The sequence below is a fragment of the Arthrobacter sp. ZGTC131 genome (genome assembly GCF_002929275.1).
Classification (GTDB): domain Bacteria; phylum Actinomycetota; class Actinomycetes; order Actinomycetales; family Micrococcaceae; genus Arthrobacter.
The window spans coordinates 1-46,820 of sequence record NZ_PJIK01000022.1; the positions used below are offsets into that span (position 1 = coordinate 1).

48 protein-coding genes and 1 pseudogene are annotated in these 46,820 nt (G+C 67.3%); 21 read left to right on the forward strand and 28 right to left on the reverse strand.

From position 1 onward, the window contains the following. A partial coding sequence (locus tag CXQ90_RS22705) for a hypothetical protein (protein WP_219816721.1) occupies positions 1–307 on the forward strand: 307 nt, incomplete at its 5' end. A gap of 252 nt (positions 308–559) precedes the next feature. Here the strand turns inward: CXQ90_RS22705 and rpsN are convergent. From rpsN to CXQ90_RS19800, 5 genes are all read right to left on the reverse strand, one after another. Further along, positions 560–865 carry a 30S ribosomal protein S14 gene (gene rpsN / locus CXQ90_RS19780; protein WP_003798555.1) on the reverse strand — a complete coding sequence of 102 codons (306 nt, stop codon included), beginning with the start codon at positions 863–865 and terminating at the stop codon, positions 560–562. Between the two features lie 4 nt (positions 866–869). Next, a complete protein-coding gene (gene rpmG / locus CXQ90_RS19785; RefSeq protein WP_078026306.1) occupies positions 870–1,037 on the reverse strand; it encodes a 50S ribosomal protein L33 in 168 nt (55 codons plus the stop codon). Beyond that, positions 1,037–1,273, reverse strand: coding sequence for a 50S ribosomal protein L28 (gene rpmB / locus CXQ90_RS19790; RefSeq protein ID WP_050687447.1), 237 nt, complete (start codon positions 1,271–1,273; stop codon positions 1,037–1,039). The genes rpmG and rpmB overlap by 1 nt, the downstream gene beginning before the upstream one ends. 454 nt (positions 1,274–1,727) lie before the next feature. Further along, positions 1,728–2,489: an SGNH/GDSL hydrolase family protein gene (locus CXQ90_RS19795; RefSeq protein ID WP_104141063.1), complete on the reverse strand. Its 762-nt coding sequence runs from the start codon at positions 2,487–2,489 to the stop codon at positions 1,728–1,730. Between the two features lie 135 nt (positions 2,490–2,624). Continuing rightward, the gene (locus CXQ90_RS19800; protein WP_104141064.1) at positions 2,625–3,104 is read right to left on the reverse strand and encodes a MarR family winged helix-turn-helix transcriptional regulator; all 480 of its coding nucleotides are present in this window, start codon (positions 3,102–3,104) and stop codon (positions 2,625–2,627) included. A 104-nt stretch (positions 3,105–3,208) separates the two neighbouring features. Between CXQ90_RS19800 and CXQ90_RS19805 the strand changes: the two genes are divergently transcribed. Beyond that, positions 3,209–3,511, forward strand: a complete 303-nt coding sequence (locus CXQ90_RS19805; RefSeq protein WP_104141065.1) for a YciI family protein — start codon at positions 3,209–3,211, stop codon at positions 3,509–3,511. Between the two features lie 73 nt (positions 3,512–3,584). Here the strand turns inward: CXQ90_RS19805 and CXQ90_RS19810 are convergent, their stop codons facing one another. The 10 genes from CXQ90_RS19810 to CXQ90_RS19855 form a co-directional block, all read right to left on the reverse strand. After that, entirely contained in the window at positions 3,585–4,421 is an 837-nt protein-coding gene (locus CXQ90_RS19810; RefSeq protein WP_104141066.1) for an SGNH/GDSL hydrolase family protein, read from the reverse strand. Between the two features lie 281 nt (positions 4,422–4,702). Further along, positions 4,703–5,707, reverse strand: coding sequence for a siderophore-interacting protein (locus CXQ90_RS19815; RefSeq protein WP_258064639.1), 1,005 nt, complete (start codon positions 5,705–5,707; stop codon positions 4,703–4,705). Between the two features lie 98 nt (positions 5,708–5,805). Then, positions 5,806–6,633, reverse strand: a complete 828-nt coding sequence (locus tag CXQ90_RS19820; RefSeq protein ID WP_104141068.1) for an ABC transporter ATP-binding protein — start codon at positions 6,631–6,633, stop codon at positions 5,806–5,808. 1 nt (position 6,634) lies between these two features. Continuing rightward, the gene (locus CXQ90_RS19825) at positions 6,635–7,696 is read right to left on the reverse strand and encodes an iron chelate uptake ABC transporter family permease subunit (protein ID WP_104141102.1); all 1,062 of its coding nucleotides are present in this window, start codon (positions 7,694–7,696) and stop codon (positions 6,635–6,637) included. 107 nt (positions 7,697–7,803) lie between these two features. Beyond that, positions 7,804–8,913, reverse strand: coding sequence for an iron ABC transporter permease (locus tag CXQ90_RS19830; protein WP_258064631.1), 1,110 nt, complete (start codon positions 8,911–8,913; stop codon positions 7,804–7,806). A gap of 10 nt (positions 8,914–8,923) precedes the next feature. Then, positions 8,924–10,036 (reverse strand): iron-siderophore ABC transporter substrate-binding protein, encoded by a 1,113-nt coding sequence (locus CXQ90_RS19835; protein ID WP_104141069.1) that lies wholly within the window; start codon positions 10,034–10,036, stop codon positions 8,924–8,926. 166 nt (positions 10,037–10,202) lie between these two features. Next, positions 10,203–10,916 carry a hypothetical protein gene (locus CXQ90_RS19840; protein ID WP_258064633.1) on the reverse strand — a complete coding sequence of 238 codons (714 nt, stop codon included), beginning with the start codon at positions 10,914–10,916 and terminating at the stop codon, positions 10,203–10,205. 221 nt (positions 10,917–11,137) lie between these two features. Further along, complete coding sequence (locus tag CXQ90_RS19845) at positions 11,138–14,605, reverse strand: ATP-binding protein (RefSeq protein ID WP_104141071.1); 3,468 nt, start codon at positions 14,603–14,605, stop codon at positions 11,138–11,140. Further along, positions 14,602–15,447: a DUF4194 domain-containing protein gene (locus CXQ90_RS19850; RefSeq protein WP_104141072.1), complete on the reverse strand. Its 846-nt coding sequence runs from the start codon at positions 15,445–15,447 to the stop codon at positions 14,602–14,604. Before CXQ90_RS19850 ends, CXQ90_RS19845 begins: the two co-directional genes overlap by 4 nt. Then, positions 15,440–16,897 (reverse strand): DUF3375 family protein, encoded by a 1,458-nt coding sequence (locus CXQ90_RS19855; RefSeq protein WP_104141073.1) that lies wholly within the window; start codon positions 16,895–16,897, stop codon positions 15,440–15,442. Before CXQ90_RS19855 ends, CXQ90_RS19850 begins: the two co-directional genes overlap by 8 nt. Before the next feature lie 301 nt (positions 16,898–17,198). Here CXQ90_RS19855 and CXQ90_RS19860 point away from each other — a divergent pair, with 301 nt between their 5' ends. The 3 genes from CXQ90_RS19860 to CXQ90_RS19870 all read left to right on the forward strand — a co-directional run bounded on the left by CXQ90_RS19860 (position 17,199) and on the right by CXQ90_RS19870 (position 20,742). Next, positions 17,199–17,501: a hypothetical protein gene (locus CXQ90_RS19860; RefSeq protein WP_104141074.1), complete on the forward strand. Its 303-nt coding sequence runs from the start codon at positions 17,199–17,201 to the stop codon at positions 17,499–17,501. A 135-nt stretch (positions 17,502–17,636) separates the two neighbouring features. Next, positions 17,637–19,610: an acyl-CoA dehydrogenase family protein gene (locus tag CXQ90_RS19865; protein WP_181038645.1), complete on the forward strand. Its 1,974-nt coding sequence runs from the start codon at positions 17,637–17,639 to the stop codon at positions 19,608–19,610. Positions 19,611–19,788: 178 nt separating this feature from the next. Further along, positions 19,789–20,742: a hypothetical protein gene (locus tag CXQ90_RS19870; protein ID WP_104141075.1), complete on the forward strand. Its 954-nt coding sequence runs from the start codon at positions 19,789–19,791 to the stop codon at positions 20,740–20,742. Between the two features lie 6 nt (positions 20,743–20,748). On the opposite strand, the gene CXQ90_RS19875 is transcribed toward CXQ90_RS19870, so the two are convergent. Beyond that, complete coding sequence (locus CXQ90_RS19875; protein ID WP_104141076.1) at positions 20,749–21,156, reverse strand: YchJ family protein; 408 nt, start codon at positions 21,154–21,156, stop codon at positions 20,749–20,751. 207 nt (positions 21,157–21,363) lie between these two features. Here CXQ90_RS19875 and CXQ90_RS19880 point away from each other — a divergent pair, with 207 nt between their 5' ends. The 4 genes from CXQ90_RS19880 (at position 21,364) to CXQ90_RS19895 (ending at position 25,490) form a co-directional block, all read left to right on the forward strand. After that, positions 21,364–22,227 (forward strand): hypothetical protein, encoded by an 864-nt coding sequence (locus CXQ90_RS19880; protein ID WP_104141077.1) that lies wholly within the window; start codon positions 21,364–21,366, stop codon positions 22,225–22,227. Between the two features lie 109 nt (positions 22,228–22,336). After that, positions 22,337–23,341 carry an aldo/keto reductase family protein gene (locus CXQ90_RS19885; protein WP_104141078.1) on the forward strand — a complete coding sequence of 335 codons (1,005 nt, stop codon included), beginning with the start codon at positions 22,337–22,339 and terminating at the stop codon, positions 23,339–23,341. An 8-nt stretch (positions 23,342–23,349) separates the two neighbouring features. Beyond that, positions 23,350–24,201, forward strand: a complete 852-nt coding sequence (locus tag CXQ90_RS19890; RefSeq protein ID WP_104141079.1) for an SDR family oxidoreductase — start codon at positions 23,350–23,352, stop codon at positions 24,199–24,201. Positions 24,202–24,380: 179 nt separating this feature from the next. Next, complete coding sequence (locus tag CXQ90_RS19895) at positions 24,381–25,490, forward strand: sulfite oxidase (RefSeq protein WP_104141080.1); 1,110 nt, start codon at positions 24,381–24,383, stop codon at positions 25,488–25,490. Between the two features lie 33 nt (positions 25,491–25,523). Here the strand turns inward: CXQ90_RS19895 and CXQ90_RS19900 are convergent, their stop codons facing one another. After that, positions 25,524–26,297: an SDR family NAD(P)-dependent oxidoreductase gene (locus tag CXQ90_RS19900; protein ID WP_104141081.1), complete on the reverse strand. Its 774-nt coding sequence runs from the start codon at positions 26,295–26,297 to the stop codon at positions 25,524–25,526. Positions 26,298–26,349: 52 nt separating this feature from the next. Further along, positions 26,350–27,174, reverse strand: coding sequence for a sugar phosphate isomerase/epimerase (locus tag CXQ90_RS19905; RefSeq protein WP_104141082.1), 825 nt, complete (start codon positions 27,172–27,174; stop codon positions 26,350–26,352). Positions 27,175–27,367: 193 nt separating this feature from the next. On the opposite strand from CXQ90_RS19905, the gene CXQ90_RS19910 reads away from it, so the two are divergent. The 4 genes from CXQ90_RS19910 (at position 27,368) to CXQ90_RS19925 (ending at position 31,406) form a co-directional block, all read left to right on the forward strand. After that, positions 27,368–28,705, forward strand: a complete 1,338-nt coding sequence (locus CXQ90_RS19910; protein ID WP_104141083.1) for an MFS transporter — start codon at positions 27,368–27,370, stop codon at positions 28,703–28,705. Positions 28,706–28,749: 44 nt separating this feature from the next. Continuing rightward, on the forward strand, positions 28,750–29,613 hold the full coding sequence (locus tag CXQ90_RS19915) for a transketolase (RefSeq protein ID WP_258064635.1): 864 nt from the start codon (positions 28,750–28,752) through the stop codon (positions 29,611–29,613). After that, positions 29,610–30,617: a transketolase family protein gene (locus CXQ90_RS19920; RefSeq protein WP_104141085.1), complete on the forward strand. Its 1,008-nt coding sequence runs from the start codon at positions 29,610–29,612 to the stop codon at positions 30,615–30,617. The genes CXQ90_RS19915 and CXQ90_RS19920 overlap by 4 nt, the downstream gene beginning before the upstream one ends. A gap of 129 nt (positions 30,618–30,746) precedes the next feature. Beyond that, on the forward strand, positions 30,747–31,406 hold the full coding sequence (locus tag CXQ90_RS19925; protein ID WP_104141105.1) for a GntR family transcriptional regulator: 660 nt from the start codon (positions 30,747–30,749) through the stop codon (positions 31,404–31,406). A 44-nt stretch (positions 31,407–31,450) separates the two neighbouring features. On the opposite strand, the gene CXQ90_RS19930 is transcribed toward CXQ90_RS19925, so the two are convergent. From CXQ90_RS19930 to CXQ90_RS19945, 4 genes are all read right to left on the reverse strand, one after another. Then, entirely contained in the window at positions 31,451–32,221 is a 771-nt protein-coding gene (locus CXQ90_RS19930; protein ID WP_104141086.1) for an anti-sigma factor, read from the reverse strand. Beyond that, a complete protein-coding gene (locus CXQ90_RS19935; RefSeq protein ID WP_104141106.1) occupies positions 32,208–32,786 on the reverse strand; it encodes an RNA polymerase sigma factor in 579 nt (192 codons plus the stop codon). The genes CXQ90_RS19930 and CXQ90_RS19935 overlap by 14 nt, the downstream gene beginning before the upstream one ends. A 49-nt stretch (positions 32,787–32,835) precedes the next feature. Beyond that, complete coding sequence (locus tag CXQ90_RS19940; protein WP_258064637.1) at positions 32,836–33,546, reverse strand: class F sortase; 711 nt, start codon at positions 33,544–33,546, stop codon at positions 32,836–32,838. An 84-nt stretch (positions 33,547–33,630) separates the two neighbouring features. Next, the gene (locus CXQ90_RS19945; protein ID WP_104141088.1) at positions 33,631–34,473 is read right to left on the reverse strand and encodes a DUF4397 domain-containing protein; all 843 of its coding nucleotides are present in this window, start codon (positions 34,471–34,473) and stop codon (positions 33,631–33,633) included. Positions 34,474–34,606: 133 nt separating this feature from the next. Here CXQ90_RS19945 and CXQ90_RS19950 point away from each other — a divergent pair, with 133 nt between their 5' ends. Then, entirely contained in the window at positions 34,607–34,990 is a 384-nt protein-coding gene (locus CXQ90_RS19950) for an RNA-binding S4 domain-containing protein (RefSeq protein ID WP_104141089.1), read from the forward strand. Between the two features lie 77 nt (positions 34,991–35,067). Here the strand turns inward: CXQ90_RS19950 and CXQ90_RS19955 are convergent, their stop codons facing one another. The 3 genes from CXQ90_RS19955 to CXQ90_RS19965 are packed head-to-tail and all read right to left on the reverse strand — an operon-like array spanning position 35,068 to position 37,801. Then, on the reverse strand, positions 35,068–35,718 hold the full coding sequence (locus CXQ90_RS19955) for a dihydrofolate reductase family protein (RefSeq protein ID WP_104141090.1): 651 nt from the start codon (positions 35,716–35,718) through the stop codon (positions 35,068–35,070). Further along, a complete protein-coding gene (locus CXQ90_RS19960; RefSeq protein ID WP_104141091.1) occupies positions 35,715–37,397 on the reverse strand; it encodes a DUF4389 domain-containing protein in 1,683 nt (560 codons plus the stop codon). The genes CXQ90_RS19955 and CXQ90_RS19960 overlap by 4 nt, the downstream gene beginning before the upstream one ends. Continuing rightward, positions 37,394–37,801: a hypothetical protein gene (locus CXQ90_RS19965; protein WP_146068945.1), complete on the reverse strand. Its 408-nt coding sequence runs from the start codon at positions 37,799–37,801 to the stop codon at positions 37,394–37,396. The genes CXQ90_RS19960 and CXQ90_RS19965 overlap by 4 nt, the downstream gene beginning before the upstream one ends. 240 nt (positions 37,802–38,041) lie before the next feature. On the opposite strand from CXQ90_RS19965, the gene CXQ90_RS19970 reads away from it, so the two are divergent. Then, positions 38,042–39,577 carry an amidohydrolase gene (locus CXQ90_RS19970; RefSeq protein ID WP_104141093.1) on the forward strand — a complete coding sequence of 512 codons (1,536 nt, stop codon included), beginning with the start codon at positions 38,042–38,044 and terminating at the stop codon, positions 39,575–39,577. Here CXQ90_RS19970 and CXQ90_RS19975 read toward each other — a convergent pair. Beyond that, positions 39,574–40,083, reverse strand: a complete 510-nt coding sequence (locus CXQ90_RS19975; RefSeq protein ID WP_104141094.1) for a hypothetical protein — start codon at positions 40,081–40,083, stop codon at positions 39,574–39,576. The genes CXQ90_RS19970 and CXQ90_RS19975 overlap by 4 nt on opposite strands. A gap of 226 nt (positions 40,084–40,309) precedes the next feature. Between CXQ90_RS19975 and CXQ90_RS19980 the strand changes: the two genes are divergently transcribed. Both CXQ90_RS19980 and CXQ90_RS19985 read left to right on the forward strand, forming a co-directional pair. After that, positions 40,310–40,702 carry a nuclear transport factor 2 family protein gene (locus CXQ90_RS19980; RefSeq protein WP_104141095.1) on the forward strand — a complete coding sequence of 131 codons (393 nt, stop codon included), beginning with the start codon at positions 40,310–40,312 and terminating at the stop codon, positions 40,700–40,702. A gap of 171 nt (positions 40,703–40,873) precedes the next feature. Then, on the forward strand, positions 40,874–41,491 hold the full coding sequence (locus tag CXQ90_RS19985; RefSeq protein WP_104141096.1) for a uracil-DNA glycosylase: 618 nt from the start codon (positions 40,874–40,876) through the stop codon (positions 41,489–41,491). A 42-nt stretch (positions 41,492–41,533) separates the two neighbouring features. Here CXQ90_RS19985 and CXQ90_RS19990 read toward each other — a convergent pair whose 3' ends face one another. Both CXQ90_RS19990 and CXQ90_RS19995 read right to left on the reverse strand, forming a co-directional pair. Then, the gene (locus tag CXQ90_RS19990) at positions 41,534–42,778 is read right to left on the reverse strand and encodes a type II toxin-antitoxin system HipA family toxin (protein ID WP_104141097.1); all 1,245 of its coding nucleotides are present in this window, start codon (positions 42,776–42,778) and stop codon (positions 41,534–41,536) included. Next, complete coding sequence (locus CXQ90_RS19995; RefSeq protein WP_104141098.1) at positions 42,775–43,125, reverse strand: helix-turn-helix transcriptional regulator; 351 nt, start codon at positions 43,123–43,125, stop codon at positions 42,775–42,777. Before CXQ90_RS19995 ends, CXQ90_RS19990 begins: the two co-directional genes overlap by 4 nt. Positions 43,126–43,301: 176 nt before the next feature. Here CXQ90_RS19995 and CXQ90_RS20000 point away from each other — a divergent pair, with 176 nt between their 5' ends. The 4 genes and pseudogenes from CXQ90_RS20000 to CXQ90_RS23080 form a co-directional block, all read left to right on the forward strand. Next, positions 43,302–44,015 (forward strand): FadR/GntR family transcriptional regulator, encoded by a 714-nt coding sequence (locus tag CXQ90_RS20000; RefSeq protein ID WP_104141099.1) that lies wholly within the window; start codon positions 43,302–43,304, stop codon positions 44,013–44,015. Between the two features lie 30 nt (positions 44,016–44,045). After that, positions 44,046–45,119, forward strand: coding sequence for an asparaginase (locus CXQ90_RS20005; protein ID WP_104141100.1), 1,074 nt, complete (start codon positions 44,046–44,048; stop codon positions 45,117–45,119). 9 nt (positions 45,120–45,128) lie between these two features. Next, entirely contained in the window at positions 45,129–46,544 is a 1,416-nt protein-coding gene (locus tag CXQ90_RS20010; RefSeq protein WP_104141101.1) for an aspartate ammonia-lyase, read from the forward strand. Positions 46,545–46,662: 118 nt separating this feature from the next. Next, positions 46,663–46,820: pseudogene (locus tag CXQ90_RS23080) on the forward strand (L-asparagine permease); the annotation flags it as partial.

Sequence of the window (46,820 nt, forward strand, 5' to 3'; positions counted from 1 at the left end):
AAATTCAACCAATTCATATAAAATAAACCGGTATCAACAAACTTGGCACACTATTGAGTTCTCAAACAACAGACACACCCGGCACCACCACAACCACACGGTCAAGGATCGCTCCGGAGCAACTTTTCAAACTTACCCGGTTCCAACACACAAAGCAAATCAACGTTTCCGCGATCCACCCGGCCATCGAAACCAGCCCCACCCGCATCCGGCACGCCAAACGACGAACCATATTCCAGGCTGTTCAGAAGGGGATTTGGCCGCCTCCGGTAACCAGCTCCTCGCCGGCCCCCTCTCGGCGACTTAGAAAACAATACACCCACCACACCCCCACCGCAAACCCACCCAAACACACCTCCACAGGGTGCCAGGATCCGCGTCATACCGGGGAAAAACGGTGCGGCGCGAGCGGAAAACCGGGTGCCGGCGTCGTAATTCCGCCTTGTGTGGTGCGTCACCCACAGACGTGCGCCGCACCGATGCGGCCTTAACGCAAAGAAGGGCCGGCAACCATACGGTTGCCGGCCCTTCTCAAGCAGCTGGAATCAGCGGTGCTGGATTACCAGGAAGACTTGGTGATGCCCGGGAGCTCACCGCGGTGAGCCATGTCGCGGAAGCGAACACGGGAGATACCGAACTTCTGGAAGGTACCGCGGGGACGGCCGTCGATGATGTCGCGGTTACGCAGACGGATCGGGGAGGCGTTGCGCGGCAGCTTCTGCAGGCCGAGGCGTGCAGCTTCGCGTGCTTCGTCAGTCGCGTTGGGGTCAACCAGGGTCTTCTTCAGCTCGAGGCGCTTTGCAGCGTAACGCTCAACGATGACCTTGCGCTGCTCATTGCGAGCAATCTTGGACTTCTTAGCCATGTGTTTAGCGCTCCTCTCGGAATTCGACGTGCTTGCGGATCTTGGGATCGTACTTCTTCAGAACCATACGGTCCGGATCGTTACGACGGTTCTTACGCGTTACGTAGGTGTAACCCGTACCCGCAGTCGACTTGAGCTTGATGATCGGACGTACGTCCTTGTCCTTAGCCACTAGAGCTTCACCCCTCGTGCCAGGATTGCGGCGACGACAACGTCGATGCCGCGTACGTCGATGGTCTTAATGCCCTTTGCAGAGACCTGCAGGGTGACATTGCGGCGCAGGGACGGAACCCAGTAGCGCTTCTTCTGAATGTTCGGGTCGAACCGACGCTTGTTGCGGCGGTGCGAGTGCGAAATGCTGTGTCCAAAGCCCGGCTCGGCTCCGGTCACCTGGCAGTGTGCTGCCATGACGACTCTCCTCTGAAAAATAATTGAAACGGCTGGCAGAGTTCTGCGTCACCGTGCGGCAGGCGGCGTCCGCATCCAACCTTCACGCAATTCCGCAGGCCCGAAATCGACGGCGAAAAACCGAGAAATTCCTTGCTGCGGCGAATGCGATGAGCCACGGGCACCGGGCAGTGGAAGCCACTGCGAAGTGCCGGGATGCTGGGCGAATACAGGAATGCACGCAACTTGAGCCCCTAACTACCGGCCTCCGGGGCTGTTATTACTGCCAACAACCACCGTCAACCGGAGCAATTGCACACGCTCCGCGCCACCTAGCGCCCACCAAGTCTACGAGACGCGCCAATTAAAGGCCAATCAGGCGTTATCGGGTGTATAAGGGGCTGCCCGTGCCCGAGCTCATCGGCCCAGGTTTCATGTCAGGAGGACATATCGACCAGTGGGCGGGTGGGGCCGGTTAGAGCCGGGTGAGCTGGCTGTATTTCGGCTGGAGGTTGTCGCCGGAGGACTTGCCGGTGACGCGCCGCACCACCCACGGGGCGGCAAATTCCCGCACCCAGCGCGCGTTGGCCCGGATGGCTTCTACCCTGTTGAGCTCCGGCACCGGCGTCATCGGCGGAACCTCGATGGAGTGATCGTGTTCGAGGACGGTCAGGACGCGCTTGGCCATATTCGCATGGCCCGCGGCGGACATGTGCATCCGGTCCTTCGCCCACATGCCCCAGTCGTAGTACTCGCTGAAGCGCCAGTAGTCGACCAGCAAGGCACCGTGGTCGCCGGCAATCCCCCGGACCAGTTCGTTGTAGATGGCTGTGCGGCCACGCGTGGTGCTGAAAACCTTCGAACCGCGGGAGTCGAAGCCGGTGAACATGACTACCTTGGCGCCCGTGGCGGCCAGTTTGGCGATGGCGGCGTCGTATTCCACCAGCAGGTTGTCGATGTCGACCTTCGGGCGGAGGATGTCGTTCGCACCGGCGTAGATGCTCACCAGCGTGGGTTTGAGCTCGACGGCGGCCTCCACCTGCTCAGCCGTGATTTGGCGGAGCTTCTTCCCGCGGATGGCGAGGTTGGCGTAGCCGAATGCCGGGTCCGCCGACCCGAGTTGCTCTGCAACACGGTCGGCCCAGCCCCGGACTCCGTTGGGGCGGGTTAGATCGTCGTCGCCGACGCCTTCCGTGAACGAGTCTCCAAGAGCGACATACCGGGCCGTGAAATCCATAGGGCAAGTGTGCCATCCGTTGCCGGGAGCAACCAAGACGGCTGGTTGGGGCACTGACAGGTTGGGGCAGTGGGCAGTCAGGCCAGTGGCCGGGACCTCACCGTGCTGGCGCCCTGGTCTGCCGCGCAAACAAGCTCACTGTTCGCGGAGGATCCAGTGGTTGCTGTCCAGCCGCGCCACGATCTTTTCCCCGATGCGGGCCAGGTCGGCAACGTCACGGTCGGTGAGTGCATCGAGGAACAGCGAACGGACGGATTCCACGTGGCCCGGGGCGAGCTCGACGATGGTGGCCATTCCTTCCTCGGTCAGGTGCGCGGTGGTGACGCGGGCGTCCCCCGGGTGGGGCCGGCGCTCCACCCAGCCCCGGTTCTGGAGCTTGGTGACCACGTGGGAAAGCCGTGAAAGCGAGGCGCTGGTCCGCGCCGCGAGTTCGCTCATCGGCAGGAAGCGGCCCTCCGCCTCGGAGAGCATGGCAAGCACGTTGTAGTCGAACAGCGAAACCTTCCCGGCGGCGTGAAGCTGGGTGTCCAGGGCTGCCGGCAGCATGGTGTTGATGCTCAGCTGGGCAAGCCAGGCCCGGCGTTCATTGGCATTGAGCCAGCGCGGTTCGGTCATTACCCCATCCTAGGAGAAAAGAAGCTTGACAGTTCAAGGTGGGTGCCGGCGTTTGCTTTGGGGCTGACTCCGCCGTGCCTGGCTCTCCGGGTAGGCTGGCGGGCATGTACGTAGTTTCCCTTACCTACAAGGTTGCCCAAGACATCGTGGACTCCCACCTGGACGCCCATGTGAGCTGGCTCAAGGACGCCTTCGACGACGGCGTGTTCCTGGCAGCCGGCCGGAAGGTTCCGCGCACCGGCGGCCTGTTGCTCTCCAAGGCGGACCGGAACACCCTCGATGCATCCTTGGCCAAGGACCCGTTCTACACTAACGGCGTGGCCGAGTTCGAAGTCATCGAATTCGCCGCGAACCGGGTTGCTCCCGGCTTCGAAAACCTGCTGGACGAGCCCGGGCCGCAGAACTAGCCCGCTCTTGAGGCCCCGGACACGCTGTCCGGGACGCCGATTCGCGGCCCGCCCGGTCCAATACCGGGCCTGTTCAGCGCGCCCGGCTGGACTCCATGAGCTTCTTCAGGCCGCCTTTGCGCGGAACCCTTACCGGCCGGGGCCAACGCGGGCTGAGGTTGTCTCCCAGCGTGACGCCGCGGAGCTTCCTGCCGAAGAGCGGAAACACCCAGTCGTTTACCCAGCGGCGCTGCCTCCGCTCCCAGTCGCGCAGAGTCACCTTGGCCGGCGGCTCCCACTCCTTGAGAGTGATCTTGTGCGGCACGCCCAGCTGGTCCAGGACCTGCGCCGCCAGATACTTGTGGCCCGCCTTGGACATGTGCAGCCGGTCCGTATCCCACATCCGGCGGTCATGGAAGGCCTCAAAGCACCAGTAGTCCACCAAGACGGCCCCGTATTTGAGGGCGAGTTCGCGCACGCGCTGGTTGTACACGGCGTTCCGCTTCTTCAGGGGCTCCAGCACCGCGGACACCTTGACATCGAAACCGGTGAACAGGACCAGGGTGGCACCCGTCGCCGCCAGCTTGGCCACGAGGGCTTCGTACTGGGCCATGAGGACGTTGATGTCTGTTCCGAAGTCCAGGATGTCGTTTCCGCCGGCATACAGGGTGATGAGCGTGGGCTCCATGGCCAGCGCCGGTTCGAGCTGCTCATCGATGATGTGGCGCAGCCGCTTACTCCGAATGGCCAGGTTGGCGTACTCCCAGCCCGGTTCCGCCTTGGCCAGCTTCTCCGCCACACGGTCGGCCCAGCCGCGCACCCCGTTCGGCAGCCGCGAGCTCCGGTCCCCCACGCCCTCGGTGAAGGAATCCCCCAAGGCAACGAACACACGCCGCCCGTCCCTGTCCGGAAGCAAAGGATATGAACCCACCCGGTAACCCTAACCACCGAAGGAAACGACAGGGTTAACGGCCAGCGACAGGAACCGCGAGAGCGTTACCGATTAGACGACAGGAACTGCGAGAGCGTCCAGAATGAGAGGCCGACGGAATGGTGGCCCGCCCAACGAGCCGCAGCCGGTGGCTTGCTAAGGAGCGCATCGCCGACCAAAGCGGAACGAGGCCGGCCGCGGCCGAGAGGAGCGGCGGGAGGTGTCTAAGCGACGGCAAGCCAGCGGTGAAGGCGGACCCAGCACCGGGCGCAGGAAATGCCTTACAGCTCGGCCTTCCCCTGCCGCCAGTACCCCATGAACGCCACCTGCTTCCGGTCGATCCCGACGTCGCGGACCAGGTAGCGCCGCATGTCCTTGATGACGGCGGCCTCACCGGCGATCCACGCATAGAACGGCATGGCCCCCGCCGGCTTGTCCGGATTCTTGGTGGCACTGATCGCGGCTGTGTCCATGCGCGCCGGCGTTTCCCACAGGATGTCCCGGTCCACGTCGACGTCGTCCGGTTCAGGTCCGGCGGCACCCGCAGCCTTGAGGGCAACCCAGCCCGGGACGGGGACGGCCTTCCGGACCGCGTCCTGAAGAAGCTCCCCGTGGGGCCGGGACCGGCCGATCGCGGCACCGCGCGCCAGCCAGGTGATTTCGACGTCTGCCGCCGTGCGGAGATCGAGGAAGTCAGCTGCCTCCGGCACCTCCAGGAAGACGTGGCCCGTCATGTACTCCGGCAGGCTTTCCAGGATGGCGCTGATGGCCGGAACAGCTGTCTCGTCGCCGGCCAGGAGCACTCGTTGGGCCAGGCCCGGCCGCCACTCGATGCCGGAGTAGGTTTCGGCCGTGACGCAGTGCGCCGCGCGGTTGTTCGGGCCGATCAGGGTCAGGGCGTCTCCCGGCTTGGCGCCGAGCGCCCAGTTCGCGGCGGGACCTCCGTTTCCGTCCGCGTCAAAGTGCATCACGAAGTCGACGTCGATCTCCGGATAGACGGCATCGAGCCTCGCCTGCCGGACTGTGTATGTGCGCATGGAGCCGCGCGTGGCCGGATCCATGGCCAGCCACTCCTGGTACCAGCCGTTTTGCTCCATCCGGAAACTCGGCAGCGGGAGCCGGCCGCCGTCCGGCGCCATTGAGGGGATCATGAGCTTGACCCGCAGGTCCAGGGTGTCCCCGTGCACGCCGAAGTCGCGGAGTGCGTAGCCGCCGAATCTCACGCGCCGGAAGTTCGGGCTCAGTTCCTCCACGGCTGACACAGTGACGTCGAACGCGAGTGTCATGGGCTCCGTGGAGACTGAACGCCTCTCGGCGACTGCCTGCGCGGAGCCTGCGGGGCGACCGGTCAAGGACGCACGGGCAGGGCTGTTCTTTGCTGTGCTCATGAGGCCATCTCCAGGATTGAGGTCAGGGCTTTTGGGGCTGCGTAGTGCCTGCCGAGGGGAATGATCAGCGGCGTGCCGGAGACGGGGTCCGGAACCACCCGGGATTCCAGCCCGAACACGTCCCGCACCAGGTCCTCGGTGATCACGTCCGTTGAGGCGCCCTCGGCCACGATCCGCCCGCCCTTCAGCGCGATGACGTGGTCCGCGTACCGTGCGGCGAGGTTCAGGTCGTGCAGCACGATGGCCACCGTGGTGCCGCGCTGCCGGTTCAGATCGGTGACGAGGTCCAGCACCTCCACCTGATGGGCGAGGTCCAAGTAGGTGGTGGGCTCGTCGAGCAGCAGCACCTCCGTTTCCTGGGCGAGGGCCATGGCGATCCACACGCGCTGGCGCTGTCCGCCGGACAGCTCGTCGACGTTCCGCCCGGCGAGGTCCAGCGTTTCGGTGGCCTCCAGCGCCCGCTGCACCGCGGCGTCGTCCTTCTCGGACCAGCTGCGGAAGAAGCCCTGGTGCGGGTACCGCCCGCGGCCCACCAGGTCGCGGACGGTGATCCCGTCCGGCGCGGTGGGGTGCTGCGGGAGCAGGCCGAGCGTGCGTGCCAGCTCCCGCGCGGGGCGGGAATGGATGTCCTTGCCGTCGAGCGTGACCGTGCCGCCGGCGGGCTTGAGCAGCCGCGACAGCCCGCGCAGCAGCGTCGATTTTCCGCAGGCGTTGGCCCCGACGATCATCGTCACCCGGCCCTCGGGAATCTCCGCGGTGAGGTTCTCCACGACGCGCCGCTGATCGTACTGCAGCGTGAGGTCCCGGGCTTTGAGCAGAGCCATGTCAGGCATCCTTTCGGTTGGAGGTGACCAGCAGCCACAGCAGGAACGGGGCACCGAGTGCTCCGGTAATCACACCGACCGGCAGCACGGTGCCGTCCAGCAGCAGCGGGGCGATGTTGGCGGCAAAGTAGTCTGCCGCCAGGACGATCAGGGCACCGACGAGGGCCGACGCCGGGAGGCTGGACTTGCCGCTAAAGCGGCGCGCGATGGGACCGGCCAGAAAGGCGACGAACGCCACCGGGCCGGCTGCCGCCGTCGCCACCGCGGCAAGTGCGACGGCGGTCATCACCACGCCCAGCCGGGTCCGGCCTACGCGGATTCCCAGTCCCGCGGCGGCGTCGTCCCCGAGTTCGAGGATGCGTAGCGGGCCGGCAAGCAGCGCCGCGGCCGGAATGAGGACCAGCAGCGCCAGGGCCAGCACGCCGGCGCGGTCCCAGCTGGCGGAATTGAGCGATCCGTTGAGCCAGACCAGGACGTCCGCCGCCGTGCGGATGTCCGCCCGTGTCATGAGGAAATTAACCACGGCGTGCAACGCCGCGGCGATGCCGACGCCCGCGAGGATGAGCCGGTTGCCGGCAGCGCTGCCGCCCCCTCCGCCGCCGCTTCCTCCAAGTGAGCCGCTGCGGGAGATCCCGTAGATCAGTGCGGCCACGGCCAGGGCTCCGCCCAGGGCTGCGCCGGAAACGGCCGCCCCGGAGGCGCCGAAGACGACGATGGCTGTGACGGCGCCGGCGCTGGCCCCGTAGCTGATGCCGATCACGTCCGGGCTGGCCAGCGGGTTGCGGAGCATCGTCTGGAACAGCGCGCCGGAGAGTCCGAAGGCAATGCCGATCATGGTGCCGATCACGGCCCGGGGCAGCTTGGCCTCCATCACGATGAAGCTGGCGCCCGGGATCTTCTCGCCGCCCGTGAGGTGCGCGGTGAGGATTCTAAAGAAGTCAAGGATGGTCACCGTGTAGCTGCCCAGCAGGACGCCCGCCGCGAAGAGAAGCACGACGGCGAGGGCCAGGGCCGCTGTCCGGTTCAGCAGCGTCCGGCTCGGCAGCGACGCGCGAACGGGCAGATAATGCCCTGTTTTAGCGGTTTTGAGGGCGTTATCTGCCCGTTCGCGCCCGGTGCCGGGTGCATTTTCTCCCCGTTCGCGCCCGATGGCGGCGAGGTCCGACTTGCTCACAGGCCTGCCCCCTTGCCGCGGCGGACCAGCCAGACAAAAACGGGGGCACCCACGAGGGCGGTCATGATGCCCGCGGGCACCTCGCCGGGAAGCAGCACCACGCGGCCCACCACGTCGGACAGCAGCAGCAGCGCCGGAGCGAGCACCAGCGAAAACGGCAGGATCCACCGGTAGTCGGGGCCGGTCAGGGACCGCACGGCATGCGGGACAACCAGCCCCACGAAGCCGATCGGCCCGGCGAGCGCGGTTGCGGAGCCACACAGCAGGACGATGCCGAGAGCGGTCACTCCCCGGGCCAGGCCAACGCGCTGGCCCAGTCCGCGGGCAATGTCGTCGCCAAGGGCAAGGCTGTTCAGGATCCGCCCGGCCGAGAGCACGATCAGCGCACCGGCCACGAGAAACGGCACGCCGGGCAGCACGACGGACCAGTCACGCCCAGCGATTCCGCCCACCTGCCAGAAACGGAAACGGTCCAAAGTGTCCTGGCTCGAGACCAGGATGACGTTCATCAGTGAGTAGAGGCCCGCACTGAGGGCGGCACCCGCGAGCGCGAGCTTGACCGGCGTCGCACCGTCCCTGCCCATGGAGGCAATGAGATAGACGACGACGGCGGCCACAGCAGCGCCGAGGAACGCGAACCAGATGTACCCGGTCAGCGAGGACACGCCAAAGACGTAGATGCCCGTGACCACGGCCAGCGCGGCACCCGCGTTGACGCCGATGACGCCGGGATCGGCCAGCGGGTTGCGCGCCACGCCCTGCATCGCCGCTCCGGCGAGGCCCAGCGCTCCGCCCGCCAGCAGCCCGAGGACGGTGCGTGGAATGCGTGCGTGCACCACCGCGTGGTCGCCGTTGGCGGGGTCGAACTGCGTCAGCGCCAGCCACACAGTGTCCGGGGACAGCCCGCGGGCGCCGACGGCCAGCGACGCGGCGCAGGCGACTCCAAGCACGACGACGGCGGCCAGCAGCCACGCGGCCTGCGGGCCACGCGCGCGCCCGCGCCACGGACCGCGAACTGGCAGGTGATGCCCTTGAGCGCCGGATTTGGCGTCATTAACTGCCAGTTCGCGCGGGGCGGGTGCCGCCGTCGTCGTGCCTGATGTCATGGAGTGCTGACTACTTGACCGCGTCGGCTGCCTTGGCGAGCTGCGGCAGGAACGTGTCCAGCGACCACGGCAGGCTCAGCGGCGAGGAGGCCGAGATGGACAGGGTGAGCGTGTTGTCCGAGTCGGCGACCATGGCGCCGTTCTTGACGGCCGGGATCTGGCCCAGCAGCGGATCCGCCTTGATGGATTCGGTGGTCTTGGAGTCCGGAACCCAGGTCACGAAAATGTCGGACTCGAGCTCGTTGGCCTTCTCCGCGGACCACTCGATGAAGAACTCCTTTGAGCCCTTCGACTTTTCCTCTACAATCGGCGCCAGCTGCATGCCGATCGCGGAAAGGAACTTCGGGCGGTTGTCGTTGGCGGTGTACACATTCACGCCGTTACTCTTGGCCGGCTCGAGGTTTCCGTAGATGAAGCTCTTGTCTGCGAGCTGCGGGTAGGCGGCGACCTTTTCCTTGATGGTGGCCTCGGTGTCGGCGATCAGCTTGGTGGCCTCGGCTTCCTTGCCCAGGGCCTTGCCGATGATGCTGGTGGAGTCCTGCCAGGAGGTGCCGTAGGCCAGCTCAGGATGCGCAACGACCGGCGCGATCTCGGTGAGCTTCTTATAGTCCTCTTCCGTCAGGCCGGAGTAGGCGCCCAAGATGACGTCCGGGTTGAGCTTGGCGATTTCGGTGAAGTTGATGCCGTCCGCTTCGGAGAACTGCGCCGGCGCCTTGTCCGAGCCGAAGCCCGCGCCGAGCTTCTCCAGCGCGGCGTCCTTCCAGGGGGTGGAGCCCTTGTCGTTGCCGCCCCACTCGTTCTTGGGCACGCCCACCGGAACCACTCCCAGGGCGATGGTGACGTCGTCGTTGACCCAGGACACCGTGACCACGCGCTTCGGCTGTTCCTTGATGGTGGTTTCGCCAAAGACGTGCTTGATGGTGACAGGGAACTGCGCACTGGCTGACGTCGTCGCGCCGGCGTCGGAGGCCGAGGAGACAGGCCCGGTGGAGCAGGCGGTCAGCGTGAGGGCCGCGGCGGCCAATACTGCGGTGGCCTTACCGGCGGTCTTGAGCAGCGTTCGGCGGGTGGTGCCGGCGCTGCCGCGGCCGGCAAGCGGGCCGGAGAAGAGGGGGGAAGTCACGGAACTCCTTAGGTCATTGATGCAAACCCAAGTAAGGCTAGCCTATCCTCGCAAAGATTACGAAAGGTTTGCGTCACGTAATTGCCGGCTGGCGCAGAGCTCCCAAAAAAGCGCTGGTTGAGCTTGCCGAAACAAGCTCAACCAGCGCTAAGAACCAGCGGGAGGGTCAGCGGTAGGTAACGCTCAGCAGCAGCGCCTTGATGGCCTGCCCCTCGTCGCCTGCGAGCCAGGACTTGGCCGCTGCGTCGTTGGCGAACGGCTTCTCGATGAACTGCGCCTCGGCCACGAGCACTTCCTTCCCGATGCGGATGATCCCGTCGAGCGCCATGCCCTTCCCGGCCTGCGGCGCCCCGGCTGTCAGGTGCATGCGGTACGTGGAGTTGGTGTCCATCCGGTCCACGTAGAAGGAGTAGTGCGCGGCGGGGGCCGGCTGCTTCTGAAGGCCGGGGACAGGTGCGGACTCGAACACGGTCCGGGTTACCGGATGGGTCACGCCGTCGGCGATCAGCCCCGAATAGACAGTGACCTGCTTGGTGCCGGTGGCGTCGTAGACGGTGGCCGTCCGGGAGGTGGATGGCTTCACGTCACCGGTGAAGAGTTCCACCTTCCAGTCGGCCGGGTGCTTGAAGGACAGCTTGCCGTCCGGGAATGTGTACGTCGCCAGGGCGGCCGGAGCGGCAGCTGACGACGACGGCTTGCCGGCGGTCGTCGTCGGGACCGCCGTGGCGGGGGCAGGGGTGGCCGGCGAAGTAGTGGCAACGCCCGCTGGCGACGCGGTGCCGGAAGACGCCGGCTGGGCGACTGCGCCGCAGCCGGCCAGGCTCAGTGCGGCGGCGGTCGCGAGGGCTGCGATGAAGGGATGCAGGTGTGCAGGACGCATGATGGTGCCTTTCATGAAGGACGCCGTCAAGCCCGGAAGGGTAGCTTTAGCCCGCCGCGTGGGAGTGTTGATGACCCTGGTGGAGCGTGAGGCGAAGAGTTGATGCAAAATACGATCGCACGCAGGAGCGGGCCCCCACTAGGCTTCGCACAGTAAATCCATCGATTTGTTATTTTCGCCGAGTGAAGGTCACGATGCGTGACCGGCGCCGCATCCAGGGGCTAGCGGAGCACGATGTCCACGGGGTTGGCTTCGGACCGCCACTGCCCCTCGGCGCCGGGCTTCGGCGAGATCACCGGGGCGGTCAGCACGCCGGAGCGGTTGGTGCGTTTGTCGCGGAGGATTTCCGTGACGGAGCCGAGGTGCCGGGACAGGTCGATCACGTTTTCGGGGGCAGCGAGGAGCAGCTGGAAGCCGAACTCGTGCAGCGCCTTGATTCCGGCGCCCGCGAATTCTTCGGAGGCCAGCACGAAGGCCTCGTCCATCATCACTGTGCCGTAGGTGGTGAAGCCCTGTTCGGCGATGCCCAGCTGGTAGCTCAGCGCCGCGGCCATGATGAACGCGGTGAACCGCTGCCGTTCGCCGCCGGACATGGATCCGGTGTCGGCGTGCATGAAGACTTCGGTTTTCGCGCCCGCGCTGGCGGCGCTCTGCTTCTCCGGCGCCTCCACCTCGCGGTGCTCCTTGCACTGGATGAACAGGTGGCCACGGACGTCCAGCACCTCGGCGCGCCAGCGCCGGTCCTCCGGAGCCTGCGAACCCAACCGCTTCACCAGCGTTTCCAGGGACTTGTAGCGGTTGGTGAGCTCGGCGTCGTCGTCGGTTTCCGCGCCGGCCGCCGCGGACTTGCCGTGCCGCGTGTGCCGGGTCTTCAGCGCGTTCTGGATGGCGTCCTTGAACTGCTTGGCGGTGGCCGGCAGGGTCTGCTTGATGTCCAGTTCCAGGAAGCTTCCCTCGTGGAAGTTGACCTCGGACAGGATGCCGTTCAGCGGCAGGATGCGGCTGGTGATGGAGCGGCGTTCCTCGTCCAGCAGGTGCAGCAGCGTGCTGAACGATTCATGCGTGCGCTGGTTGAAGAACTGCCGGAACTCCGCCTCCTGGGCGGGCAGCCCGTCGCTGACGATCGCGTGGTAGCGGGCCTCAAACTCGCCGGCCGCCCCGATGGACGTGCCGTGGTCGGCGGAAATGGCGGTGCCCCACTCACGCACGAAACCCTCAAAAATCCGGGTCAGCCGCTCCGAAGTCGCCTGGCCGCGGGATTCCGCGGCGTGGAGCTCGCCCAGCAGCTGGGTCTTGACCCGGACGGCAAGGTTGTCCAGTTCATGCATCTCCGTGACGTCCCCGAATCCCGCGAAGTACGGTTCCAGCGCCGTGACCGTGGAGGCCGACGGCGGCGCCTGGCCCAGGCGGGTCCGCGCGGCTTCCAGCAGCGAATCGGAGGCGGTGAGCTGGTGGTCCAGCGCCTTGTATTCGCTCTGGAGCACGGCCGCCGCTTCGGTGCTGGACTGGTGCTTCTGGCGTGCCGCTTCGATGTTGGCCCGGAGCGGTTCGAGGTCCGCCTGCGCGGCCAGGGCGTCCTTGAGCCGCTGCTCGATACGGGCGAGCTCGTCCGCGGCCACCGCAGCCGAGACCTGCTCCCACGGCCGGTGGTCGTCAGCCACGCGGCGCAGGGCCTCGAGCTGCCGGGACATGCCCTGGTGGGACTCTTCCCGGCTTTGGGCCAGCTCGGCGGCCTTGGCGAGTTCCTGCTGGAGGTCCGCCACCTGGCCGGCCACGAGTTCCAGCTTGGACGCGTTGTCGAATCCGAGGACGTAATCCTGCCGGCTGGTGAAGCGGTCGTCCTTCTCCACGGTGTGGCGGTTGCGCTTGACCACGCCGCCCAGGCTCAAGCCCTTGTCCAGGCCGGCCAGCTCGTCCGGGTTTTCCACGCACGGGTAGGCGAAATCGAGGGCAATGCGTTCGCGGACCCATTCCCCCGCGGCGGCGTTGTGCCCGGCAGTGAGGATCTCCAACTTGGTCAGCAGGTCGCCGTCGGACACGTCCTCCACAGCCAGCGCCGCGCCGGCGAGCGGCTTGGACACGTCCACGGCGCGAAGGGCACCGCGGACGGAGTGGTCATTCAGGTACCTGGTCACGGCAGCGAAGTGCTCGCCGGGAACCAAAAGCGTGGTGGCCAGGTTCCGCAGGGCGCGCTCGGCGGCCGGCCGCCACTGCTCCTGTCTTTCCGCGAGGTCGATGAGCTCGCCGCCGAAGGGCATCTGCTCCTCGGGAACACCGGTGGCGGCCGCGATGGCGGTGCGGTTTTCAATGCTCGACGGCGGCAGCAGCGACTTGCGCGTCTTCAGCGACACGAGTTCCTGCTCCGCCGCGGCAAGCTCGCGCTTCTTCGTGGCGTGGCCGTCGAAGGCCTCGAAGCGCAGCTCTTTCAGGGCCTCCGAATCGTCCTTGAGCTCTGCGGAGCGCGCGGCTGCCTGCTCGTGGGCCTGTTCCCAGCCCTCTGCCGTCCATTCCAGTTCCAGGCCGGCGTCGCTCAGTGCCTGGCGGGCGGAATCCTCCACCTGCTGGCGGAGTTTGAGCCCCACCCTGGCGTTCTCGAGCGACTGCTCGATCGAGGAGATGGCGTTGCCGCCCTGGTTGTTGTAGTCCGCTTCGAGCTGGCGCAGGTCCTTGGCCAGGCCGTCCCGGACCGCGCGTTCGGCACTGAGCTCCTTGGCCTTGGCCTGGGAGAGCGCCTTGAAGCGGGCCAGGGTCTTCTCGTGGACCGCGACCGCAAGTTGCTGCTTGTAGGCCTCGAACTCCTCGCCCGCGAGTTCCCGGAGCCGGTTCGCGTCCAGCAGCGCCTGCGCGTATTCCTTATTAAGGCCCGGCACCGGAGCCAGCTGGTCGCGCTGCTGGCGGACGTCCTCCAGCCGCTGCCGGATGGACATGAGGTTGCTGAACTCCTCGACGACGTCGTCCGCCGCAGCCAGCGTGGCCGGGGCGTCGAGGACCTGGTCGCGGAAGAAGGTGTTGACGCTTCCGCCGAGGCCCTTGCCGGCCTGGATCACCCGAAGCAGCGGCAGGGCCTGGTCCGAGTTGATGCCCAGGAGGCGGCGGAACCTCTCGGCGAAAGCCTTGTGGACGTCGAAGACCTGGGCGTCCGGGAAAATGGCCTCCAGCGCCGCCTTGGTGAAGCGCTTCTCGGCGATGTCCTCGATCGCCGGAAGGTCCAGCGGCTTGTTGTCGATCAGGTAGTACCGGCCCACGCTCGATTCCGTGCCGTTCTTCGGCAGGTCGAACAGCGCGGACACCGTCACCTTGGTGCCGGCCGCGTTGTCGAACGTCAGGGCGACGGCGGACCAGGTGGCACCCGGGCGCTGGAAGGCGCTGGCCGAGCCTTCGCCCACTGCCTTGTCGCCCACCTTGCCGCGCATGTACGTGAACGTGGTCCGCTTGTCCTCCACGGCGCCGCCGGCGCGCTGGGCGGCGGCCTCGTTAGAGCGGGGCCGGGCGTCAAACACCCGCAGCATGGCGTCGAACAGGGTGGACTTGCCGACGCCCGAGTTCCCTGTGAGCAGCGTGCCGTTGCGGTCCACGTGCATCGTGTGGGCGCCATGGAACGTGCCCCAGTTGACCACCTGGACGAGGGCGAGGCGCATCTGGCCCGGGTTGGTGAGCTCACCCATAGGCAGCATGGTTGCGATGCTCACTTGGCTTCCTCCACGATGGTTGCCTCAGCATCGTCCTCAGTGTCGTCATCTGAGCTAGTGGAATTCTCGCCGTCGAGCTCTATCAGTGCTTCGGTTCCCGTGGGGTCTGTTGTGGCTGCGACCAGGGCTTCGATCTGGGCGGGGATGTCGCCTATGTTTTCGAAGGGGAGGGCGAGGGGCAGCGCGTTGGAGATGGTGTAGACGTCGTCCAGGCCGGTGGTGAGCAGGAGCTGGCGGGCGAGGAGCTTGGTGATGGCCCGGTTGACCACGTCCGAATCGCGGAGCGCGTCCTGCTGGCCTGCCGGCTGGTAATGGGCCACGAGCTCGGCGATTTCCTCGCGCGTGATGGTGGGGTCAGTCTGGGCCGTGACGTGGCGGTCCAGGAGGAGGCGGAGCCGGAGCAACACGATGGTTTCGACGCGACTCAGGGCGCGCTGCTGGCGCAGGATGCTGGAGCGCGTGCTGCCGCCGATGGCCTCGGGATCAACCGGCCGAACGACGGCAATCTTGCGCTCGTGGTCCAGCTGCAGGGTGAGGAACAGCTCGGAGAGGCGGCTGCGGAGGATCAGCTGGTTGTCCAAGAGCGTGGTCCACAGTTTTTCGTCGCGGCCGCCGTCCACGTACGGGCCTTTCAGCAGCTTCACCAGGGCCTGGCGAACCTTCATGGACAGCACACCGGTGTCGCCTGGGAACAGGGCGGCGCCGTCAACGAAGGTGTCCCGGGGCGTTACGCCGCCGCTGATTGAGCTTGCCGAAATCCTGGCGTCCTCGGTCTCGACAGGCTCGACCAGGGGTGCAGGCTCGTCCACCGGCGTTCCCGTCGTCGTTATCTCTTCAGTCATCGGAATCCTTCTTGAGCGTGACCACCGGCAGGTATGCCGTGCGGGTGGTTCCGTCTATCTGTTCGAAGTCGAGGGCGTCCACGGCTGCGTGGTCGAAGCGGGCGCCTTCGTGGAGGGCGTGGGACAGGAGGGCCCGGATTGAGTTGATGTGCTGCTCCTCGGGCGGGAGCTGCCCCCAGGCCTCGGCGAGAGTGGAGGCGCCGGCCGCGGCGGCGCGGATGGCTCCCGGCTTTGCCTTGCCCGTGCGCGGCGAGCGCACGCGGTCGGAGTCGCTGAAGGCGATGGGGTCGGCGAGCTTGGGCGGGGCCGCGAACTCGTCGGGATCGAACAGCTTGACCATGGCCAGCGATTCGAAGCCGGCGTTGAACAGCACGGGCCCCCGGACCAGGCCCGGCCGCTCGCGTTCGTAGGGCAGGGAACGGATGGCCTGTTCGGCTTCCCGGAGCACCTTGCGGAGGCGCACCGACTGGCGGAAGTCGTCGCTCTGGACGTAGGTGTTCAGGCTCTCGCTGAGCTTGCCGTAGATGCGCTGGATCTGGCTGTGCTGCTGCCGGAGCTCTGCCACAAGGTTCTTGAGGGTTTCCCGGTCCTCCGGCGAGAGGTCGTCCGCAAACTGGCGGCTGAGCACCTCGCCGATCGCCGAACGGAACCGCAGCTGCTGCTGCGGGTCCTCGAGGAAGGCCGTGAAGGAGCGGAAGGTCCTGCCTTCGGGGCTTTGCCGCAGCCGCTTGTCCGCCTCCAGCACCTGCGCCATAGTGGCACCCTTGCTGAGGGACTCCTCGATGATCTGGTTCCGGAGCTCGCCCACCAGCTCCTCGATCCGGTCGCGCATCTTTTTGTAGTCGGCGGGCAGGCTGGCCGCGAGGTCCAGGATGTTGCCGGCGGCTTCCACGGCCTGGTCGTCGTCGAGCAGTCCGTCGAAGTCGCCCGAGGTGATGTCCTGGATCAGCTGGCGGCGTTCGCCGATCTCCTCCTGCAGCGATTCCAGCCGGGCGGTCTGGTCCGGGTTGGTCTCGTTGGCGAGTTTCTCCACATCGCCCAGCAGCGTTCCCAGCCGGGACCCGTTCAGGGTGGAGCGTTCGCTGGAAAGGCTGTCCAGGAAGGCGAGCACCCTGGCTGCCGGTTCGGTGACCTCGTAGACGATCTGCCCCGACTGGTTCCGCCGGGTGAGGAACTGGCGGCGCGTCCACTCGTCGCCGAACGATTTGCCGTTGGCGCCGCCACCCAGCCCGGGGTCCTGGCGGCGGAGCTGCTCAAGGAAGGAGTCGACGTCGGCATGGAACTGCTCCAGCGGAAGCTGCGGGCGCGTGCGGGTAAAGGACGCCTGCAGCACCGCGATGACCCAGGGGGCGGAACGCGTGAGGGCCCAGGCTGGTCCCTTGGTGAGGAGCTCGAGGTCCCGGAGCCGTGCGCTGATGGCGTCAGCGGAGGACGTGGCGGACCGGGGCACACACTCTCCTTCAGTAGCTTGGGGATCTTTTCGGCGTTGGAAACCTGAAAACGGCCAAGTACAAGGTTAACGCAGAGCGACTTCCATCCCACCGCCGGGCGCGAGGCGCCCATGTTGACCGGGAAGCAACGTTACGGCTGTGACTGGTGAGGCTGCTGAGACAAAGCCGTGACCTACGGGGCAGTATGATTTCGATCCCGTATCAACGGCTCCAACTCGCACTGCAGACGGTAGCCCGGGCTCACGGCAGGCCCTACGCTCGTGCTACTGATCCAACCGCAGCAAAGGCGCAGGGGGAAGCATGCAGTTCGACCTAAGTGCAGTGGAGACGGCCACCTTGGTGTTCATCGGAACCTTGGCTTTTGCCCTGGTGCTCGTCTTGTTCGTGGCGGCGGCGGCCTTCGCCGCGCTGATCCTGGTGGGCGTGGGGCGGCTCGCATGGCTGATCGTGGCCGGCACGCTGGTGGGCCTGGTCCATGGCATCAACGATTCGTGGGACAGGCTGGTGCACCATGCCTCCACAGTCGAGCTCCCGGGCGACTTTCAGGGCCAGCCATCCCCTAGCACGGGTACTTACCCGCGAGTAGCATTGAGGGACAGCTGAAGGGTTCTCCACCCGCGGCGGACCCAGGGCTTGAGCCGGTCATCCGGTTAGAGGAGATGCCCCGTGAGCTCCGCCACTGACAGTCAGGCCACCGAGGATCCAGCCCGGGCCAAGGGCCCCGGCACCATCCCGCCCATCGACAGCCCCGCGTCCGAAACACCGGTCGCCGCCGAGAAGCTCGGGGCCGGTGCCTCCGCCGAGGACGCCCGCGCCATTGCCGAAGCGGCGCGCGAAACCGAATGGGGCAGGCCCAGCTTCGCTAAAGGCCTGTACCTCGGCAGCTTTGACCTGGGCCTCATCCACCCGTGGCCTGCGGCCAGGGCAGAGGACGTGGAACGAGGCGAGGCCTTTATGGAGCGGCTCACGGAATTCTGCCGCTCCATGTCCGGCCGCGTGATCGAGCGCGACGCCAGGATCCCGGACGAATATTTGAGGGGTCTCGCCGAACTCGGCGTGTTCGGCATGAAGATCCCGCTGGAGTACGGCGGCCTGGGCCTTTCGCTGGTCTACTACGGCCGGGCGCTCGCGCTGCTTGGCTCCGTCCATCCCAGCCTCGGCGCGCTCCTTTCGGCGCACCAGTCCATCGGCGTCCCTGAGCCGGTCAAGGTGTTCGGCACGCCGGAGCAGAAGCAGGAATACCTGCCGCGCTGCGCGGCCGGGGCCATCACCGCGTTCCTGCTCACCGAGCCGGACGTCGGCAGCGACCCCGCCCGGATGGGCAGCACCGCTGTTCCCACGGACGACAGCGAAGCGTACGTCCTGGACGGCGTGAAGCTTTGGACGACGAACGGCGTGATTGCCGAGCTGGTGGTGGTGATGGCCGTGGTGCCGCGCCACACCGACGCCGACGGGGCCGTCCACAAGGGCGGAATCACCGCCTTCGTGGTGGAGATGGACTCCCCCGGGATCACCGTGGAAAACCGCAACGCTTTCATGGGCCTGCGGGGAATCGAGAATGGCGTCACCAGGTTCCACCAGGTCAGGGTTCCGGCAGCCAACAGGCTGGGCCGAGAGGGCCAGGGACTGAAGATCGCCCTCACTACGCTCAACACGGGGCGGCTGTCCCTCCCGGCACTCTGTGTCGCCACCGGCCGCTGGAGCCTGAAAATCGCCCGCGAATGGTCCAACGCGCGTACCCAGTGGGGCCGGCCGGTGGGCAAGCACGAGGCAGTGGGCAAGAAGATCGCTTTCATTGCCGCCACGGCCTTCGCCCTGGATGCGGTGTTCGAGCTCTGCGCGGAAATGGCGGACGCGGGGCAGAAGGACATTCGGATCGAGGCCGCGCTGGCCAAACTGTGGTCCACCGAGATCAGCTGCCGGATCGCCGACGAGCTGGTGCAGATCCGCGGCGGGCGCGGTTTCGAGACTGCCGATTCGCTGGAGGCCCGCGGCGAACGGGCTGTCCCCGCGGAGCAGCAGCTTCGCGACCTCCGCATCAACAGGATCTTCGAGGGCTCCTCGGAGATCATGAAGCTGCTGATCGCCCGCGAGGCCGTGGACGCCCACCTTGCCGCCGCAGGAGACCTGGCCTCCGCCGAAGCGAGCCTGTCAGACAAGGCGCGCGCCGCCGTCGGGGCTTCCGGTTTTTACGCGAAGTGGCTGCCGAAACTGGTGGCCGGGGCGGGCATGGACCCGCGTTCCTACAGCGAGTTCGGCCGGCTGGCCAAGCAGCTCCGTTTCGTGGAGCGGTCCTCGCGGCGGCTGGCCCGGCAGACGTTCTACGGCATGGGCCGCTGGCAGGCCGGGCTCGAGCACAAGCAGGCGTTCCTGGGGCGGATCGTGGACATCGGCGCCGAGCTCTTCGCGATGGCGGCGTCCTGCTCGCGGGCGGAGATGCTGCTCCGCACGGCGCCGGAGCGCGGGGCCACCGCGTTCGAACTCGCCGAGGCCTTCTGCGAACAGGCGCGCGTTCGCGTGGACGAATACTTCGACCAGCTGTGGAGGAACACCGACGACGGCGACCGACAGCTTTCGCGAAAGGTCCTCGCCGGCGGCTACGAGTGGCTTGAGGCAGGGGTTCTGGACCAGTCCGAGGGCACCGGGCCGTGGATCGCCGACGCGTCCCCCCGGGCGACGGTGAAGGAGAATCTGCACCGCACGTACCGGTGATCATGCAGGCAACAGGCCTCCCAACTGGAAGGACGGCGCGGAAACCCAAATACTAAGCTTCCTTGCTATCGGTCATTGAACGGAGTTAGCTAGAAGTGAGGCCAGGGCCGCAGCCTAGGCATTGCGTTGCCCGGCTTAGACCTTGAGCCTGGTCCGTCCAATGAAAGTGAGAAGTTCCATGAGCAACTCAATAGGCTCCGAGGACAGACGCCCCCGCCGCACCTCCGGCGCACAGCGCATGCCCGGTGATCAGCGCATTCCCGGCGAGCAGAACGCCGCCGAAGCGAACCCCGCCGAGCCCCGCACCGAAGCCACGCCCGTCTACGACGCCACGCAGGCCCGCGGCACGGGCGGCGGCCGTACGGCGACCGGCGGTACACCCGGGGACACCGACACCAGGACCCTGGACACAAGGGACACAGACGCCCGGAACAGGGACGCCGCCCACCGCGATCTCAGCGACAGGGACCCCAGGGAACCGTACGCCGAGCGGGATTACACCCCCGACGCCGGCTCCGCCGACACCCCCCACACTGATCCCGGCCTCGCGACGCGGGAGATGGCCGCCGCGCGCGAAAAGGAGGCTTTCGGCGGGGTCAAGGTGGGCTCGGCCTTCTTCGGCTGGTTGGCCGCCACCGGGATGGCCGTGCTCCTGACGGCCCTGGTCGGGGCAGCCGGAACGGCCGTTAGCCTCGCGACGAACACCGATGTCAACGTGGCGGTCGGCCAGGCGGCTTCGGACCAGACGGTCGGCATCGTGGGCATCGTCGTGCTGCTCGTCATCCTCTTCGTCTCCTACTACAGCGGAGGCTACGTGGCTGGGCGGATGGCCCGCTTCAACGGAGCCAAGCAGGGCATGATGGTGTGGATCTGGGCACTCATCGCCGCCGTCGTGGTGGCGGTGCTGGGAATGATCGCCGGTGAGCGGTTCAACATCCTGGCCCAGCTGAACAGCTTCCCGCGCATTCCCGTCAACGAGGGCCAGCTCACCACCACCGGCATCATCGCCGCCGTCGTGGTTGCAGCAGTGGCGCTGGTGGGCGCCGTCCTGGGCGGCCTGGCCGGCATGCACTTCCACCGCAAGGTGGACCGTGCCGGGTTCACCCCCACGGCGGACTATGAGGAGCGTTAGCGGCCGCTACGTCTGGTGAAGGACGACGGCGTCGAGGTAGTACCAGCGGCGGTCCACCCTAAGGAACCGGCTGGTTTCGTGGTGGACCCCGCGCTCCCCGTCCTGCCGGAAATGCGCCTTGAACTCGACTTTTCCTTCGGTGTCGAGCGGACCGCCCCTCCCGGTGGACACGATGTCCAGGCGGCGCCATTCGAGTCCCGGATCGAGCTCCAGTTCGGTGGGCCGCGTGTCCGGATGCCAGGTTTTCAGCAGGTAGTCGGCGTCGAGGAGCACAAAGGCGCTGTAGCGGGAACGCATCAGCTGCTCTGCAGTCGCCGCCTCCGCTGATCCGCTGTGGAACCGGCCGCAGCAGTCTGCATACTGCTCGCCGGAGAGGCACGGGCAATTGCCGGCGAAGGCTTGGTGCTGGGTCATGGCATCCCTGAAAGTGTCGAGTCCGCTTGTTGGTTCTGACTATAGGCCTCCGTGGGCGGGCGGATCCGATAACAGCTTCGAAACAACGCCCGGCGGGGCTTGCCTAGCGGGCACGTCGGCAGTAAATAGTCCGTATGGTGGTTAGGGGCTGTTGTCCGCCGCGGTGCGGACGGGCACGGTGGCCGCAGGCTGTGTAAGGAGGGTGAAGTGGAAGATCCGACAACGATCGCACTTAATCTGACCTTTTTCGGCACGCTTGGTGTGGCATTCGTCATGTTCATTGGCATGTTCATCCTTGTGGTGGCCACGTTGGTGATCGCTGGTGTGGGACGCCTGGTTGCGCTGATTGTGATGGCCATGTTTGGCCGCTTCCCCGGGAACGACACCGTCGAAGTGGTCCGGCTGCCCGTAGGCACGCAATCGTCCGCAGGCGCTGCAGCCGCTGAGGCCCCGGCGGCCCGCCAGGAACGCCCCGCAAAACTACCGAAGTCGCCGCGCCCTGCGCGGGAACCGCGCCCCCCGCACGACTGGAAGAGGCTCCTGAGCCGCGCCGGGCTCGAAGAGTCGCTCCGCACCGCCGTCGTTCATCACCCGCTGCTGGCTGCCGCCCGGCCGGTGCCGCCCGTCCTGGCGAAGGACTGGGCCGCCGCGGTGGCTGCCGCCGATGCCAGGGCCGTGGCCCGCGCCAGGGCTGCCGTCCCGGAGATCAAGGTCGCCGGCCCTGACCGCGGCGGACGCGGTGTGGCAGCGGACGGCGTGGTGAAGGTCGCGCCGCTGGTTGAGACCGCCCTGCACACCGGGGCACTGCACGCGGGAGCACCGCAGACGGCGGGGGCTGTAAGCACGGAGGCGCCGCGCTCCGCGGCTGTGAACACCGAAGGCCCGAGCAAACAGACTCCCGCGCCGGGCGGGACGGGAACCAAGGGCGCGCCGGTACGTTCCGCGCTGGCCCTGTCCGCCCAGCCTCCGCGGCCGGCGAGGAAGCCCGCCGCGGCAGGGCACATGGCCGTCCTGGACACCGGCTCCATGGTCTCGTTGGCACAGCACGAGGACGCCCGCGTCCGCTCCTGACGCGGCAGCTGTCCCCGGCGCTCGGGTACGGCGGCTGATGGGCGCTGCCGGCAGAATGACCTGCCCGCATCCCTTACCCTGAGCAACCATCTCCGCTAGCGTGAAACCCATGGAATTCAGATACCTCGGAAACAGCGGCTTCAAGATCTCGGAAATCACGTTCGGCAACTGGCTGACCCACGGCTCGCAGGTGGAGAACGACGTCGCCACCCAGTGCGTGCGGGCAGCGCTCGACGCCGGCATCAGCACCTTTGACACGGCTGACGTCTACGCCAACACCGCAGCTGAGACGGTCCTCGGCGAAGCGCTGAAGGGTGAACGCCGCCAGTCCGTGGAGATTTTCACCAAGGTTTTCGGGCCAACGGGCCCCAAGGGGAAGAACGACCTAGGACTCTCACGCAAGCACATCATGGAATCCATCGACGGCTCCCTGACCAGGCTGCAGACGGACTACGTCGACCTGTACCAGGCGCACCGCTACGACTTCGAGACGCCGCTGGAGGAGACCATGCAGGCGTTCGCGGACATCGTGAGGCAGGGCAAGGCGCTGTACATCGGGGTCAGCGAGTGGACCGCTGAACAGCTGCGGAACGGTCACGCGCTGGCGAAGGACCTGGGCTTCCAGCTGATCTCCAACCAGCCGCAGTACTCCATGCTGTGGCGCGTCATCGAGGAGGAGGTCGTCCCGGCGTCGGAAGAACTGGGCATCTCCCAGATCGTTTGGTCCCCCATGGCGCAGGGCGTGCTGAGCGGCAAATATCTGCCCGGCCAGCCGCTCCCCGAAGGGAGCCGCGCCACCGACGACAAGGGCGGCGCCAAGATGATCCAGCGCTGGATGCGCGATGACGTCCTGACCGGCGTGCAGCAGCTCAAGCCCATCGCCGACGAAGCCGGACTGACCATGCCGCAGCTTGCCGTTGCCTGGGTGCTGCAGAACCCCAATGTGACCTCGGCCATCATCGGCGCTTCCCGTCCCGAACAGATTGCGGACAGTGCTGCGGCTGCCGGCGTCAGGCTGGAACCGCAGGTCCTGAAGAAGATCGATGACGCCATAGGTTCACTCGCCGAGCGGGATCCCGCCCAGACAAAATCCCCCGCAACGCGCGAAGCCTAGGACCGGCCGTGACAGACCTTCCCGACCTTGCGGTCACAGGCTCTACGGGCGTCCTCGGCGAAATGGTGGCCCGTCAGCTGGCCGAAACCGGATTCTCGCAGCGGCTGCTGGTGCGCGGCGCCGGCCGCGCACCAGAGCTGGACAACGCACCTCCCGTCCTGGTCAGCTATGCCGACCCCGGGCTTTCGCGCCCGGCGCTGGAGGGGGTGAAGACCCTGTTCATGGTCTCGGCGGCCGAGGCGGAGGACCGGCTGCAGCAGCACTACGCGTTCGTGGACGCCGCCGCCGCTGCCGGCGTGCAGCACATCGTCTATACGTCGTTCTTCGGCGCGGCACCGGACTGCACGTTCACCCTGGGCCGGGACCACTACGCCACCGAGGAGCGGATCCGCGCCTCGGGGATGTCCTTCACGTTCCTGCGGAACAACTTCTACCTGGACTTCCTGCCGAAGCTGGCCGGGGAGGACGGCGTGATCCGCGGCCCGGCCCGCGACGGCGTCATGGCGGCCGTGGCCCGGGAGGACATCGCCCGGAGCGCGGTGGCGGTACTCCGCGATCCGGCCGTGCACGCCGGGTTCACCTACAACCTCACGGGCCCTGAGAACATCTCCCTGGCGTATGCGGCCGAAGTGCTCACCCGGACCACCGGCCGGACCGTCACGTACCACGACGAAACCCTGGAGGAGGCGTATTCGTCCCGGGCCTCGTACGGGGCTCCCGCCTGGCAGGTGAAGGCCTGGGTCAGCACGTACGCGGCGATCGCCGCCGGTGAACTGGCCGGGCCGACGTCGGATGTGCACGGGCTGACCGGGCAGGACCCGATCAGACTCGAGGAGTGCGCGAAACTGCCCCAGCTCTAGCCGGCGGCACGGGCTCGCGGCACGGGCGGACGGGCGGACGGCGCGCGGGACGGCGGACCGACGGCGGCGGCCGAGGGCAGTGGCGGGCGCAGGGAAAGGGCTGTTGACGCTCCGGCGGGGGCGGCGTAAACCTAGGAGGGAGCACGCCTGTCAGCAGCACCGAGCAGAATCGCAATGCCATGACCAAGCTGATCTACCGACGCCGCCAGCCCGTCCGGCCCAGGCCGCATCCAGGGGAACCCACGCACGGCCCGCTCACCCAGGACGAGCTGCAGCTTGCCGCGCGGAACCATTCGATGCCGCTGGAAGCCCTCCGCGAGGACGTGACGCCGCCCGGAATGCACTACGTCCTGACGCACTTCGATATTCCGCAGATCAGGGACGGATCCTGGCACCTGCGGATCGGCGGCGCCGTGGAGATGGCGACGGAACTGAGCCTGGCCGCGCTCAAGAAGGACCCGGCCATCAGCGTCCCGGTGACGCTTGAGTGCGCCGGCAACGGGCGCTCGCTGCTGAAGCCGCGGCCGCTCAGCCAGCCGTGGGTCCTCGAGGGCGTGGGCACGGCCGTGTGGACGGGCGTCCCCCTGGCCTATCTGCTGGCGCAGGCGCGCGTGGAACCCGAAGCCGTCGAGGTGGTGTTTACCGGTGTGGACGAAGGCTTCCAGGGCGGCGTCCGCCAGCAGTACGCGCGGAGCCTGCCCATCGCGGAGGCGCTGCGTCCCGACGTCGTGCTGGCCTACAAGATGAACGGCAGCGAGCTGCCGCCCCAGCACGGCTACCCGCTGCGGCTGGTGGTTCCCGGCTGGTACGGAATGGCCAGCGTCAAATGGCTGCAGTCGATCAAGGTTGTGACGGCCCCGTTCACCGGCTTTCAGCAGTCGGTCGCGTACCGCTACCAACACAACGCGGACGACGCCGGCACGCCCGTTTCGCGGATCAAGGTCAGGTCGCTGATGGTTCCCCCGGGAGTTCCGGACTTCTTCACGCGGCGCCGCTTCCTCCCCCGCGGCCCGGTCATGCTGCGCGGCCGGGCCTGGTCCGGCGAGGGCGCCGTGACCGGTGTGGAAGTCGGCATCGACGGCAAGTGGGTCCATGCCCAGCTGGAAAAACCTCTCGGCGCCTTCGCGTGGCGCGGCTGGAGCCTGCCCTGGGTGGCGGATCCCGGCCATCACGAACTTGCCTGCCGTGCCACCGACGCCAGCGGCGCCGTCCAGCCCCTGGATCAGCAGTGGAACTATCAGGGCATGGGGAACAACGTGGTGCAGCGCGTGCGGGTCACCGTGGAGTAGCCGGTATTTCAGGCAGCCGGGCGGCAGGTGCTCCTAGTGGATGTGGCTGCCGCCGTTGATGTCGATGGTGGTTCCCGTCAGGTAGGCGGACTCCTCCGAGGACAGGAAGGTGATGACGGCCGCGATCTCTTCCGTGGTGGCGTTGCGGCCCAAGGGGATGCCGGCGTTGATGGCGGCTTCCTGCTCCTCGGTGCTGCCGACGCGGATGTTCGTGTCCACGGCGCCGGGCGTAATGGCGTTGACGGTCACGCCGGTGGCGCCGATTTCGCGGGCCAGGGCCTTGGTGAATCCCAGGATGGCTGCCTTGGCGGCCGAGTAGGGGACCTTGCCGAACACGCCGCCGCCGCGCTGGGCGGAAACAGAGGACATGTTGACGATCCGGCCCCAGCCGCTGGCGATCATGTCCGGCAGGAATGCCTTGGTGACCAGGTAGGTGCCCGTGGAGTTCACGGCCATGACCTTGTTCCAGAGATCCAGCGTGGTTTCCAGGAACGGCACCGGCGAGGTGATGCCGGCGATGTTGGCCAAGGCGCCGATCGCGGGAAGCGTGCCGGAAGTGACCTCTGCGGCCACTGCCCTGTAGGCCGCGTTCACGGAGTCCTCATTGGCGACGTCGATCTCGTAGCCGAAGGCCGGGACGTTGAATTCGTTGCCGATTTCCGCTGCGACCTTGGCGGACTTCTCGCCGTCGAGGTCCAGGATCACCACTGCCCAGCCCTGGCTGGCGTAGCGGCGGGCGGTGGTGATGCCGATGCCCCGGTCCGAGGTTGCTCCGGTGAGGACGGCGGTGCGCTGGATGGTGGTCATGATGCTCCTTGTTTTTTGCTGTTGCTTGTCTTGCGGGTTGGGTGAGGCGGGTTCAGATGAGGTCGGTGATGAAGCTGGCTGCCTTGGCCGCGGCGGCCGGGCGGTCATCGTGGGTGACGTCCCGGGTTTCCAGCTCGAGCGAGAAGTGGCCGGTATAGCCGCGCCCCGCCAGTGACCGAAGTCCGGCGGCAAAGTCGGCGTGGCCGTTACCAATGCTCAGGTTGATGTTGCCGGGCACGGCGTCGCGCAGGTGCACATGGGCAATCAGGCCCTGGTGGCGTTCGATGTACTCCAGCGGGTCCTCGCCGGCGGCGACGATGTGGCTGAAGTCCATCACGATCCCGACGCCGGAGCCGACCAGCCGGCCGGCCAGCAGTTCGGCGCGCTCCAGGTTCCAGCAGAAGCGCAGGAAATGCAGTGACTCGGTCCAGAGTTCGACGCCGAACTCTGCTGCCCGCTGCCCGGCCCGGGTCAGTTGGGCGGCTACTTCGTCCAGGTCCTCGTCAACGCTCCGGACCGGTTCGTGGCCCAGGGCGCCGCACGGAAGGACCAAAGCCTTCGCGCCGGTGTTCGCGGTGAGGGTGAGCAGTGCATCAAGGTGCGCGTCACGGGCGGTCTGCTGGCCGGCGTCGAGCACTGCATTGAGGTCCCCGATGTCCCCGTTGACCGAGCGGACCCGCAGACCGGAGGCGGCAACCTCCGCGGTGACGGCCGCGACGGCGTCCGCATCCAGCTCATAGGGGACGTGGTCGCAGACACCGGGCAGCGCACCCAGATCGATTTCTTCGAACCCCAAGCCGCTGATGGTCCGCAGGGCGGTGCTCAGGTCCTGGTGGCGGAAGCTGATGGACGAGCAGCCGAGTCGGGAGTTGAACATCTGCGTCGATCCTCTAGTCATGCCTGGGGGCGGTAGTGATGAAGACCACAGTACATTCGTTAACTGTCAACAGTCAACCTCTGAAGTTGACTGTTGACATACGGCCATGATGCAGGTCACACTGGCTTATCAGTTGTTAACAGTCGACAGTGTCGGTGCGGAAGTACCAGGCGCTCTTCGAAAGGGATTCACAATGAGCAAAGAAGCTCTCAGCATGAGGGGGCCGGTCCACGGCACCAAGGACGCCAAGCGGGTCGCCATCGGCTCCGGCGTCGGCGCAGTGATCGAGACCTACGACTTCATCGGATTCGGCACCGCGGCTGCACTGTACTTCGGAACGGCCTTCTTCCCCACCGGCGATCCGGTAACCGGCACGCTGGCCGCCTTCGCCACCCTCGGCGTCGGCTTCGCCGCACGCCCCATCGGCGGCATCATCGGCGGTCACCTAGGCGACAAGGTCGGACGCAAGCCCGTGCTGGTCGCCTCATTGATCCTCATGGGCGTGGCCACGTTCCTCATCGGCCTTCTCCCCACCTATGAGCAGGTGGGCCTGCTCGCGCCGGCCCTGCTGGTGTTCGTCCGAGTCGTCCAGGGCCTGGCCTTCGGCGCGGAATGGGGCGGCGCCATCCTGATGAGCTACGAGCACGCACCCTGGAAATCCAAGGGCAAATACACCGGCATCGTGCAGGCCGGCTTCCCCGTTGGCCTCCTGCTGGCGAACCTCGTCTTCCTCGTCAGCGTGAACCTTGGCGGCGAGCTCGCCTGGCGTGTTCCCTTCCTGGCAAGCATCGTGCTCGTCGCTGTCGGCCTCATCATCCGCTCCAAGGTCCCGGAATCGCCGGTATTCGATGAGGTCAAGGAGAGCGGCTCCATCGTGAAGTCACCGATCGTCGAGGTCATCAAGACCGACTGGCGCAGCATTGTCCGCGGCATCGGCCTCCGCATTGCGGAGACCGCCGGCTACGCCGTCTCCATTACGTACATGATTTCCTACCTCCACACCCAGCAGCTGGCGGACAAAACCCAGACCCTCGTAGCCCTCTGCATCGCCTCAGCGATCGGCATCTTCGCCACCATGGCCTGGGCCCGACTGACGGACAGGATCGGCCGCCGGCCCCTGTACATCTGGTCCTGCGCCTTCGCCGCACTGTTCGGCATCCCCATGTTCCTGCTCGTGAACACCGGAATATTCATCTTCGTCATCGCCACCATTGTCATCTCCTACGCTGTCTGCCAGAACTCCCTGGCCGGCGCCCAGGGCCCGTGGTTCCCCGAGCTCTTCCAGGCCAAGACCCGCTCCTCCGGAGCCTCACTGGCCTACCAGATCTCAGCCATGGTGTCCGGCTTCACCCCCTTCGTCACCACGCTCCTGTTCGTTTCCCTGGGCTGGATGGGCCCGGCCCTCCTCTTCAGCTTCTACGCAGCCATCGGCCTGTGGGCGGCCGTCGTCACCCGGGAGACCTGGGGCAAACGTGAGCGGCAGCTGGCGGATGAAGCCACCAACAGCACCCCGCAGACAGTCCCCGTCTGATGACCACCACAGAAGAAGCTCAAATGACCGCCACACAGGAAACCATGACTACCACCACAGCAGATCGCGTCGACAGCGTTTCGGCCGCCGCCTACCGGATCCGGCACCACGCCCTCACCATGGGCGAAGTCCAGGGCCAGGGCTACGTCGGCCAGGCCCTCGGAGCGGCCGACATGCTGGCCGCCGTGTACGCGGACCAGCTCCGCTTCCAGGCCGGGGACCCGCACTGGGAGCAGCGCGACCGGTTCCTGCTCTCCACCGGGCACTACGCAATCGGCCACTACGCCGCGCTGGCCGAGGCCGGCATCGTTCCGGTCGAGGAACTGGAGACCTACGGATCCGACGATTCACGGCTCCCCATGTCCGGCATGTCCACCTACACGCCGGGCATGGAGATCTCCGGCGGCTCCCTGGGCCACGGCCTGACCATCGCGGTCGGCATGGCGCTGGGCCTCCGGCACCAGGGCTCCGCGGCCAGGGTCTACAACTTCCTCTCCGACGGCGAACTGGACGAAGGCTCCACGTGGGAGGCCGCCATGGGCGCGCACCATCACCAGCTGGGCAACCTCACCGCCATGGTGGACATCAACGCCCTGCAGGCCGACGGCAAGACGGATTCCGTGCTCCGCACCGAGCCGGTCACCGAGAAGTGGGAGTCCTTCGGCTGGTACACACAGCGCGTGGACGGCAACAACATGGCCGAGCTCCTGCACGCCTTCGACAACGCAGCCGCCCAGGCCGCCGCCGTCGGACGTCCTTCGGTGATCCTCTGTGACACGAAGGTGGGCCGCGGCGTACCGCTCTTGGAGGAACGCGAGAAGGCCCACTTCATGCGCATCGAGGAACACGAATGGCAGCTCTGCCGCGAGCAGCTGACCGCAGGATACGAAGGAAAGGCAAGCCGATGAGCACCGCCACTGATTCGAAGGGCACCGCACCCAAGCTGAAGACCTCGGCCATGATCGCGTCTTTCGCCGATCCGGGCCAGAAGACCGCGTCCGCCCCGTTCGGACACGCCCTGGTCAAAGCCGCGCAGGAGAACGACAAAATTGTCGGGCTCACCGCGGACCTCGGCAAGTACACGGACATGCACATCTTCGCCCAGGCATTCCCGGAGCGCTTCTTCCAGATGGGCATGGCCGAACAGCTCCTCTTCGGCGCTGCCGCTGGATTCGCCGAGACCGGGCTGGTGCCGTTCGCGTCAACCTACTCCGTGTTCGCCGCCCGGCGGGCCTACGATTTCCTGTGCCTGGACAGCGCTGAGCCGAACCTGAACGTGAATATCGTGGGCGGCCTTCCGGGCCTGACCACGGGCTACGGACCCAGTCACCAGGCCACTGAAGACATGGCCATTTTCCGCGGCATGCCCAACCTGACCATCGTGGACCCGTGCGACTCGATCGACATCGAACAGGCAGTACCGCAGCTCGCAGCGAGTGAAGGCCCCACCTACCTGAGGCTGCTCCGGGGCAACGTACCCACCGTGCTGGACGAATACGGCTACACGTTCGAGCTGGGTAAAGCAAAGGTGCTCCGCGGCGGCAACGACGTCGTCTTCATCTCGAGCGGGCTGATGACCATGCGTGCGCTGCAGGCCGCCAAGGCCCTGGCCGAGCACAACGTGGACGTCGCCGTCGTCCACACGCCCACCATCAAACCCTTCGACGCCGAAACGGTGCTGGCGGAGCTGAACACCGACCGGCTCGCCGTGACGCTGGAGAACCACAGCGTGGTGGGCGGCCTGTTCGAAACCGTTGCCTCGGCCGTGGTCACGGCTGGGCTGGGCAAGCGGGTGGTGCCGGTGGCGCTGCCGGATGCCTTCCTCGACGCGGGCGCCCTGCCAACCCTGCACGAACGGTACGGCTTGTCCGTGCGGCGGATCGTGGCCAAGGTTCTGGCCGAGCTCGGCTGACCAGGATCTTGAACAGAAGCGCGGAGCCGGCCTGCCCGGTTCCGCGCTTCTGCCGTATTATCAACAGTTAACAGACCCACTGTAAACAGTTGACCACTGACATCGAACCACTGACCTTGAGGACGAATGATGGCCGGAGCAACAGCACCCCTGCTGGGACTGCAGAAGAAAAGCCTTCGCGAGCAGGCGCTCTCCGCGCTGCGCACCGCCATCACCAGCGGCGAACTTGAGCCCGGCCGGCATCTCGTCGAAACTGAGCTGTCCGAAATGCTGCAGATCAGCCGCGGAACCCTCCGTGAGGCGCTGCGGCAGCTTGAGCAGGAAGGTCTCGTGTCCGCGGGGCCGCGCGGACGCCTGTCCGTCCGCCACCTCGACGCCAAGGAAATCCGCGACATCTACTCCGTCCGGGCCGCGCTGGAGTCCCTTGCGGCCCGTACCCTGTGCGAACTGCCGGACCGCCAGAAGGTGATCACCTCGCTGCGCGCCGCCATCGACGCCATGGCCGCCGCAACGGAGGGCAGCCTCGAGGAGCGGATCGAATCCGACCTCGAGTTCCACCGCACCATGTGCCGCCTCACCGGCAACGAGACGCTGCTCCACTCCTGGGAATCGCTGGAGGGATCCATCCGGATGTCCATCATGTTCGCCGGCCAGGAGAAAGGGGTCAGGAACATGAGCGTCGAGCGGCACCACGACATCGTGGCGGCCATTGAGACCGGCGACGCGACTCTTGCCCGCGACACCATCCGCGAGCACATGGACTCGGCCGCCGCCGTGCTGGTGGCATAGCCCCGTTTGCCGCCTCCCGGGCCGCTCAGAAACTGACGACCGCGTCAGGCCGCGAGCGTCCCGCGGACAATACTGTCGCTGGAATGAGCCGGGTTGCCGTCAACGGGCTCGTCTGACACGTCCACAATCGGATAGGCGGCGAGGTCGAGGCCTGCCGGGATCTGGAACGTTCCTGTTTCGGAATTCATCACTCCGAGGCTGACGAGCTTCGAGAGATCCGGGGCGATCAACCACACTTCCTGATAGCCCTGGGCTTCATCCCTATTAATCCGGATTTCCAGCGATCGCGAGCCGTCACGGGACTCCACCACCCGGGCCGTCCCTGTCGCCGAGTACTGCGCAAGCGGTGCAAGCTCGGCACTGGCAACAGGCCGGGGATCCGTGTTGAGCGACCAGAAAACACCGCCAGCCAGTAGCACCACAGCCGCCGCAGCAGCCAGCCAAGTGACCGGCCGCCGGAACCAGGCGGGCCTGTCCGGCCGCAGTGACGCGGCTTGGGACGGGACCGTCCCGCGCGTGCCCTCGTGAAGCGTCATCGGGGTGGCACCGCGCGTGATGGCCTGCGAGGCCAGCGGATCTTGGGCCACTGCGCCGGACAGCCCCAGTTCCCGGTGGATTCCTGCCCAGACCCGCGGCCCCGGAGCCTCCAAGCTGCTGGTGTCCGGAGTGGTCCGGACGGCGTGCACGGCCCGGCGAAGGGCGGCGTACTCGGCGGCGCACTCACCGCACGCGCGGAGGTGTTCCAGGCTCGCGTCATCGCCAACCGACTCGTCCAGGGCGAGCAGGCTCAGGAGTTCAGGGTCAAGATGCTGCATGGTCAACCTCCAATCGTCGCCTCAGGTGGGACAGGCTGCGCCGGATGTGGCTCTTGACCGTACCAAGGGGGAGGTCGAGTTTCCGTGAAATCTGGTCGTGCGTCAGGTCTTCGTAGAAGGCGAGCTTCATGATGGATCCCTGCGGTTCGCCGAGCTTCTCCAGCTCCCCGTCCAGCAACAGCCTGTCCGCAAGGACATCCGCGGGGGCCGGTCCGGCGGACTGGGCCGGGTCCGGGTCGAGCTCGGCTGCCGCCCTGATTTTCCGTACCTCACGGGAGGAGGCAGCCTGGGCGTCCGCCACCGCGTTCCGCGTGATGCCGACGATCCAGGCCGGGAGACGGGCAACGTCCGGGTCGAAGGACGAACGGGAGCGCCAAACGCGGATGAAGACTTCCTGGGTGACGTCATCGGCCGCCGCACCGTCGCGAAGGGCTCGGAGTGCAAGGGTATAAACCAGAGGTGAGAACTGCCGGTAGGCCTCGGCCAGGGCACGCTCGTCACCGGCGCAAAACGCGGCATTCAGCGCCGCGTCCCACGAAGGAGGTGCCTGGTCAAATGGAACCAAGCCGATCTCCTTCCTGCCGGCACTGGCAAGGAACAGGGCTGCGGAACGGTCATTCCGGCGCTGCCGTGACAATCACATTGTCGCTGTAGTCCTGTTGTGCGTCCAGCCATCTGCCGCCGCACGTGACCAGCTTCAGCAGGGGAGGGCCGTCCCGCCGGAAGAGGGCGCCGCCGTCGAACTTGTCCTTGGCCATCAGCCCCACGCTGACCACACGGTACCGCAGGGGCGCACCGCGGTCCCTGCCCACCACTACCGCCGCACCGGGCCGCAGGGTTTTCAGTAGGGAGAACGGCGCGAGGTCCGAGGTGGTGTCCACGTGGGCTGCGATCACCGCGGTGCCGGCGGCGGATCCCGGAGCCGGCCCGTGACGGTACCAGCCGGCCTCATTGAAGGCGTCGGGAATCTCCATGGCGCCGTCACGAGCGACCCCCACCGCTACGACGGTCATGTTGATCGAGGTTCCCTGAACGGTGAGCGAGCGAGGCCGCCCTGACTGCGGCGCCGGCTTCGGGGCCGTGGCGGACCGAACGGGGACCTTCGGCACGGGCTGTTCGGGGATTCCGGCAACTGCCTTCGGGGGAGCCTTTGGCGGAGCTGTCCCGGCGACGCTGGGGGCCGGCAGCGCGGTCTGCTGCCCGGCCGCCGGCTGATCCCGGGGCCGGAGGTCCGGCGCCGCCGCACAGCCCGCAACCAGCAGGTTCGCCGCCAGAAGGCCCGCGGCGATGGGCACACGGCGTAACCAGGTTGCCGCCGTCGTCATCGGTTCCATTCCTCTCCAATCGGTTTCCGGAGACGTGGGCCGGCCGCCCGGTGGGGGGAACCGGGCGGCCGGAGCCTGAGGGCGTTACTTCACGCGCCGGACGGCGAGCTGCTTCCGTGAGAAGGCCAGCCCGGCCAGCAGCAGCACCAGTCCGGCGCCAATGCCGACGGCGGTCTCCGCGGGTCCTGCCGCCGCGACGGTCCCGGTGTCGGCAGCTCCGGAGCGGCCCCCGGGAACGGCGCCGGGAGCGGAGTGCAGTCCCTCGATGCTCTGGACGGCGAGCTTGAGGTTTTTGTCGGTCAGGCTGCCCCACGCGTACACAATGGTGTTCGTTCCTTCTGCGACGGGGACGTCTGCCGGCCCGATGACGGGTGCGGTGGTCCCGGCCGCGGCCACGGCCACGGACAGGGTGGCCGGATCCAGCGTCAGCGTCTTTTCCTTGGGGTTGGCGAGACCGGACACAACGGCGGTGCCGCCGGCCAGGACGTCGACGGCGGGCGCGGCGGCCGCGTGCCGGACCGTCACCTTGCCCTTGCCGGCAGGGATGGTGCTGACGTCATTGGTGAAGAGGTTAGCGGTCGGTTTCCCCTGTGCATCAAGGTTGGCCACAGCGGTGTAGTTGCCCTTCGATGCCAGTTTCACTGTGACGGGACCGATCGCCGGTTTGGAATCGTCGGCGGCGTCGGCGGCCGTGATGGCCAGTTTGTAGTCGCCGGCGGGCAGTGCCAGCGGCCCGGCGAGCGTTCCGGGAGCGAAATTATCCAGGGTGCGTTCGCCGTTGACCCAGACGTCGACGGTGAGGCCCGGTACTCCGTGGAGAACCGAAAGCTGGGCGTCTCCTTCGGCCGCCGTCGCCGGGCCGGCCAAGGCGAGTGCGGCCGCGAGTGCCACCGTGCCGGTTCCTGCTGCGAAAATGCTAGTGCGCATGTCCATCTCCTTCAACGGCCCGTTGCCGGGCGGTTTTTGCTTACACCCCTACTACCGGCCTGGAGGCGGACTTGGATGCAGATTCATTGATTTTTTTGCAGCAACCGGCCAGCGCCTATACTCGGCAGCAGACATGAGCAGTCTTCCCTCAGCCCCGGCAACGGTCCGCATTGATGCGTGGCTGTGGGCCATCCGCGCCTACAAGACGCGTTCCGCAGCCACCGCCGCCTGCCGGGCGGGGCATGTGCGCCTCAACGGAAACCCGGCCAAGGCCTCGCAGTCGCTAGTTCCCGGCGACACCGTCCGCGTCCGCCAGCCGGGCTACGAACGCATCCTCGAGGTACGCCGGCTGATCGCCAAGCGAGTGGGGGCCGAGGCGGCATCCCACTGCTTCACCGACCACACTCCCCCGCGTCCCGTGGCTCCGGCGCTCGGCCTGCCGCAGCGCGACCGCGGGGCCGGGCGGCCCACCAAGAAGGACCGCCGCGAAATGGAACGCCTCAAAGGTTCCGGCTAGATCTGCCGGGCTGCGGGACGGCGGGGGGATGGTGGCTGCGCCCACCCCGTCGGCCCCGACCTAGCGGCGCGGGCGGCTCACTCCCGGATCCGCTCCTGCCCGTCCTGCACTTCGAACTCCCCCACTTCCAGATCGCCCGCACCGAAGGCCGTGGGCAGGAGGGTCAGGTAAACGGCACCCGTGGATGTGGTCTTGCTCCCGGCGAGGGTGAAGGTGGAGGGCACTGCCCCGGTTTCAAAGAGCCGCTTGCCCTGGCCAAGCACCACCGGGAAGATGAACAGCCGGTACTCGTCCACCAGGCCGGCGTCGTGCAGCGCGCGGGCCAGCCGGTGGCTGCCGTGGACCTGGAGTTCCCGGCCAGGGGTGGCCTTGAGGTCGTCGATAGCTTCCAGGAAGTTGCCCGGGAGGATCGTGGAGTTGTTCCACGTGGCCTCCATGAGGGTGCCGGAGACAACATACTTCGGCAGGCTGTTGAGCGCTGCGGCCACGGCGTCACCCGGGTCCGTGACCCGGGACCAGTAGGGGTGGAACAGCTGGTACGTGGTGCGGCCCAGGAGGATGGCGTCGGCCTGGGCGAACCAGCCGTCCACGATCTTGCCCATGTCGTCGTCGGCGTGCGGGACGAGCCAGCCGCCGAATTCGAAACCGCCGGACGTGTCCTCTTCCCTGCCGCCCGGGCCCTGCATGACGCCGTCGAGGGTCAGGAACGTGTGGACCGTAAGTTTCATGATGGGCCTTTCGGGGAAATGCCGGGGTGGGTCTCGCCTGGATCGGCCGGGCCCATGTCGAGGCGGAACGGGGGGTACTCGTCCCGCATGAGGGCCACGTAGGCGGCGACGCGGTAGACCCAGCGGTTCAGGCCGAGCAGCAGGTCAAACAGGCTCCAGAGGTATCCGCCCGTGAACAGCAGGATGACTCCGGCAATGAGGGCCAGGAGTGAGATCAGCGCAATGGAGCTGCCGGCCGGATAGCTGGCAGCGCCACCCGGCAGGTCGTCGTCGGACGCCACCCATGCCCGCGTGTTCCCTACCAGCACGGCCACAATCAGCAGGTGCGGGATGGCCAGCAGCCAGGACTTCACCAGCACCAGGCCGCGGGAGAGATGGTCCGGGTAGTCGACGTCGAAGTCGGCCGGATAGTCCGTGCGGGCCAGGGTGAAGGGCGGGTAGCGGTCGGTTCCGATCGCCGTAAAGGCGTAGAAGGACACCCGCCAGCTCCAGCGCAGCACGCCGACGTTGAAGTTGAACAGCGAGCGCGGATAGCGGGCAGTAAACAGGATCGCGAACCACGCCACGATGGTGGTGACGATCAGAGCGAACCAGAGGAAAAACAGGACGATCAGGTGCGGGATGGCCAGGAACCATTTGACCAGCCACATCCAGCGGGACAGCGCCGGGTCCAGGTGCCCGCTGAGGCGCGCCGGGTACGGCACGTTGTCGAAGAGCCCGACGGCGGCCGGCGGCGCCGCTGCGCCGGGAGGGGGTGCTCCCGTACCGGCGCCCGGGGCTCCTGTGGCGCCGGCGCCCGGGACTCCTGCGGCACCCGGGACTCCTGCGGCACCCGGGGCCCCGGCGCCCGGAGCTCCTGGAGTCGGGGAGCCGGCGATGCCTGCCGCTCCGGGGGATCCGGGGGTTCCGGGGGTACCGGGGGTTCCGGGGGCGGCCGAGCTGGCGAGCGTGGACGGTGCGGCGGCGCCGGGGTGTCCCGCCGCAGGATAGTGCGGCGGCGGCCCGTGCCGTCCGAGTCCCGCGGCGCCGGCGACGATCAGCGGTACGCCGATTGCCAGGAGCACGATGCCCGAGATCAGCAGCCACAGGAAGAGCGGCCAGAGCAGCTCGGAGCGGATTCCCGCCTGTAGGTCCACGGCCACGGGGGTGCTGGCGTCGGCGTTCATCACCACGACGGTCCAGCTGCCGGGCCGGACGCCCCACCTGAGTTCCTGCGTGCCGGCGCCTTCGGCGGACGCGACCCAGAAGCCTTGGGCGCCGGGACCGGCCGGCGTCCTGGTGCCGGGCACTTCGTTGTACTCCACCCTGAAGGGCCGGAGTTCAAGGGACCTGATCTCTGATCTCTTGACGCCGTCGAGGTACCGGGCTGCGTCCTCCTGCGGGGCGACGCCGATGAAGATCTCCTTGCCCGGAGTGGCTGCGGCGCCGCGGAGCAGGATGCTTCCCGCACCGTCGGAAGGAATTACGTCCGGCAGCCGGCCTCCCACCATGATGTCCAGCCCGGCGGACGTGATGGCGGACGAGTTGACGTCGAACCGGTGCGTTTGCGTCGTGAAGTAGCCTTCGTCCCGCTGCTGGAAGTTGAGCCAGCCCACGCCCACCGCCCCGGCAAGCAGCCCCAGGCCCAGAAGGGCAGCGAGCGTGCCGAGGACCACCATCACAATGCGGCCGGGTTTCATGCGTGCTCCTTGGGTCGGGCGCCGACGTGCGGATGTTCGCCGCGCGTATGGGCGCCGTGCGGATGCGCGACGCGGGGATGGGCGCCGTGCGTTTGGGCGGCGCCGGGCCGCGGATCCAGGATGCTGAGCCGGCACGGATGCTCTGACGTGCCCTCGCCGCTGAGCTTTGTGAGCTGGGCAGGGTCATGCAGCGCTGTGATCGCTTCCTCCACGGCGCGCGCCCTGGTCAGGTCAAGGACGATTTCCCGGCCCGGCAGGAGGGTCCGGGCGCGGCGGGCAATGATGTACAGCGCCCGGATGTTGGCTGCTGTGACGGTTCCGCGCACCTCGATGCGCGCGCGTTCCATGTTGGGATCGATGTGCACCAGGACCTTCAGACGGTGGTGCGTTGCAGTGCGGTCCATCGCACTCACGTCCCCCCGGGGGGCTGCGGCAATGGCCCAGGAATTCCAGCGGTATCGATGTAAACGCCCATGCCGACGCCTCCCCCGACTTCATTGTCAGAACCGTGTCACGTCCAGAATGCACCTTCTTATCTGTGCTGGGAAGAGGGCGGAAACGCAGGGCGTGAGCGGTGCAACGGAGGTCCAAAATGGGCGGCAAAGTGAATTGGCGAAGGTGCCATCCGCCCATAGCCTGTTCCTATGCTTTCCAGTGCAGCGGACCGTGCTTTGCCTGACATTGTGCTGGCTTCCGTCAGGTTCCCCGGGGGCACGGCCTGCGCCAACATTCAGGTCCGCGACGGCCTCGTAGCAGGGATCACCGCCGCGGATGAGCTGCCCCGGGGCGTCCGCGTTGTGGACTTCGACGGGCGATATGCAATCCCCGGCCTCTGGGATGAGCACGTCCACATGACGCAGTGGGCGCTGGCGGCCAACCGGGTTGACCTCTCGCTGGCGGAGTCGGCGCGCTGCGCCGTGGAACTCGTTCGTTCCCGCATTTCCGGCCCTAGCCTGGCTCATGCCGGCCCGGCCCTCGCTGGCCCGGCCCTCGCTGACCCTGCCCGGACACTCGTGGGGGTCGGCTTCCGGGATGCGGTGTGGGATGACGTTCCCGGACTGGAACTGCTCGACGCCGCGACCCGGGGCGTGCCGACTGCCCTGATCAGCCACGATCTCCACTGCGTGTGGCTGAACTCGGCGGCGGCCGAGCGCTACGGCATGCGGCCCGGCGCCGACGGCCTGCTCCGGGAGGACGCGGCGTTTGCGCTCACGCGCGAGCTGGGCCGCCTGCCCGACGATGTGGTGGACGGCTGGGTGCGCACTGCCGCCGGCGCGGCGGCCGCCCGCGGAATCGTGGGCGTGGTCGACTTCGAGATGACCTGGAACCGCGACGTCTGGCTGCGCCGCATTGCCGCAGGATTCGACTCGCTCCGGGTGGACGCAGGGGTGTATCCGGAGGACCTGGAACGCGCGACGGCTGCGGGAGTGCGGACCGGCCAGCTGCTCGACGGCGGTGCCGGGCTGCTGAGCGTGGGCCCGCTCAAGGTGCTGATCGACGGGTCCCTCAACACCCGCACCGCGTACTGCGTGGATCCGTATCCGCACGGCGGCCGGGGGATCCTGACAGTGAGCGAAGCGGAGCTGCTGGCGCTGCTGCTGCGGGCCCGGGAGTCCGGGTTCGTTCCGGCGGTTCATGCGATCGGCGACGCCGCCAATCAGGTAGCGCTGGACGCCTTCGCCGCAGCCGGCGTACGCGGGCGAATCGAGCACGCGCAGTTTGTGCGCTCAGAGGACTTGGTCCGTTTTGGCGAGCTGGGCCTGATGGCGAGTGTCCAGCCGGTCCATGCCCTCGACGACCGCGACGCCGCGGACGCCAACTGGAGTGGCAGCACCGGCCGGGCCTTCCCGCTGCGTTCGCTGTTGGAAGCCGGAGCGCTCCTGGCCCTCGGGTCCGATGCCCCGGTGGCACCGCTGGACCCCTGGCTGGCAATGTCCGCGGCCACTACCCGGTACCGGCAGGACAGACGCGGGCCGTGGCACCCGGAGCAGGCCATCACGCGTCAGGAGGCCCTCTTCGCCTCAACCCGTGGACGCGGGCGCATCCGCGTCGGAGAGGCGGCGGACATCGCGGTGCTGGACGGCAACCCGCTGGAGGTGCCGGATTCGGTGTTCGCAGAAATGCCGGTTGCCACCACGCTGGTGGCAGGCCGGTTCACGTACCGGGGCTCAGCCGTTTAGGACCCTTTTGCCCGGGCCTGGACGAGGTTGGCGAACGGCAGCCTGCCATAGAGCTCGCGGAAATCTGCGTGGTACCTGGCTTCCGTCAGGTTCACCTCGGCTGCCGGGAGCTCCTTCCAAGCGATCACCAGGGACTGCGGATCGGCGAGCTGCCAAATCAATCGGCCGTCCCAATGCCCTGGCGGCTTGCCCTTCCCGAAGTCGACGAACTCCTGTATCTGCCTGCGAAGTCCTCTGTTGCCCTTGCTGCCGGGCCCGGCTTTCCCCAGGTACAGGACATCGGCGTCCTCGATCCATTCCGCGGCCAGGGCGTCCTCACGCAGCGAGGGGTCCTTCTTCTTGAACACTCCGGCCGTGCTCTTCACCAGGAACCGCGGCTCATAGCCAGCGGGCTTCAACACCGCGAACAACCCCGGGGCCTGCGGGACACGGTTTATTTCGAGCTGTCCGAACGCTCGAAACCCGGTAAAGCCGTCCGCTTTGAGCGTTTGTTTGTTGATGGGCACTGGGTTCCTCAAGGGAGAAGGACTAAGGGCTGTTGCGGCGGCCGGGTCTCCACTCCGCGTCCGCCGGCTACGGACGATCCTGTCACGGCATGCCTCTCAGCGTGCCGGCACTTCGTGTTTTAGCCGCTGGGCAAGTCAGCGAAATCGCCATCGACAAGCGTATGGGCCGGGAATAGCCTTGTCCCGTCCGAGAGTGTTCCGACAATGGAGACGGAGAGGTCCGGAAATGGGAACCCAGGAAAATGTTGAACTGATACGGCGCGGCTACCAAGCCTTCGACGCCGGGGACATGGCGACACTCCGCGAATTATTCGCCGAGGACGCAGTCTGGCACACCGCCGGAAACGGCGTGCTGTCGGGGGCCAAGCAGGGACGCGAGGCCATCATGGCCTATTTCGGCGAGCTGGCGACGCGCTCCAAAGGAAGCTTCAAGGTGACACTTCAGGAGGTCATCGGAGGGGAAAAGCACACTATCGGGCTGCAGCACAGCCACGCGGAGACCAACGGCAGGACTTTGGACACGCAGGGCGCCCTGGCGTTCCAGGTTCGCGACGGGAAGATCACCGAAGGCCGGGAGTTCTTCGATGACACAGCCCAGGGAGACGCCTTCTGGGCGTAGCCCCGGCCAGGCGGCCCAGCGCGTTCCCGCCGGGAATGCGCTGGGCTCTCCCCGGGTCCCGTGTCCCTTCCGGGCCCCTCGTAACCTGCGGACCTGCCCGCCAACCGCGCCAAAAGCGTACAGTGGAACAAGACGCCTGATTCTGGACGCCGTGCTGCTGAGGGAGAGATCGTGACGATTGACTGGGACGAAAAAAAGGCCCTGCTACAGGAACCGAACATCGCGGCGGTGACGCAGCTTTGCGACGAACTCATGGAAAAGAAGCCGGGATCCACCGTCCCCTACATAGACCCCGTCCATGACGAGGACGAATGCAGGATCGTCAGCCTCCATGTGAGCCCCGGCAAGGGCACCGAATCCGGCTTCGTGTCCCACTTCAACGACGACGAGGCCGCACGCCGGGCCACCCAGATCTACGAGCTCGCCGAACTGGACCCGCGCTACGTCATGCCGTGGAACGCGTACCCCTGGGTCCGGGATCCGGACCTGCCGTCTGCCCTGAACGTCCAGGAAAAAACGGACGGCCTGCGCCCCTTCCGCCAGTTCATGAAAATCAACAAGCGCGTCTCGGCCATCATCACCCACGGCACAGACGCCGCCAGCTTCCTCACCCTCTTCGAGAAGACCTACCACTCCTCGCTAAAGAACAGCGGCATAAAGATTTACAAGGCCAGCGCGCTCGGCGGGCGGGCCTTTGCTGTTTCCGAAGCCAAGCAGGAGGAGCTCCTCACCAAGAGCGTCGACATCTACAAGGACGCCATGCAGCGGGCAGGCATCCAGCACCTTTAGTTCCGGAAACCCCGACGGCGGAACACCGCTTCCCGGGACCACTCACCTTTCCAGCAGCCTCCGCCGGTGTTTGAGTTCCTTGACCCACGCCCGGGTGACCATGTCCGGGAAAGGCGAGGCGCCGCCGTCGTGCGCTGACGCGAACGCCGTGCCCGCCTCCAGGTCCGCGAGCAGCGGTCCGGCCGCCTTCAAGGCCAGCTCCACTACCTGCGCAGCCGCGCGCTCCGTGAGCCCGAGCTCCATGGCCCAGCCCAGAAAGTGCCTCCGCGAGATGCCGCTCCGCTTGCCCCCCAGTGTCAGGGCGAGCGTTTTGTCGCCGTAGACCACTGTGGAGGGGATGTCGTACACGGGCGCGATGGACCACTCCCCCGACGGATGCTGCACCATGGACACGTTCTTCGCATGCAGGTCTCCGTTGCCGCTCAGCCAGGCGAAAGCAACCTGAATCGCGAGGTTCCGCAGGGCCGGAAGCGGCGCCGCGCAGTACTCCGCGAGCGCCGTGCACACGGTCGCGAACCCCACGTTGTACTTGTCGGCCGGGTACAGCTTCAGCACCTGCGCGCCGTCCTCGACGGCAAGTCGCTGTACGGCGTCCGGCTCACGCGCCGCTGCTTGCGGACCCGTCAGCGGCACCCGGTCGAACCGCTCCACGAGCAGCCCCGGGCGGCCGGCCACGTCCCGCATCAGCTGAACCCGGCTCAGCGGAATCCGCAGCTTCGCCGCATACCGGAACATGATCAGCTCGTTCTCCACCACGTGCGGGAACTCCGGCGCGTTGAGCTTGAGGATGAAGCGCCGGCCGGCGCTGGCCACGGGCATGGAGATCATCCCGGCGGAGAGCTTGTCCTGAACGCCCGCCAGTGCCACGGGATCGATCAGGCCCGAGTCCCCCAGCAGTTCGTCGAAGTCCACCGGTTTCCGCGGATCGACCTCCACGGCGTGCTCCTCCGGATCCAGCGGCTCGCCGTGCCCCACGATCTGCACGTCCCCCACCGGGTTCCCGCCCGCGGCGATGAGCAGGGACAGGTCGTCGTCGGCGCTGGTCTTGATGGACCGGCGCAGCGCGTTCAGCCGCCGGCCCTCCGGGAGCAGCCCGGTGAAATACGGCGGGGCGGCGCCGGCCGCGGACAGCACGGGCTCGGCGGTCAGCGGAAGGGAACTCGCGACGGCGGGGCCGCCCTGCTGCAGGTAACCCGGCAGGTAACTGAACTTCGTGCCGCCGTCGTGCCGTTCCAGCCGCGCGGCAAGCACGCCGCGCTTGTAGATGTCGGCAATGCGGTGCCTCACGGCCGTGCGCTGCTTTCCGAGGCGGCGTCCGGTGACGGGACCTTCGACGACGGGACGTCCGTCGGCGGGTCCGACAGCGACGCGTCCGACGAGATCTCCGTCGGCGGCTGGCTCACCAGCGCGCGTGCCGCTGCCCGGGACCGGGTGCCGAGCCGGAGTTCGAGGCCAAGGGTCTCCAGGACCGCCAGCAGCGAATCCAGCTGCACGCTCGGTTTGCCCTGCTCAACGAAGCGGACAAACCGCTCGGAGACGCCGGCCATGTCAGCGAGGTCCTGCTGGCTCAGCCGAAGCGAGGCCCGGCGGCCGCGGACCTCGTCGGCGACGCGGTCGGCGAAAGTAGCGGCCATGCGTGGACCCCCTCATAGGCACGAACGTACCGAAATTGACGTAGGACCATTCTATTTCCCGCAAATTGAGGGTTGCAAGGGCATTTCGGCACGAACGTACCTATTGGTTGCAGTATCTATGCCCCTCGACTACGTCCCAGTTGACACTCCCCTGTGATCCGTGCCATATTTCAAGGGTGAACCTGTCAGACAGCCGGACAGCCGGACAGCAAAGCGGAGGAGCCATTCCGCTTGCCCGCCTCAGCGCCGCCGAGGCTGTCTTCAACGCCATCCGCGGCGACATCGAAAGCGGACACGTCGCCGTCGGCGCCAAACTCAGCTCCGAGGCGGCCCTTGCTCAGCAGTACGGCGTCAGCCGCTCGGTGATCCGCGAGGCCCTCCGGTCCTGCACCGCCCTCGGCCTGACCGTGACCCGCACCGGCCGAGGCACGTTCGTCGTCGCCGACCACGTGGCCAACGACCTCGTACTCGGCCAGTTCTCCGCCCGTGACCTGACCGAGGCCCGGCCGCACATCGAAGTTCCCGCCGCAGGGCTCGCCGCCGATCGCCGGACCGCCGAGGACCTGGACGTGCTCCGTGCGATGGTGGCGTCCATGTCCGTGGAAACCGACCCCGAAGCCTGGGTGGTGCTCGATTCCGCCTTCCATGCCGCGATTGCCCGGGCCAGCGGCAACAAGGTCTTCGAAAGCGTCGTGGCGGACATCCGTGACGCCCTGACCCACCAGTCCGAAACACTGAACCTGGTGACCGACCGCCAGCACGCTTCCGACGTCGAACACCAGCGCATCCTCAATGCCATCGAAGCGGGATCCGCCGCAGAAGCCAGTGCCGCCATGAGCGCACACCTTCGCGCCGTGGGCGACGCCCTCGACTCCATCCTCAGCCAGTAACCGCCCAGCCAGATACAGCCCAAGGACTCCATGCTTTCGCCTGCCTTGCCCGTCCATGCCCGGGACCACACAGCCCCGGACCTCGCGGCCCCCGACTTCACGGCCCTGCCCCGGCACGCCGCCCTGGCAGTCCAGACCCGCGACGGGCTCGTGGAAAGCATCCACTACGGCTCACTCATCGCCACCGCGCCCGACGGCGGCACCCTGCTGTCCGCCGGGGAGCCGCAGGCGGCGTTCTATCCGCGGTCGTCGCTGAAGCCACTGCAGGCCGTGGCCATGGTCCGGGCCGGACTCGACCTCCCCGCCGACCTCCTGGCCCTCACCGCCGCGAGCCACTCCGGAGCCGCCGGGCACCGCGACGGTGCCCTCCGCATCCTGCGGCTGCACGGGCTCACTGCCACGGCCCTGGAAAACAGCACTGACCTCCCCTACGGCGTCCCCGAGCGCGAAGAATGGCTCCGCGAGGGCGGTCTTCCCACCCAGATCACCCAGAACTGCTCCGGCAAGCACGCGGCCATGGCCGCCACATGCGTCATCAACGGCTGGCCGGTTCGGGGCTACCTCCACCCCGCGCACCCGCTGCAGAAGCTCGTGGCGCAGACGGTGGCGGAACTGACCGGCGAGGAGCCGTCCGGTACCAGCACCGACGGCTGCGGCACCCCGCTGTTCGCCCTGACCCTCGCCGGCATGGCCCGGGCCTTCGGCCGACTCGCCTCCGCGGAACTTCCGGACGGCGCGTCCGCCCCGGAAAGCCCGGAAGCCGCCGTCGCGCATGCCATGCGGAACCATCCGGAGATGGTGGCCGGCGAAGGCCGCGACGTCACCGAGCTCATGCGCCTCGTGCCGGGCCTGCTCGCCAAGGACGGTTTTGAGGGCATCCAGCTGGTGGGCCTGCCGGACGGCCGGGCCATCGCGCTCAAGATTTCCGACGGCGGCGATCGCGCCCGTATGCCCGTCACGGTGCGCGCGCTGGAAGGGCTCGACGTCGACACCGCCCCGCTGGCGGGCCTCGCCACCGGCGCCGTCCTCGGCGGCGGCAAACCCGTGGGCCTGCTGCAGGCCGCAGATTTTTCCTCCCTTGTCCCTGCCAATGACGCCAAATAAGGACCGCCCATGAACGAAACCCAGACACTCCCGGACGTCCGGTCCGAGCACGATCTCCTCGGCGACCGGGACGTTCCCGCCGCCGCGTACTGGGGGGTGCACACCCTCCGCGCCGTGGAAAACTTCCCCATCACCGGCCAGCAGCTGTCCTCCAACATGCACCTGGTCCGCGGCCTCGCCGCCGTGAAACTCGCCGCCGCCCGTACGAACCTGGAGCTCGGGCTGCTGGACGCCGAGCGCGCCGCCGCCATCGAGCAGGCCTGCACCGACGTCATGAACGGCCGGCTCAGCGAGCAGTTCGTGGTGGACGTCATCCAGGGCGGCGCCGGAACGTCGTCGAACATGAACGCCAACGAGGTCATCGCCAACCGGGCCCTGGAAATCCTGGGCCACCCCAAGGGCGACTACGCGCGGCTGCACCCCAACGACCACGTCAACCTCAGCCAGTCCACCAACGACGTCTACCCCACCGCGGTGAAGCTCGGCACCATCTTCGCCGCGCGGGAACTGCTGTCCTCCCTGGCCGAGCTGGAGGAGGCGTTCGCGGAAAAGGCCATGGAGTTCCGCACCGTGGTGAAGATGGGGCGGACCCAGCTCCAGGACGCCGTGCCCATGACCCTCGGCCAGGAGTTCGGCACCTACGCCATCACCATCGGCGAGGACCGGCTCAGGCTGGCCGAGGCGGACCTGCTGATCCACGAGATCAACCTCGGCGCCACGGCCATCGGCACCGGCCTGAACGCCCCTCCCGGGTACGCCGAGGCAGCCTGCCGCCACCTGGCCGAGATCACCGGCCTGCCGCTCGTCACCGCCGTCGACCTCATCGAAGCCACCCAGGACGTGGGCGCGTTCGTGCACCTCTCCGGCGTGCTCAAGCGCGTGGCCGTGAAGCTCTCCAAGATCTGCAACGACCTCCGCCTGCTCTCCTCCGGCCCGCGCGCCGGCTTCGGCGAGATCAACCTTCCCGCCGTCCAGTCCGGCTCCTCCATCATGCCCGGCAAAATCAACCCGGTGATCCCGGAAGTGGTCAGCCAGGTGGCCTACGAAGTCATCGGCAACGACGTCACCATCACCATGGCCGCCGAAGCCGGGCAACTCCAGCTCAACGCCTTCGAACCCATCATCGTGCACAGCCTGCACAAGAGCATCTCCCACCTCGAGGCAGCCTGCCGCACCCTCACGGCGCGCTGCGTCCGCGGCATCACCGCCAACACCGAACACCTCCGCCTCACCGTGGAACAATCCATCGGCCTGGTCACGGCACTGAACCCGCACCTGGGCTACGCCACCGCCACCGCAATCGCCCAGGAAGCCCTCGCCACCGGCCGGGGCGTGGCCGAACTCGTCCTCGAACACGGCCTCCTCACCGCCGAACAGCTCCAGGAACTCCTCAGCCCCGAACGCCTGGCCAACCTCAGCAAATAGCCACAGCCCCAGGTCTCGACAAACTCAACCAGCCTCCACTGCTGGTTGAGCCTGTCGAAACCACCGCTCGACCAGCGACCACCGCTGGACCCCCGAACCGGAAACCAAAGGATCCCCCATGTCCAATCCCCAACAGGGCACCGCGACCCAGGCGGCCATCACGGACCACACGGTCCCGGCCCAGGCGCACGCCACCGAATCCCTCCTTCACGCGGAGGACAAGGGCTACCACAAGAGCCTGAAACCGCGGCAGATCCAAATGATCGCCATCGGCGG

Excerpts from the sequence above, each read along its gene's own strand:
- rpsN (WP_003798555.1), bottom strand. The coding sequence starts at position 865 with ATGGCTAAGAAGTCCAAGATTGCTCGCAATGAGCAGCGCAAGGTCATC.
- rpmB (WP_050687447.1), bottom strand. The coding sequence starts at position 1,273 with ATGGCAGCACACTGCCAGGTGACCGGAGCCGAGCCGGGCTTTGGACAC.
- CXQ90_RS19795 (WP_104141063.1), bottom strand. The coding sequence starts at position 2,489 with ATGGATTTCACGGCCCGGTATGTCGCTCTTGGAGACTCGTTCACGGAA.
- CXQ90_RS19800 (WP_104141064.1), bottom strand. The coding sequence starts at position 3,104 with ATGACCGAACCGCGCTGGCTCAATGCCAATGAACGCCGGGCCTGGCTT.
- CXQ90_RS19805 (WP_104141065.1), top strand. The coding sequence starts at position 3,209 with ATGTACGTAGTTTCCCTTACCTACAAGGTTGCCCAAGACATCGTGGAC.
- CXQ90_RS19815 (WP_258064639.1), bottom strand. The coding sequence starts at position 5,707 with ATGACACTCGCGTTCGACGTCACTGTGTCAGCCGTGGAGGAACTGAGC.
- CXQ90_RS19820 (WP_104141068.1), bottom strand. The coding sequence starts at position 6,633 with ATGGCTCTGCTCAAAGCCCGGGACCTCACGCTGCAGTACGATCAGCGG.
- CXQ90_RS19830 (WP_258064631.1), bottom strand. The coding sequence starts at position 8,913 with ATGACATCAGGCACGACGACGGCGGCACCCGCCCCGCGCGAACTGGCA.
- CXQ90_RS19840 (WP_258064633.1), bottom strand. The coding sequence starts at position 10,916 with ATGCGTCCTGCACACCTGCATCCCTTCATCGCAGCCCTCGCGACCGCC.
- CXQ90_RS19850 (WP_104141072.1), bottom strand. The coding sequence starts at position 15,447 with ATGACTGAAGAGATAACGACGACGGGAACGCCGGTGGACGAGCCTGCA.
- CXQ90_RS19860 (WP_104141074.1), top strand. The coding sequence starts at position 17,199 with ATGCAGTTCGACCTAAGTGCAGTGGAGACGGCCACCTTGGTGTTCATC.
- CXQ90_RS19870 (WP_104141075.1), top strand. The coding sequence starts at position 19,789 with ATGAGCAACTCAATAGGCTCCGAGGACAGACGCCCCCGCCGCACCTCC.
- CXQ90_RS19875 (WP_104141076.1), bottom strand. The coding sequence starts at position 21,156 with ATGACCCAGCACCAAGCCTTCGCCGGCAATTGCCCGTGCCTCTCCGGC.
- CXQ90_RS19885 (WP_104141078.1), top strand. The coding sequence starts at position 22,337 with ATGGAATTCAGATACCTCGGAAACAGCGGCTTCAAGATCTCGGAAATC.
- CXQ90_RS19895 (WP_104141080.1), top strand. The coding sequence starts at position 24,381 with ATGACCAAGCTGATCTACCGACGCCGCCAGCCCGTCCGGCCCAGGCCG.
- CXQ90_RS19900 (WP_104141081.1), bottom strand. The coding sequence starts at position 26,297 with ATGACCACCATCCAGCGCACCGCCGTCCTCACCGGAGCAACCTCGGAC.
- CXQ90_RS19905 (WP_104141082.1), bottom strand. The coding sequence starts at position 27,174 with ATGTTCAACTCCCGACTCGGCTGCTCGTCCATCAGCTTCCGCCACCAG.
- CXQ90_RS19910 (WP_104141083.1), top strand. The coding sequence starts at position 27,368 with ATGAGCAAAGAAGCTCTCAGCATGAGGGGGCCGGTCCACGGCACCAAG.
- CXQ90_RS19915 (WP_258064635.1), top strand. The coding sequence starts at position 28,750 with ATGACTACCACCACAGCAGATCGCGTCGACAGCGTTTCGGCCGCCGCC.
- CXQ90_RS19920 (WP_104141085.1), top strand. The coding sequence starts at position 29,610 with ATGAGCACCGCCACTGATTCGAAGGGCACCGCACCCAAGCTGAAGACC.
- CXQ90_RS19925 (WP_104141105.1), top strand. The coding sequence starts at position 30,747 with ATGGCCGGAGCAACAGCACCCCTGCTGGGACTGCAGAAGAAAAGCCTT.
- CXQ90_RS19930 (WP_104141086.1), bottom strand. The coding sequence starts at position 32,221 with ATGCAGCATCTTGACCCTGAACTCCTGAGCCTGCTCGCCCTGGACGAG.
- CXQ90_RS19940 (WP_258064637.1), bottom strand. The coding sequence starts at position 33,546 with ATGACGACGGCGGCAACCTGGTTACGCCGTGTGCCCATCGCCGCGGGC.
- CXQ90_RS19945 (WP_104141088.1), bottom strand. The coding sequence starts at position 34,473 with ATGCGCACTAGCATTTTCGCAGCAGGAACCGGCACGGTGGCACTCGCG.
- CXQ90_RS19950 (WP_104141089.1), top strand. The coding sequence starts at position 34,607 with ATGAGCAGTCTTCCCTCAGCCCCGGCAACGGTCCGCATTGATGCGTGG.
- CXQ90_RS19955 (WP_104141090.1), bottom strand. The coding sequence starts at position 35,718 with ATGAAACTTACGGTCCACACGTTCCTGACCCTCGACGGCGTCATGCAG.
- CXQ90_RS19960 (WP_104141091.1), bottom strand. The coding sequence starts at position 37,397 with ATGAAACCCGGCCGCATTGTGATGGTGGTCCTCGGCACGCTCGCTGCC.
- CXQ90_RS19965 (WP_146068945.1), bottom strand. The coding sequence starts at position 37,801 with ATGGACCGCACTGCAACGCACCACCGTCTGAAGGTCCTGGTGCACATC.
- CXQ90_RS19970 (WP_104141093.1), top strand. The coding sequence starts at position 38,042 with ATGCTTTCCAGTGCAGCGGACCGTGCTTTGCCTGACATTGTGCTGGCT.
- CXQ90_RS19980 (WP_104141095.1), top strand. The coding sequence starts at position 40,310 with ATGGGAACCCAGGAAAATGTTGAACTGATACGGCGCGGCTACCAAGCC.
- CXQ90_RS19995 (WP_104141098.1), bottom strand. The coding sequence starts at position 43,125 with ATGGCCGCTACTTTCGCCGACCGCGTCGCCGACGAGGTCCGCGGCCGC.
- CXQ90_RS20005 (WP_104141100.1), top strand. The coding sequence starts at position 44,046 with ATGCTTTCGCCTGCCTTGCCCGTCCATGCCCGGGACCACACAGCCCCG.
- CXQ90_RS20010 (WP_104141101.1), top strand. The coding sequence starts at position 45,129 with ATGAACGAAACCCAGACACTCCCGGACGTCCGGTCCGAGCACGATCTC.